Annotated in this window: 57 protein-coding genes and 1 tRNA gene (2 of these 58 cut by a window edge); 34 read left to right on the top strand and 24 right to left on the bottom strand. The window is 66.3% G+C overall.

The window, feature by feature from the left end; genetic code table 11:
- From IE187_RS06260 to IE187_RS06235, 6 genes are all read left to right on the top strand, one after another.
- A protein-coding gene (locus tag IE187_RS06260; protein ID WP_189675480.1) for a D-alanine--D-alanine ligase crosses the window boundary here: on the top strand, positions 1 to 387 show its 3' end. The gene continues 558 nt to the left of window position 1, outside the view; 387 of the gene's 945 nt are visible here — the last part of the coding sequence; its start codon lies beyond the left edge, outside the window; the stop codon is at positions 385 to 387.
- Positions 384 to 1367, top strand: a complete 984-nt coding sequence (locus tag IE187_RS06255) for a cell division protein FtsQ/DivIB (protein ID WP_189675479.1) — start codon at positions 384 to 386, stop codon at positions 1365 to 1367. Before IE187_RS06260 ends, IE187_RS06255 begins: the two co-directional genes overlap by 4 nt.
- Before the next feature lie 29 nt (positions 1368 to 1396).
- Positions 1397 to 2659 carry a cell division protein FtsA gene (ftsA, locus tag IE187_RS06250; RefSeq protein WP_133190002.1) on the top strand — a complete coding sequence of 421 codons (1263 nt, stop codon included), beginning with the start codon at positions 1397 to 1399 and terminating at the stop codon, positions 2657 to 2659.
- Between the two features lie 111 nt (positions 2660 to 2770).
- Positions 2771 to 4243 (top strand): cell division protein FtsZ, encoded by a 1473-nt coding sequence (gene ftsZ, locus IE187_RS06245; RefSeq protein WP_189675478.1) that lies wholly within the window; start codon positions 2771 to 2773, stop codon positions 4241 to 4243.
- Positions 4244 to 4367: 124 nt separating this feature from the next.
- Positions 4368 to 6779, top strand: a complete 2412-nt coding sequence (locus tag IE187_RS06240; protein WP_189675477.1) for an SPOR domain-containing protein — start codon at positions 4368 to 4370, stop codon at positions 6777 to 6779.
- A gap of 28 nt (positions 6780 to 6807) precedes the next feature.
- Positions 6808 to 7980 carry a deoxyguanosinetriphosphate triphosphohydrolase gene (locus IE187_RS06235; protein ID WP_189675476.1) on the top strand — a complete coding sequence of 391 codons (1173 nt, stop codon included), beginning with the start codon at positions 6808 to 6810 and terminating at the stop codon, positions 7978 to 7980.
- Between the two features lie 78 nt (positions 7981 to 8058).
- On the opposite strand, the gene IE187_RS06230 is transcribed toward IE187_RS06235, so the two are convergent.
- Complete coding sequence (locus IE187_RS06230; RefSeq protein WP_189675475.1) at positions 8059 to 8352, bottom strand: hypothetical protein; 294 nt, start codon at positions 8350 to 8352, stop codon at positions 8059 to 8061.
- Positions 8353 to 8563: 211 nt separating this feature from the next.
- Between IE187_RS06230 and IE187_RS06225 the strand changes: the two genes are divergently transcribed.
- Entirely contained in the window at positions 8564 to 10114 is a 1551-nt protein-coding gene (locus IE187_RS06225; RefSeq protein WP_189675474.1) for a DUF1800 domain-containing protein, read from the top strand.
- 3 nt (positions 10115 to 10117) lie between these two features.
- Positions 10118 to 11269 (top strand): DUF1501 domain-containing protein, encoded by a 1152-nt coding sequence (locus tag IE187_RS06220; protein ID WP_229839243.1) that lies wholly within the window; start codon positions 10118 to 10120, stop codon positions 11267 to 11269.
- A 210-nt stretch (positions 11270 to 11479) separates the two neighbouring features.
- Here the strand turns inward: IE187_RS06220 and IE187_RS06215 are convergent, their stop codons facing one another.
- Complete coding sequence (locus IE187_RS06215; RefSeq protein ID WP_189675473.1) at positions 11480 to 13396, bottom strand: CocE/NonD family hydrolase; 1917 nt, start codon at positions 13394 to 13396, stop codon at positions 11480 to 11482.
- A 220-nt stretch (positions 13397 to 13616) separates the two neighbouring features.
- On the opposite strand from IE187_RS06215, the gene argS reads away from it, so the two are divergent.
- The 8 genes from argS (at position 13617) to tatC (ending at position 20141) form a co-directional block, all read left to right on the top strand.
- Entirely contained in the window at positions 13617 to 15341 is a 1725-nt protein-coding gene (gene argS / locus IE187_RS06210; RefSeq protein WP_133189989.1) for an arginine--tRNA ligase, read from the top strand.
- Positions 15341 to 16012, top strand: coding sequence for an SPOR domain-containing protein (locus IE187_RS06205; RefSeq protein ID WP_189675472.1), 672 nt, complete (start codon positions 15341 to 15343; stop codon positions 16010 to 16012). The genes argS and IE187_RS06205 overlap by 1 nt, the downstream gene beginning before the upstream one ends.
- A 189-nt stretch (positions 16013 to 16201) precedes the next feature.
- Positions 16202 to 17209 carry a glycoside hydrolase family 3 N-terminal domain-containing protein gene (locus IE187_RS06200; RefSeq protein WP_189675471.1) on the top strand — a complete coding sequence of 336 codons (1008 nt, stop codon included), beginning with the start codon at positions 16202 to 16204 and terminating at the stop codon, positions 17207 to 17209.
- 78 nt (positions 17210 to 17287) lie between these two features.
- Positions 17288 to 18031, top strand: a complete 744-nt coding sequence (locus IE187_RS06195) for a segregation and condensation protein A (RefSeq protein WP_189675470.1) — start codon at positions 17288 to 17290, stop codon at positions 18029 to 18031.
- Positions 18028 to 18615: an SMC-Scp complex subunit ScpB gene (gene scpB, locus IE187_RS06190; protein WP_133189981.1), complete on the top strand. Its 588-nt coding sequence runs from the start codon at positions 18028 to 18030 to the stop codon at positions 18613 to 18615. Before IE187_RS06195 ends, scpB begins: the two co-directional genes overlap by 4 nt.
- Positions 18616 to 18641: 26 nt before the next feature.
- Positions 18642 to 18890: a twin-arginine translocase TatA/TatE family subunit gene (locus tag IE187_RS06185; protein WP_133189979.1), complete on the top strand. Its 249-nt coding sequence runs from the start codon at positions 18642 to 18644 to the stop codon at positions 18888 to 18890.
- 19 nt (positions 18891 to 18909) lie between these two features.
- On the top strand, positions 18910 to 19365 hold the full coding sequence (tatB, locus tag IE187_RS06180) for a Sec-independent protein translocase protein TatB (RefSeq protein ID WP_189675469.1): 456 nt from the start codon (positions 18910 to 18912) through the stop codon (positions 19363 to 19365).
- Positions 19362 to 20141 carry a twin-arginine translocase subunit TatC gene (gene tatC / locus IE187_RS06175; RefSeq protein WP_189675468.1) on the top strand — a complete coding sequence of 260 codons (780 nt, stop codon included), beginning with the start codon at positions 19362 to 19364 and terminating at the stop codon, positions 20139 to 20141. Before tatB ends, tatC begins: the two co-directional genes overlap by 4 nt.
- A gap of 101 nt (positions 20142 to 20242) precedes the next feature.
- On the opposite strand, the gene IE187_RS06170 is transcribed toward tatC, so the two are convergent.
- The 3 genes from IE187_RS06170 to IE187_RS21270 form a co-directional block, all read right to left on the bottom strand.
- Positions 20243 to 20377, bottom strand: coding sequence for an entericidin A/B family lipoprotein (locus IE187_RS06170; RefSeq protein ID WP_189675467.1), 135 nt, complete (start codon positions 20375 to 20377; stop codon positions 20243 to 20245).
- A gap of 305 nt (positions 20378 to 20682) precedes the next feature.
- A complete protein-coding gene (locus IE187_RS06165) occupies positions 20683 to 22278 on the bottom strand; it encodes a sensor histidine kinase (protein ID WP_189675466.1) in 1596 nt (531 codons plus the stop codon).
- A 7-nt stretch (positions 22279 to 22285) separates the two neighbouring features.
- The gene (locus IE187_RS21270; RefSeq protein ID WP_229839242.1) at positions 22286 to 22462 is read right to left on the bottom strand and encodes a NepR family anti-sigma factor; all 177 of its coding nucleotides are present in this window, start codon (positions 22460 to 22462) and stop codon (positions 22286 to 22288) included.
- Positions 22463 to 22711: 249 nt separating this feature from the next.
- On the opposite strand from IE187_RS21270, the gene IE187_RS06155 reads away from it, so the two are divergent.
- The 3 genes from IE187_RS06155 to IE187_RS06145 all read left to right on the top strand — a co-directional run bounded on the left by IE187_RS06155 (position 22712) and on the right by IE187_RS06145 (position 24451).
- Complete coding sequence (locus IE187_RS06155) at positions 22712 to 23518, top strand: response regulator (RefSeq protein WP_133189969.1); 807 nt, start codon at positions 22712 to 22714, stop codon at positions 23516 to 23518.
- 68 nt (positions 23519 to 23586) lie between these two features.
- A complete protein-coding gene (locus tag IE187_RS06150) occupies positions 23587 to 23730 on the top strand; it encodes a hypothetical protein (protein ID WP_189675465.1) in 144 nt (47 codons plus the stop codon).
- A 76-nt stretch (positions 23731 to 23806) separates the two neighbouring features.
- The gene (locus tag IE187_RS06145; protein WP_133189967.1) at positions 23807 to 24451 is read left to right on the top strand and encodes a sigma-70 family RNA polymerase sigma factor; all 645 of its coding nucleotides are present in this window, start codon (positions 23807 to 23809) and stop codon (positions 24449 to 24451) included.
- A gap of 16 nt (positions 24452 to 24467) precedes the next feature.
- Here IE187_RS06145 and IE187_RS06140 read toward each other — a convergent pair whose 3' ends face one another.
- A complete protein-coding gene (locus IE187_RS06140; protein ID WP_189675464.1) occupies positions 24468 to 24659 on the bottom strand; it encodes a hypothetical protein in 192 nt (63 codons plus the stop codon).
- Positions 24660 to 24733: 74 nt separating this feature from the next.
- Here IE187_RS06140 and IE187_RS06135 point away from each other — a divergent pair, with 74 nt between their 5' ends.
- The 6 genes from IE187_RS06135 to IE187_RS06110 all read left to right on the top strand — a co-directional run bounded on the left by IE187_RS06135 (position 24734) and on the right by IE187_RS06110 (position 30926).
- Positions 24734 to 27412, top strand: coding sequence for a [protein-PII] uridylyltransferase family protein (locus IE187_RS06135; protein WP_189675463.1), 2679 nt, complete (start codon positions 24734 to 24736; stop codon positions 27410 to 27412).
- Complete coding sequence (locus IE187_RS06130) at positions 27409 to 27891, top strand: peroxiredoxin (RefSeq protein WP_189675462.1); 483 nt, start codon at positions 27409 to 27411, stop codon at positions 27889 to 27891. Before IE187_RS06135 ends, IE187_RS06130 begins: the two co-directional genes overlap by 4 nt.
- Before the next feature lie 221 nt (positions 27892 to 28112).
- Positions 28113 to 29306 carry a M23 family metallopeptidase gene (locus tag IE187_RS06125; protein ID WP_189675461.1) on the top strand — a complete coding sequence of 398 codons (1194 nt, stop codon included), beginning with the start codon at positions 28113 to 28115 and terminating at the stop codon, positions 29304 to 29306.
- Between the two features lie 47 nt (positions 29307 to 29353).
- Entirely contained in the window at positions 29354 to 29692 is a 339-nt protein-coding gene (gene erpA, locus IE187_RS06120) for an iron-sulfur cluster insertion protein ErpA (protein WP_133189958.1), read from the top strand.
- A 30-nt stretch (positions 29693 to 29722) separates the two neighbouring features.
- Complete coding sequence (xth, locus tag IE187_RS06115) at positions 29723 to 30493, top strand: exodeoxyribonuclease III (protein WP_189675460.1); 771 nt, start codon at positions 29723 to 29725, stop codon at positions 30491 to 30493.
- Positions 30494 to 30671: 178 nt separating this feature from the next.
- Entirely contained in the window at positions 30672 to 30926 is a 255-nt protein-coding gene (locus IE187_RS06110) for a hypothetical protein (protein ID WP_133189954.1), read from the top strand.
- Positions 30927 to 30973: 47 nt separating this feature from the next.
- Here the strand turns inward: IE187_RS06110 and IE187_RS06105 are convergent, their stop codons facing one another.
- Entirely contained in the window at positions 30974 to 32131 is a 1158-nt protein-coding gene (locus IE187_RS06105; protein ID WP_189675459.1) for an N-acetyltransferase, read from the bottom strand.
- A 126-nt stretch (positions 32132 to 32257) separates the two neighbouring features.
- Between IE187_RS06105 and IE187_RS06100 the strand changes: the two genes are divergently transcribed.
- Positions 32258 to 33355 (top strand): fatty acid desaturase family protein, encoded by a 1098-nt coding sequence (locus tag IE187_RS06100; RefSeq protein ID WP_189675458.1) that lies wholly within the window; start codon positions 32258 to 32260, stop codon positions 33353 to 33355.
- Positions 33356 to 33522: 167 nt separating this feature from the next.
- On the opposite strand, the gene lptG is transcribed toward IE187_RS06100, so the two are convergent.
- The 10 genes from lptG to IE187_RS06050 form a co-directional block, all read right to left on the bottom strand.
- Complete coding sequence (lptG, locus tag IE187_RS06095; protein WP_189675457.1) at positions 33523 to 34620, bottom strand: LPS export ABC transporter permease LptG; 1098 nt, start codon at positions 34618 to 34620, stop codon at positions 33523 to 33525.
- Positions 34617 to 35816: an LPS export ABC transporter permease LptF gene (lptF, locus tag IE187_RS06090; protein ID WP_189675456.1), complete on the bottom strand. Its 1200-nt coding sequence runs from the start codon at positions 35814 to 35816 to the stop codon at positions 34617 to 34619. Before lptF ends, lptG begins: the two co-directional genes overlap by 4 nt.
- Before the next feature lie 90 nt (positions 35817 to 35906).
- Positions 35907 to 37859, bottom strand: a complete 1953-nt coding sequence (locus IE187_RS06085; protein ID WP_189675455.1) for an ATP-binding protein — start codon at positions 37857 to 37859, stop codon at positions 35907 to 35909.
- A gap of 62 nt (positions 37860 to 37921) precedes the next feature.
- Positions 37922 to 39184, bottom strand: coding sequence for a serine palmitoyltransferase (gene spt / locus IE187_RS06080; protein ID WP_189675454.1), 1263 nt, complete (start codon positions 39182 to 39184; stop codon positions 37922 to 37924).
- A gap of 4 nt (positions 39185 to 39188) precedes the next feature.
- Entirely contained in the window at positions 39189 to 39431 is a 243-nt protein-coding gene (locus tag IE187_RS06075; RefSeq protein ID WP_189675453.1) for an acyl carrier protein, read from the bottom strand.
- A gap of 61 nt (positions 39432 to 39492) precedes the next feature.
- The gene (locus IE187_RS06070) at positions 39493 to 40401 is read right to left on the bottom strand and encodes an NAD-dependent epimerase/dehydratase family protein (protein WP_189675452.1); all 909 of its coding nucleotides are present in this window, start codon (positions 40399 to 40401) and stop codon (positions 39493 to 39495) included.
- 31 nt (positions 40402 to 40432) lie between these two features.
- A complete protein-coding gene (proB, locus tag IE187_RS06065; RefSeq protein ID WP_189675451.1) occupies positions 40433 to 41551 on the bottom strand; it encodes a glutamate 5-kinase in 1119 nt (372 codons plus the stop codon).
- Between the two features lie 43 nt (positions 41552 to 41594).
- Entirely contained in the window at positions 41595 to 42152 is a 558-nt protein-coding gene (locus IE187_RS06060; RefSeq protein WP_189675450.1) for a Uma2 family endonuclease, read from the bottom strand.
- A gap of 30 nt (positions 42153 to 42182) precedes the next feature.
- Entirely contained in the window at positions 42183 to 43223 is a 1041-nt protein-coding gene (obgE, locus tag IE187_RS06055) for a GTPase ObgE (protein WP_133189938.1), read from the bottom strand.
- A 28-nt stretch (positions 43224 to 43251) separates the two neighbouring features.
- Positions 43252 to 43848: a TetR/AcrR family transcriptional regulator gene (locus IE187_RS06050; RefSeq protein ID WP_133189927.1), complete on the bottom strand. Its 597-nt coding sequence runs from the start codon at positions 43846 to 43848 to the stop codon at positions 43252 to 43254.
- Positions 43849 to 43902: 54 nt separating this feature from the next.
- Between IE187_RS06050 and IE187_RS06045 the strand changes: the two genes are divergently transcribed.
- Positions 43903 to 44763: a metal-dependent hydrolase gene (locus IE187_RS06045; protein ID WP_189675449.1), complete on the top strand. Its 861-nt coding sequence runs from the start codon at positions 43903 to 43905 to the stop codon at positions 44761 to 44763.
- Positions 44764 to 44880: 117 nt separating this feature from the next.
- Here the strand turns inward: IE187_RS06045 and IE187_RS06040 are convergent, their stop codons facing one another.
- The 3 genes from IE187_RS06040 to rplU form a co-directional block, all read right to left on the bottom strand.
- Positions 44881 to 45432, bottom strand: a complete 552-nt coding sequence (locus IE187_RS06040) for a GNAT family N-acetyltransferase (protein ID WP_189675448.1) — start codon at positions 45430 to 45432, stop codon at positions 44881 to 44883.
- 167 nt (positions 45433 to 45599) lie between these two features.
- Positions 45600 to 45872: a 50S ribosomal protein L27 gene (rpmA, locus tag IE187_RS06035; RefSeq protein WP_133189925.1), complete on the bottom strand. Its 273-nt coding sequence runs from the start codon at positions 45870 to 45872 to the stop codon at positions 45600 to 45602.
- A gap of 13 nt (positions 45873 to 45885) precedes the next feature.
- The gene (gene rplU, locus IE187_RS06030; RefSeq protein ID WP_133189923.1) at positions 45886 to 46248 is read right to left on the bottom strand and encodes a 50S ribosomal protein L21; all 363 of its coding nucleotides are present in this window, start codon (positions 46246 to 46248) and stop codon (positions 45886 to 45888) included.
- 179 nt (positions 46249 to 46427) lie between these two features.
- Between rplU and IE187_RS06025 the strand changes: the two genes are divergently transcribed.
- Both IE187_RS06025 and IE187_RS06020 read left to right on the top strand, forming a co-directional pair.
- A complete protein-coding gene (locus IE187_RS06025; protein WP_189675447.1) occupies positions 46428 to 46622 on the top strand; it encodes a hypothetical protein in 195 nt (64 codons plus the stop codon).
- 115 nt (positions 46623 to 46737) lie between these two features.
- Positions 46738 to 49509: a TonB-dependent receptor plug domain-containing protein gene (locus IE187_RS06020; protein ID WP_229839241.1), complete on the top strand. Its 2772-nt coding sequence runs from the start codon at positions 46738 to 46740 to the stop codon at positions 49507 to 49509.
- A 119-nt stretch (positions 49510 to 49628) separates the two neighbouring features.
- Here the strand turns inward: IE187_RS06020 and hspQ are convergent, their stop codons facing one another.
- A complete protein-coding gene (hspQ, locus tag IE187_RS06015) occupies positions 49629 to 50009 on the bottom strand; it encodes a heat shock protein HspQ (protein WP_133189921.1) in 381 nt (126 codons plus the stop codon).
- A gap of 147 nt (positions 50010 to 50156) precedes the next feature.
- Here hspQ and IE187_RS06010 point away from each other — a divergent pair.
- The 4 genes from IE187_RS06010 to IE187_RS05995 all read left to right on the top strand — a co-directional run bounded on the left by IE187_RS06010 (position 50157) and on the right by IE187_RS05995 (position 52308).
- Positions 50157 to 50246: transfer RNA gene (locus IE187_RS06010), tRNA-Ser, on the top strand.
- Between the two features lie 36 nt (positions 50247 to 50282).
- Complete coding sequence (locus IE187_RS06005; protein WP_133189919.1) at positions 50283 to 50615, top strand: DUF6481 family protein; 333 nt, start codon at positions 50283 to 50285, stop codon at positions 50613 to 50615.
- Between the two features lie 143 nt (positions 50616 to 50758).
- Entirely contained in the window at positions 50759 to 51871 is a 1113-nt protein-coding gene (locus tag IE187_RS06000) for a PAS domain-containing protein (RefSeq protein WP_229839240.1), read from the top strand.
- Positions 51868 to 52308: a response regulator gene (locus IE187_RS05995; protein ID WP_189675445.1), complete on the top strand. Its 441-nt coding sequence runs from the start codon at positions 51868 to 51870 to the stop codon at positions 52306 to 52308. The genes IE187_RS06000 and IE187_RS05995 overlap by 4 nt, the downstream gene beginning before the upstream one ends.
- A gap of 12 nt (positions 52309 to 52320) precedes the next feature.
- Here IE187_RS05995 and IE187_RS05990 read toward each other — a convergent pair whose 3' ends face one another.
- Complete coding sequence (locus tag IE187_RS05990) at positions 52321 to 54372, bottom strand: NAD(+) synthase (protein WP_189675444.1); 2052 nt, start codon at positions 54370 to 54372, stop codon at positions 52321 to 52323.
- Positions 54373 to 54487: 115 nt separating this feature from the next.
- On the opposite strand from IE187_RS05990, the gene IE187_RS05985 reads away from it, so the two are divergent.
- Positions 54488 to 54874, top strand: a complete 387-nt coding sequence (locus IE187_RS05985) for a winged helix-turn-helix domain-containing protein (RefSeq protein WP_189675443.1) — start codon at positions 54488 to 54490, stop codon at positions 54872 to 54874.
- Here the strand turns inward: IE187_RS05985 and IE187_RS05980 are convergent.
- The gene (locus tag IE187_RS05980; protein ID WP_189675442.1) at positions 54858 to 55388 is read right to left on the bottom strand and encodes a hypothetical protein; all 531 of its coding nucleotides are present in this window, start codon (positions 55386 to 55388) and stop codon (positions 54858 to 54860) included. The genes IE187_RS05985 and IE187_RS05980 overlap by 17 nt on opposite strands.
- A gap of 61 nt (positions 55389 to 55449) precedes the next feature.
- A protein-coding gene (locus tag IE187_RS05975) for a lysylphosphatidylglycerol synthase domain-containing protein (RefSeq protein WP_189675441.1) crosses the window boundary here: on the bottom strand, positions 55450 to 55628 show its final stretch. 796 nt of this gene lie beyond the right edge of the window; only the last 179 of its 975 coding nucleotides appear in the window; its start codon lies off the right edge, out of view; it ends in the stop codon at positions 55450 to 55452.

The following is a 55628-nucleotide window of genomic DNA, read 5'->3' as shown; positions in this document are numbered from 1 at the left end:
GTGCTCGGCGACACAGCGCTCGGCGTCACCGAGCTCAAGCCACTCACCGGCTGGTACGATTACGAATCGAAATATACCGACGGCAAGACCGAGCACATCTTCCCCGCCGCGATCCCCGACGAGATCACCCAAGCGTGCAAGCAGATCGCGCTCGACGCGCATCGCCTGCTCGGCTGCAAGGGCGCGTCGCGCTCCGATTTCCGCTGGGACGACGAGGCCGGGGTCGAGGGGCTGTTCCTGCTCGAGGTCAACACCCAGCCGGGGATGACCCCGCTCAGTCTGGTGCCCGAACAGGCCAAGCATTGCGGGATTTCCTATCCGCAGCTCGTTCAGGCGATCGTCGACGAGGCGGTGAAGGATCGGGCGCTGAAAGAAAAGGCGCCATGAGCAGCGGCACGATCAAGCGCGGCACCGCGCGTCGCCCGGTCCAGCCCAAGCGGCGCAAGCCGCCCAAGGCGTCGACGATCGACAAGCTGATCGCGATGCTGCCGGTCAGCGAAGCGACGCTCCACAAGATCGCGACCTGGTCGATCATGGGTGCGGTCGGCGCGGCGCTGCTCGGCGCGGCGACCTATCTCGGCGTTCCCGCGGCGATCGGCAGCGCGATCGGCGAGGGGATCGGCGATGCGGGGTTCCGCGTCACCAACATCCAGATCACCGGTCTCAAGCGGATGGACCACAACGTCATCTACAAGATCGCGGCGAACCAGCCGTCGATGGCGATGCCACTCGTCAGCCTCGAGAAGATCCGCCAGGATCTGCTCGCACACAGCGGCTGGATCGAGGATGCGCACGTCTCGCGGCGGCTGCCCGACACGCTGATGGTCAATGTCATCGAGCGCACGCCGAGCGCGATCTGGCAGAACAAGGGCCAGCTCTCGCTGATCTCGGCGAACGGAACGTGGCTCGAGCCGGTCAATCCCGAGGCGATGCCCGATCTGCCGCTGGTGATCGGCGCGCACGCCAATGAGCAGGAGCCGGCGTATCGGCAATTGCTCGACGTCGCGCCGGCGTTGCGCGGCCAGGTCAAGGCGGCGACCTGGGTCGGCAACCGCCGCTGGACGCTGACCTTCGAGAGCGGCGAGACGCTCGCTCTGCCCGAGGGCGACGCGGCGGCGGGCAAGGCGCTGGTCCGTTTCGCGCAGCTCGACGGGGTCAAGCCGCTGCTCGGCAAGGGCTGGCTCGGCTTCGACATGCGCGATCCGACGCGGCTGGTGGCGCGCAAGCCTGGGTTGGTCGACAACAAGGCGATCACTGATCCCACGGCGACGACGCCCGCAGGGACGCCGGTGACGGGGCAGGCGACCCCGGCGGAGAAATCGGGCGTGATCGAAGCGAAACAATCGGGGCCAGCAGGCCAAGGATAGCGTAAGCGGGCGGAACAGGGGACAAGCAGATGGCGAAGACAGCACCGGAAGGCCTCATCACCGCGCTCGACATCGGGTCGTCCAAGGTGTCGGCGATGATCGCGCAGAAGGGTGACGGCGGCGAGTTGATCGTGCTCGGCACCGGCCAGCGCGAGAGTCGCGGCGTCAAGCGCGGCTATATCGCCGATGCCGCCGCGACCGAAGTCGCGGTGCGCGAGGCGGTCGAGCAGGCCGAGCGGATCGCGGGCACCAACATCGAGAACGTGTGGGTCAGCTTCTCGGCCGGTGGCCTCGTATCCGACGTCGCGTCGATCGAGTTCGAGCTCGGCGGCCACCGCGTCGAGCAGTCCGACATCGACGCGCTGCTCCAGGCGGGTCGCGATTCGATCGACCCGGCGGGGCGGATGGTGCTCCACGCGCAGCCTGCGCTCTACACGCTCGATGGGTTGACCGGGGTAAAGCGCCCGCTCGGGCTGCATGCCGACCGGCTCGGCGTCCATATCCATGTCGTCGCTGCCGACGGGTCGCCGGTGCGCAACCTTGGGCTGTGCGTCGCGAATGCGCATCTCGAGGTGAAGTCGATCATCGCATCGCCCGTCGCGACCGGCATGGCGTGCCTGTCCGACGAGGAGCGCGAGCTCGGCGTCGCGCTGGTCGAACTGGGGGCAGGGATTACCAACGTCTCGCTGTTCGCCGGCGGGATGCTCGTCGGGCTGATGTCGATCCCGATCGGCGCGCAGGACATTACCGACGACATCGCCTCGGCCTTCGGCACGCGCCGCGCGCAGGCCGAGCGGATGAAGTGCGTCCACGGCTCGGCCAATGCGTCCCCGCGCGACAATCACGAGATGATCGACGTCGCGCCGATCTCGGCCGAGGACGACGCGCATGACGGCACGCGGATCACCAAGGCGCAGCTGATCGCCGTGATCCGCCAGCGGCTCGACCATCTGATCGGCGAAGTCGGCAAGGCGCTTGCCGAGCTGAAGTTCGAAGGGCCGGTCGGGCGCCAGGTCGTGCTGACTGGCGGCGGGGCGGAGCTCAAGGGCATCGCCGATTACGCGCAGCAAGCGCTCGGCCGCTCGGTGCGGATCGGCCGCCCGCGCGGGCTGACCGCGTTGCCCGAGGCGCATGCCGGGCCGGCGTTCGCGACGCTCGCCGGGCTCGCATTCTACGCGGCGGCCGATCCGGTCGATCTGCGCGCGCTGTCGAGCAAGCAGCAATTGGTCCATCGCCCGAAGGGTTTCGCGCTGTTCCGACGCCTCATGGCGGCAGCCCGCGCGAATTATTAAAGATTTGCTACTGGATTGTGCGGTTCGCTCTGGAAGGACCGCCAGCGATGGTGCAAGACTACACCTATATCAGTTTGGCGCCGGGGTGTGGGCGCACGTTGGAGACCGGACATGAGCATCGAATTTTTGCCGCCAGAAGTCGATGAGCTCACGCCGCGCATCGCGGTGATCGGCGTTGGCGGCGCTGGCGGCAACGCCATCGCCAACATGATGCGTGCCGATGTGCAGGGCGTCGAGTTCCTCGTCGCCAACACCGACTCGCAGGCGCTCAAGCAGTCGACCGCGAGCCACAAGATCCAGCTCGGTGCGAAGATCACGCAAGGCCTCGGCGCCGGCTCGCGCCCCGAGATCGGGCGTGCGGCGGCCGAAGAGACGATCGAGCAGGTCACCAAGATGCTCGAAGGCTCGCACATGTGCTTCATCGCCGCCGGCATGGGTGGCGGCACCGGCACCGGTGCGGCGCCTGTCATCGCCAAGGCGGCACGTGACATGGGCATCCTGACGGTCGGCGTCGTCACCAAGCCGTTCGCCTTCGAGGGCACGCGCCGCGCGAAAAGCGCTGAGGCGGGCATCGAGGAACTGCAGAAGTATGTCGACACGCTGATCGTCATCCCCAACCAGAACCTGTTCCTCGTCGCCAATGCGAACACGACCTTCAAGGAAGCGTTCCAGATGGCCGACGAAGTTCTGCAGCAGGGCGTGCGCGGGATCACCGACCTGATGGTCATGCCCGGCCTCATCAACCTCGATTTCGCCGACGTCCGTTCGGTGATGCAGGAAATGGGCAAGGCGATGATGGGCACCGGCGAGGCCGAGGGCGACAATCGCGCGATCGAGGCGGCATCGAAGGCGATCGCCAACCCGCTGCTCGACGGTGTCAGCATGAAGGGCGCCAAGGGCGTCATCGTGTCGATCACCGGTGGCGACGACATGCGCCTGCTCGAAGTCGACGAAGCCGCGAACCACATCCGCGAGCTGGTCGACGAAGACGCCAACATCATCTGGGGCTCGGCGTTCAACCCCGATCTCGAGGGCAAGATCCGCGTTTCGGTGGTCGCCACCGGGATAGAGGCCGAAGTGCGCCCCGTTCCGGCAGCGCCGCCGGCGTCGCGCGCGTTCAGCTTCTCGGGCACCAAGAAGACCGAGACGCCGGCGGCTCCCGCGGCTGACCCCGCGCCTGCCGACGAAGCGGCACCCGAGCCCGCGTCGCAGGATGACGAGCTGGTGCTCGGCAGCGAGACCGTGGTCGCCCCCGAGCCGGCACCCGCTCCGGCCCCTGCGCCCGCACCGGTGACGAGCTTCGACGACACGGCCCCCGCGCCATCGGCACCCGCTGCCGATGATACGGCCGCCGAAGCGCCGACGCGCCGCCGCTGGCTGTCGCCGGGCGCGCCCGCCGCCGAGGCGGCTCCCGCCGCCCCTGAACCCGCGCCCGCGGCGCCAGCGCCGCGCGTCAAGCTTGGCGGCACGCTGTTCGAGCGCATGTCGAGCGTCTCGCGCGGCGCCGCGCGCGACGAGGAGCCCGCCGCCGACAAGGATCCGCTTGATATCCCGCGCTTCCTGCATCGGCAGAACAACCAGTAACGATCCGCGGCGGACCACGGCGAGCGCTCCTGATCGGGCGCTCGCCGTCACTGGGTGTCGATTGGTCGCAGCGCGGCCGGGCGGTCGCTTGCCGCCTGCGCGATAAACCGCTCTAGGACTGACCATGCGCGCCGTTCGTCTTATTGCCTCCGTATCTGCGCTGACGCTTGCGTCTGCGGCGAATGCGCAGTCGAGCTATCCCTCGCCCTATGGCAGCTCGCCTTATGCCAGCGTGCCGTCGCCTTATAGCGTGCAGCCGCTCTCGGATGCCGATCTGCTCGCGAGTCAGATCCGGCTGCTCGCGGCAAATCCGCAGGATTTGCAGGCGCTGATCCGGGCGGGCGAACTCGCGCTGAGGCTCGACGATGATACCGCAGCTGCCGCCTTCTTCGCGCGCGCCGAGCGGATCGATCCCCGTAATGCGCGCGTCAAGGCGGGCGAGGGCAGCTTGCTCGTCTCAGCCGAGCGGCCCGGCGACGCGCTGCGCCATTTCGCCGAGGCCGAGCGGTTGGGCGCCGATCCGCGCAGTTTCGCCGCCGACCGCGGTCTGGCCTATGACCTGATCGGCGAGCAGGAGCGCGCGCAGCGCGACTACCGCGTGGCCCTGCGCGCTGGCGCGAATGACGAGACGCAGCGACGCTATGCGCTGTCGCTCGGCATTTCGGGCAAGCGCGAGCTCGCGCTCACGCAGATCGACCAGCTGTTGCGCAAGAGCGATCGTGGCGCGTGGCGCGCGCGCGCCTTCATCCTGGCGATGGCGGGCGACAAGGCCGGCGCCGAGAAGATCGCGACGAGCATGATGCCGAGCGGGATGGCGCAAGGGTTGCAGCCGTTCTTCGAGATCCTGTCGAGTTTGCGCCCCGCCGACCGCGCGTTTGCGGTGCATTTCGGCGAAGTGCGGCCGAGCCTCGACCGCGTCAACGACGCGCGGCTTGTGCCCCCGCTTGCGGCGCTCGGTCCCGATCCGACCGCGCCGGTCCAGGTCGCGGCGGTGGTCAAGGCACCCGTCGTGGTCGACGCGCGCGAGGAGCGCCGCCGCGCCAAGGAAGCGCGCCGCAATCGTGGACGCGTCGAGGTCGTCGCGAGCGTGGCGCCACCACCACCGCCGCCGCTTCCCGCACCACCGTCGTACGGAGCGATCGCGCCGCGCACCGCGCTTGCCGCCAACGCGCCGATGACGGGCGCGCCGACGGCGACCTTTGTCCAGCGCCTGCCGGGTACGCCGGCGGTGCAATCGCCCTACGCGCAACCGCAGCGCGCGCCCGCCACACCCTATGTGCAGCCGCTGCCGGCCGTGCCCTACGCGCAAGCGCTGCCCGCGCCGCGCTACGTCCAACGCGCGCCGGTGACGGCCGCGCAAGCCGCCAACACCGCAGCGATGGCGCAGCTTCGCACCCTTCCCACGACGCCGAGCGTGACCGTGCCGTCGCGTCCAATCCAGACGGCGGCTGCCCCGACCCAGGCCACGATCGCGGCGCCGGCAGCGACCGTCGCTGCGCCGCTGCCCGTCGCGGTGCCGCAAGTCAGCGCTCCGGTGGTGAGAGCGCCCGCGCCGACAGCGGTTGCCTCGGCAACGGCCGCGCCGGTTGTGCTCGCCGCGTCGAACATCCCGCTGCCTGTCGGCGATCGTGGCACAGCGGCGTCGACGACGCGCCTCGGCGCGACGCCGGGCGGGCTCGTCGCAGCACCGAGCATCAGCACGGCGGGCGCGGCTGTTCCGTCGCAGGCGACTGCTCCGACTCAGATCGCCACGGCGCCGCCCGGCGGTACGCTCGCAGCGGCGGCGGAAAGCGCGACGATCGTTGCAGCGACGCCTGCACCGGTTGACGTCGCGCCAACCCCGGTCGCGCCTACGCCAGCGGCGCCGACACCCGTCCGCAGCGAGGATTCGATCCTCGCGGCGATCATCTCCGACATCAAGGTGCCCGCCAACGAGTCGCCGGTCGAAACCGCGCCGAGCCCGACCCCCGCACCGATCGAGCGTGCGCGCGCTGTGGTCCCGCCCGTGGATACGACCCGAGCCGATGAAGTAGCGGCGCAGAAGAAGCTGGCAGCCGAGAAGAAGCTCGCCGACAAGAAAGCCGCCGATCAGCTGGCGCTCGCCGAAGCGAAGAAGGCGGCTGCCGACAAGAAGCTCGCCGACACCAAGAAGGCCGCTGCCGACAAGAAGATCGCCGACGCGAAGAAAGCCGTCGCCGACAAGAAACTGGCGGACGCCAAGAAGGCGGCTGAGGAAAAGCGTAAGAACGATCCCAAGCTGCTCGAGCCGTCGCGGATCTGGGTTCAGGTCGCGGGCGGCGCGAACGAGAACGATCTGCCCAAGCAATGGTCGAAGCTGCGCAGCGGCAACAAGCAGCTCGCCGGCCGCAGCGGCTGGACGACGCCGCTGCGCGCGACCAACCGGATCCTGACCGGCCCGTTCAAGACCGACGACGAAGCGCAGGCGTTCGTCAACAAGATCGCCAAGGACGGCGTATCGGGCTTCGTTTTCGTCAGCGACGCCGGCCAGAAGATCTCCAAGCTCGGCGCCAAATGACCCTTCGATTGATGGACTACCGACCGGTATGACGCTGCTTGCGCCCTGGGCCTCTCACCCGGAGCGCAGCCGCGGTCGCCTCCATGAAGAACAAAAGGGGAGCGCCCCCGGTGGCGCGCGCGGCCCGCGCGATGCCTTCCAGCGTGACCGCGACCGGATCATCCATTCGATCAGCTTTCGGCGGCTGCGCCACAAGACGCAGGTGTTCATGGCGCCCGACGGCGACCATTTCCGCGTCCGGCTGACGCACAGCCTCGAAGTCGCGCAGATCGCGCGCACGATTGCGCGCACGCTCGGCCTCAACGAGGATCTGACCGAGGCACTGTCGCTCGCGCACGACATCGGCCATCCGCCGTTCGGCCACGCCGGCGAGGATGCGCTTCAGGCGGCGCTGGCCGAGCAGGGCGGGTTCGACCATAACGGCAACACGCTGCGCGCGCTGATGACGATCGACAGCCCGTATCCGCGCTGGAACGGGCTCAACCTGACATGGGAAACGCTCGAGGGGCTCGCCAAGCATAACGGGCCGGTCAAGCGCCCCCGCTGGGCGCTGGCGGATTGCGACGCGGCGTTTCCGCTCGATCTGGGCAATTGGTCCAGCCTCGAGGCGCAAGTCGCGGCGATTGCCGACGACATCGCCTATGACAATCACGATATCGATGATGGCCTGCGCGCTGGCTTGCTGACGCTCGACCAATTGCTCGAAGTGCCGCTAATCGCACGCGGCTGGGATTCCGTGCGCGCGCGCTTTTCCGATGTCGCACCGGCGCGGCTCGTCGGCGAGCTGATCCGCTCGCAGATCGGTGCGATGGTCAACGATCTGATCGCCGAGACTCGATCGCGGCTGGTCGGGATTAATGATAGCGCCGACGTGCGCGCGGCGGGGCGCTGCCTGGTCGGCTTCTCGGATGAAATGCGCGAGGACGAGCGGATCCTCAAGCGCTTCATGTACGCGAACCTCTACCACCACCCGCGCCAGCTCGAGGCGGCGCGCGCGGCGGAAGGGATCATAATAGGGTTGTTTGCCGCCTATCGCGCAGATGCGCGGCTGATGCCGGCGGATTGGGCGGCGCGGATCCCGGCTGAAGAGCCGTGGCGCAGCCGCCACATCGCCGATTTCATCGCCGGGATGACCGATCATTACGCAGTGTCGCGTTACCGCGAGGTGGTCGGTCCAATCGATTTGCCCGAAGGTTTCTGAACCCGGCACTCGATACGCCTTGAGCGTGTCGCTCCGCTTGCCATTGGCAGTCGGAGCAACACGCCCGGCCCGAACGGCTTAGCGGAATGCCAGCTCGGTCGACGAGGTCAGCTTGGCCTGCGCGTTGGGGACGACGAACGAGACTGGGGTCCCGCCCGAAACGCCAGTCACCTGGTCGCCGCGGACGTTGAGCTCGAACGCGCTGCCCGACTGGCGGCGGCCGCTGATCAGGACGTGGTCGCCCTTGTCGATCGTCTTGTAGGTGTAAGTCTCGCCGTCGCGCGTGAAGGTGTGGCTGGCGGAATCCGTGGCAAGCGCAGGCGAAACCGTGGCAGCAAGCAGGGCCGTAGCGGCGAAAATGGTCTTGATCATGATCGTTCCTTCCGAATTTCGAAAGCCGATCGCGCATCCTCTCCACAGAAGATGATTGTGATGATGGGACTAACATATTGCGGTGCAGCATGAGCCCAAGCGCAAAGAATGCGCGACCAGTTGCACGAAACGAAAGCGTCTGACCGTAGCGGGCATAATTCTGCGACAGATTGCGGTGATACCTCCGCACGGCGTAAAGAAGGACGCGGTGATGACGAAGGCAAGTATCGCACTCAATCGGTTCGGTTTGGGCGCACGCGGCGATCAGCCGATTCCGGCCGACCCGGTTGCATGGCTGAACGGGCAGTTCGCGCATTATGATCCCCGTCCCGATGCGATCGCCTCGGCGCCGACGAGCGCGGCGGTATCGGCCGATCTCGCCGACTATTTCCGCCAGCAGCGCGCGCTGCGCGCGCAGCAGGGTGGCAAACCGGGCGTGCCGCCTGGTCCTCCTGCCGCAGTCGCGCCGATGCCGGGATCGGCACCCGCGGGATTGCAGATGGGGGCGCAGTCGGTCCAGCCGCCGGGGATGGCGCCGTCGCCGCCGGCCGCAAAGCCGATGCCCGACGATGCGATGAAGCAGGCGCGTCAGTTCGCCGCGCGCACCGGGCGCGGGGATTATGCCGGCGCGGTCGGCGCGCGGGTGACGCAGGCACTGATCACCGACACGCCGTTCGTCGAGCGACTGGTGCATTTCTGGGCGAACCATTTTGCGGTTTCGGCCGATAAGCTCCAGGTGGTCGGGCTGGCGGGAACGCTCGAATTCGAGGCGATCCGGCCGCATGTACTCGGCAGTTTCCACGACATGCTGATGGCGGTGGAACAGCATCCCGCGATGCTGCTCTATCTCGATCAGGCGGTGTCGGTCGGTCCGAATTCGCCGCTCGGTCAACGGATCGCCGCACGCGCGGCCGGGAATGGTGGGCGCAAGGTCGGCCTCAACGAGAATCTCGCGCGCGAGATCCTCGAGCTGCATACGCTCGGCGTGCGGACGGGCTATAGCCAGGCCGACGTCACCGAATTCGCGCGCGCGATGACGGGTTGGACCGTCGCCGGTATCGGGCAGGGGCCGGGCGCTCGCGCCGCCGGGACCGATGGCTTGCCGGGCGATTTCGTCTTTGCCGCACCGTTGCACGAACCAGGCGACCGCATGGTGATGGGCAAGACCTATCCCGCAGGCGGAGTCGAGCAGGCGAGCGCGGTGCTCGCCGACGTGGCGGTTTCGCCCGCCACCGCGAGCCACATCGCGACCAAGCTCGCGCGGCATTTCGCGGGCGACACCCCGCCGCCGGCGATGGTCGCGCGGCTGCAGGCGGCATTCGTCAAATCGGGCGGCGATCTGCCGAGCGTTTATCGCGCGCTGATCGCTTCGCCCGAGGCGTGGGTCGAGCAACCGCTCAAGTTCAAGACGCCGTGGGAGTGGACGATCTCCTCGATGCGCGCGCTGAACGTGAAGACCGCCGATCCACAGGCGATGGTCGGCCTGCTCAACCAGCTCGGCCAGCCGACGTGGAAGCCGGGGCAGCCGATCGGCTATGACGATATCGCCGGGAGCTGGGCCGGGCCCGATGCGGTGTTGCGGCGGGTCGAGGCCGCCGAACGCTTCGCCTCGCGCGCGGCAGCGGTCGACGCGCGCGCGCTTGGCCCCAAGATCCTGCCCGGTGCGGTAACCCCGGCGACGAGCACGGCGCTCGCCAATTGCGAGAGTCCGGCGCAAGCGCTCGCGCTGCTGCTCGTCGCTCCTGAATTCATGCGGAGATAGGCCATGTATTCCCCTATTCTTGATCGTCGCGCGTTCCTCGGTGCGGGGGCGCTCGCGCTCGCGCTTGCTCCGCGCATGGCGTTCGCCAAGGCCGAGACCGACAAGCGCTTCATCTTCATCATCCAGCGCGGCGCAGCCGACGGGATGGGCATCGTCGCGCCGGTCGGCGATCCGGCGTTCGTCGGCGCGCGTGGCGATCTCGCCGCCGATTTCGCGAGCGCGCCCAAGCTCGACGGGATGTTCGCGTTGCATCCGACGATGACGGCGCTGCAGGGGCTCTATGGCCGCAAGCAGGCGCTGTTCGCGCATGCCGTCGCCTCGCCGTACCGTGACCGCTCGCATTTCGACGGGCAGAACGTGCTCGAGAGCGGCGGAGTGAGCGCGTATCAAGTCAAGGATGGCTGGCTCAACCGGCTGCTCGGCGTGCTGCCGCCGACCGAAGCGAAGGCGATCGCGGTGTCGGCGACGGTGCCGCTCGCGCTGCGCGGCAAGCATGACGTGTCGTCCTATGCCCCCTCCAACCTGCCGCAGGCGTCGGACGATCTGATGCAGCGCGTGGCGATGCTCTATCAGGGCGACGCGCAGCTCCACGGGCTGTGGAGCGAGGCGATGAGCACGCGCGAGCTCACCAGCGACCTCGCGGCGGGCGGCGGCGCCAATGCGGTGGCGACGGGGGCGCTTGCCGCGCGGCTGCTCGCGCCCGCCAATGGCGCGCGGATCGCGATGATCGAGACCGGCGGGTGGGACACGCATACGCAGCAGCGCCAGCGGCTCGGCGCGCAGTTGAAGGGGCTCGACGGGATGATCGGCGCGCTGCAGGCGGGGCTTGGGCCGTTGTGGAGCGACACGATGGTGCTCGTCGCGACCGAGTTCGGGCGGACGGTCGCGGTCAATGGCACCGGCGGGACCGATCATGGCACGGGCAGCTCGGCGATGCTGCTCGGCGGCGCGGTGCGCGGCGGGCGGGTGCTGGCGGACTGGCCGGGGTTGCAAGCGGCGGCTTTGTTCGAGGGGCGCGATCTGAAGCCGACGCTGCAGCTCGACGCGTTCATCGCGGGCGCGGTGGCGGGGCATTTCGGCGTCGAGCCGGCGCGCGCGATGGCGGCGCTGTTCCCGCTGAGCAAGGGGACGAAGGCGGTCGACGGGCTGGTGTGACGCAGCCGTCACCCCGGACTTGATCCATGGATGCCGGCTCAAGCCCGGCATGACGGGCGTCTTCCGCGCCCCGGAGCGCCGGTGCTCCCTATCGCTGTTCGCCCTGAGCTTGTCGAAGGGCCCGTGCCCCGCGCGACGCGGTCGCGTGGGGAGGTCAGGGCTTCGACAGGCTCAGCCCGAACGGGGGAGGGGGCAGCGCAAATGCGTTCCTTACTTCGTCACCACCGGCAGCAACACCGCGCTCGCGCCCGCCGCGCCATGCTCGATCGTCACCGTCGCCTTCTTGTAGTCGGCAGGCTTCGCGAGGAAGATGTTCGGCACGAAAGTCTGCGGGTTGCGGTCATAGACCGGGAACAGCGACGACTGCACCTGCACCATGATCTTGTGCCCCGGCAGGAACTCATGGTTCACCGCCGGCAGACGGAACCGATACTGCTGCGTCTTGTTCGCCGGGATCGCGCTGGGCTTAGCGAAGCTCTCGCGATACCGCCCGCGGAAGATGTCGAGGCTGATCGCGAGCTGATAGCCGCCCATCTTGGGGTTGCTCGCCACTTCGTCGGGATAGACGTCGAGCAGCTTGACAACGATGTCGCCGTCGCTGCCGGTCGTCTTGGCGAAGATGTCGGCCCACGGCACGCCCGAAACCTTGACGGTCTTGGTCAGCGCAGGCGTCGAATAGCTCATCACGTCGGTGCGACCGTCGACCGAGCGCTGGTCCGAGACGAGCCAGTCGCCCCAGCGGCCATCGTCGAAATTGATCGGGCGCGGGAGGTAGGGGACCGGGTTGGCGGGGTCGGACACATAGCTGTCGCCACCGCTCGCCGCGCGCTCGAAGCCGAGTCCCTTGTCGGCCTGCAGATAGAGCGGGGTCAGCGGCGTGTCGCAGCCGGTGTCGCACGACAGCGGCCATTTGGGGAAACTGTCCCAATGGTTCGCACCAGTGTTGTAGATTGCGGCGGCGGGCAGCGTGACTGCCGGACCGTCCTTCAGATATTGGTTGAAGAACGGCAGCACCATGTCTTCGCGATATTGCTGCGCGGTGTCGCCGTTCCACGTCAGCGGACCGAGCGTGCGGCCCTCGCGATTGACTTGGCTGTGGCGCCACGGGCCCATCACGAGATAATTGTTCGACTGATGCCCGGCCTTGACGAGTGCCTCATAGCTGTGGATCCCGCCCCACATGTCCTCATGATCCCACAGGCCCTGTTCCCACAGCGTGGGAACGTTCGACGGGCTCGCCGCGAGCAAGGTGTCGAGCGCCTGGCCCGACCAGAAGCCATCATAGGCGGGATGCTCGACCATCCGCTTCCAGTACGGCAGCTGGTCGTAACCCGACTTCTTCGCCCAATCGCCCGCCGAGATCGTGCGGAAATTATCGTAATCGTCATAGCCACCCGACGGGGGCGCCTTGCCCTCGCCCTTGTAGCCAGTCTGCGACCCGAGCCAGCCGATATTGGGCAAGCGGAACGCGCCGTAATGGAACCAGTCGTCGCCCATCCAGCCGTCGATCATCGGGCTTTGCGGTGCTGCGACCTTCAGCGCGGGGTGCGGATGGAGCAGCGCCATCACCACGGTGAAGCCCTCGTACGACGATCCGATCATCCCGACGCGGCCGTTCGACTCCGGCAGGTTCGCCTTGTTCACCAGCCAGTCGATCGTGTCGTACGCATCGGTCGTGTGATCGACCTTGGTCTGGTTGAGCGGGCCGATGACCGGACGCGTGACGACATAGTCGCCTTCCGAGCCGTATTTGCCGCGAATGTCCTGATAGACTCGGATATAGCCGCCCTTGACGAACATCTCGTCGGCGAGCGGCAGCGTGGAGAGTTCGCTCGCGCTGTCGGTGCGGTGCGCGCGGCCCTTGGCGTTGTACGGCGTGCGCGTGAGGACGATCGGCGCGTTGGTCAGGCCCTTGGCGTAGACGATCACGGTGTAGAGCTTGGTCCCGTCGCGCATCGGGATCATCACCTCGCGCTTGACGTAATCGTTCTGCGCCTCGGGCGGGCTGAACTTGGCGGGGATGTCGCCGCCGACCGCGGCTGCGGCCGGCGCCTTCTGCTGGGCGTGGACCGGCGCGAGCGCGATCACCGCGGCGGTGGCGGCGAGCAGAAGGGCGTGGCGTTTCATGGGCGACCTTTCGGAAGGGAGATATGCCGTTGGTAGGCGCAGTGTGATGCTGCGATCAACCACCCAAATCCTCCCCGGAATGGGGAGGGGACCTTGCGGCTCCTCCACCCTTTTGCCGAAGGGGCAAAAGGGTCACGCTCCCCGTGGCGGGTAGGAGTGTTTGAAGCCGCCCCCCGTATCCGCTATGCGCCGCGCTCGCAGACACCACCGGACGTGCCCCATGACCCTCTACACCCGTTTCGCCGCGCATATCGATGCGGTGCTCGATGCCCTTGAAGCCAGCGGCGACTTGCCCGCCGGGCTCAACCGCGCGAACATCACGGTCGAGCCGCCGCGCGACACGACGCATGGCGATCTTGCCACCAATGCCGCGATGGTGCTCGCCAAGCCCGCGCAGACTAACCCGCGTGCGCTCGCCGAGAAGATCGTCGCGCAGCTGGCCGGCCTCGACGAGGTCGAGAAGGTGTCGATTGCCGGGCCGGGCTTCATCAACATGAGCCTGACCGACGATACCTGGCGCGCCGAACTGTCGGCGATCCGCGATGGTGGCGACGATTACGGCCGCTCGAACCGCGGTGCCGGCACCACGGTCAACATCGAATATGTCTCGGCCAATCCGACCGGACCGATGCACATGGGGCATTGCCGTGGCGCGGTCGTCGGCGATGCGCTCGCTGCGCTGCTCGAATTCGCGGGCCACAAGGTGATCCGCGAATATTACGTCAACGACGCCGGCGGCCAGGTCGACGTGCTCGCCCGCTCGGTGCACCTGCGCTACCGCGAGGCGCTCGGCGAGACCGTCGAGATCCCCGAGGGGCTGTATCCGGGCGATTACCTCGTGCCGGTCGGCCAGGCGCTCGCCGCCGAATTCGGCGACGCCTATGTCGGCAAGCCTGAAGACGAGTGGCTCGTGCTGTTCCGCACCAAGGCGGTCGCGGCGATGCTCGTGCTGATCAAGGCCGATTTGGCGTTGCTCGGCATCCATCACGACCTGTTCTCGTCCGAAGCCGAGCTGCAGGCAGCGGGCAAGCCCGAGGAGGCCGAGGCCGAATTGCGCTCGCGCGATCTGATCTATGACGGCGTGCTCGAAGCCCCCAAGGGCCAGGAGCTCGAGGATTGGGAGCCCGTCGTGCTGCCGCTGTTCCGCTCGACCCAGTTCGGCGACGACCAGGATCGCCCGATCCGGAAATCGAACGGGCAGTGGACCTATTTCGGCGCCGATCTCGCGTACCATTTCCAGAAGGCACAATCCGCCGACGCGCTGATCGACATCTGGGGCGCCGACCATGCCGGCACCGTCAAGCGGATCGTCGCCGCAGTGCAGGCGCTGACCGGCGGCAAGACGCGCTTCGACGTCAAGCTGGTGCAGATGGTCCGCCTGATGCGCGCTGGCGAGCCGATCAAGATGTCGAAGCGCGCGGGCAATTTCGTCACGCTCGCCGATGTCGTCAACGAGGTCGGCAAGGACGTCGTCCGCTTCACCATGCTGACACGCAAGGCGGATGCGCAGATGGATTTCGACTTTGCCAAGGTGGTCGAGGCGTCGAAGGACAATCCGGTCTTCTATGTGAACTACGCGCATGCGCGCGTCGCGTCGCTCCATCGGCGTGCGGCGGAGGCGGGAATCGTCTGTGATACGGTCGACTTGTCCCAACTTGACACGGAGGACCTCGCGCTGGTGAAGTTCGCCGCGCAGTTCCCGCGGATCGTCGACACCGCTGCCGCGGCGCGCGAACCGCACCGGATTGCCTTTTATCTGTACGACTTGGCCGCTTCGCTCCACGCTTTGTGGAACGTCGGCAACGACCGGCCCGACCGGCGCTTCCTCCTGCCCGATAATCCGGCGATGACATGCGCGCGGCTTTTCTTGGCCGATGCAATCGGGCAGATTATCCGTAACGGGTTGGGCATCATGGGCGTCCAGGCGGTCCAGGAGATGAACTGATGGCAGGCGAATACGATATGCGCGACGAGGATCGCCTTCCCTGGCTCGAAACGGTCGAGGACGATTATGACGATGGCCCGTCGGTCGTGAAGATCATCGGCCTGATCGTGGCGGCGCTGCTCGTCGTCGCGGCGGTGATCTTCGGCTATCAATATTACAAGCAGCACCAGGGCGTCGACGGCAACGGCGCGATGATCGCGGCGCAAGAGGGCGATTATAAGGTCAAGCCCGACGATCCCGGTGGCATCAAGGTCGACGGCGAAGGCGATAGTGCGATCGCGACGAGCAACGGCGCCGCCACCGGCAACGCCGCGATCGACATGAAGGCGCTTCCCGAAAAGCCGATCGCGGGCAAGAAGGCTCCGGTTGCCAAGGCCGAGGCTGGCGCGAGCAAGGCCGTTGCCAAGATCCCGTCGGCCGAAAAGGCGTCGGGCGGCGCGCTGGTGCAGCTCGGGTCGTTCGGCAGCGAGGCCGAAGCCGATACGAATTGGCGCGCGATCTCCAAAAAGCACGTCGATCTCGCGCCGATGGGCAAGTCGGTCCAGGCGGCGCAGGTTGGCGGCAAGACCGTCTATCGCCTGCGCGTCAATGCCGGCAGCGCGGGCCAGGCCACGAGCCTGTGCGCGAAGCTGGCGGCGGCGGGGCAGGCCTGCTTCGTGCCGCGGGGCTGATCGCGACGGCTCCGCGCGGTACCCGTCACCCCGGCCTTGTGCCGGGGTCCACCGGGCCGCAAGGGTTGGGAGCGTAGCACGCGCGTCCCGGTGGACCCCGGGACGAGCCCGGGGTGACGTATCGGAAGGAATGGCGCGGGTCGCATTCGGAATGGTGCGAAGCCCCGCGCTTGTTGCTAAGCCCGTGGCATGAAGCCCGTCATCTTCGGCCTATCCGGCCTCGAACTGTCGCCTGCCGAGCGCAGCTTTTTCACTGCTGCCGATCCCGCCGGTTACATCCTGTTCAAGCGCAACATCGCGACCCGCGCGCAAGTCCGCGCGCTGACCGACAGTCTGCGCGCGCTGTCGGGGCGCGACGACGTGCCGATCCTGATCGATCAGGAAGGCGGCAGCGTCGCGCGGATGCGGCCGCCCGAATGGCCTGCTTTCCCGGCAGGCCCCGCGTTCGACCGGCTCTACGATATCGCGCCGATCTCGGCGATCGAGGCGGCGCGCGCGAATGCCGAGGCGATCGCGCTGATGCTCGCCGAGGTTGGCATCAATGTCGATTGCCTGCCGCTGCTCGACGTGGCGCAGCCCGATACGACCGAGGCGATCGCTACGCGCGCTTTCGGCTCGGACCCGATGCGCGTCGCAGCCCTCGGCAAGGCGACCCTCGACGGGCTGCAGCGCGGCGGCGTGGTCGGTGTCGTCAAGCACATGCCGGGGCATGGCCGCGCCAAGCTCGATACGCATTATCATCTGCCGACCGTCACCGCGACGGATGCCGAGCTCGAAATCGATCTCCAGCCGTTCGCGCGGCTCAGCGATGCGCCGATGGGGATGACCTCGCATATCGTCTTCGACGCCTGGGACCCGGCGCGCCCTGCAACGCTGTCGCCCGTCGTGATCGAGCAGATCATCCGCCAGCGGATCGGCTTCGACGGGCTGTTGATGACCGACGATATCGACATGAAGGCGCTGTCGGGCACGGCCGGCGACAAGGCGGCGGGGTCGATCGCTGCGGGATGCGACCTGGTGCTCGATTGCTGGGGGCGGATGGACGAGATGGAGGATATCGCCGCGCGGCTCGGGGAGATTTCTGCGATCTCTCGCGCGCGGCTCGATCGCGCGATGGCGAGCGTGGCGGGGGTGCGTGGCGACGGCGATTTCGCCGCGCTCATTGCCAAACGCGACGCGTTGCTCGCGCTCACCTGACTTCCCCCTCGCCGCGGTACCAAGTGAGGATTTAGAAGGGGCTGCCGCTCGGCGAGCGTCTTTGCTACCGTTCGCGCAATGACCGAAGACCCCGCAACGCTGACGCTCGATCTCGACGGCTGGGAAGGCCCGCTCGACGTCCTGCTCGCGCTCGCGCGCAATCAGAAGGTCGATCTGAAAGCGATCTCGATCCTCGCCTTGGTCGATCAATATCTCCGCTTCGTCGAGGAGGCGCGCGCGATCAAGCTCGAGCTGGCGGCGGATTATCTCGTGATGGCGGCGTGGCTCGCCTATCTCAAATCGGGGCTGCTTTTGCCCCGCGATCCCGAGGTGGAGCCCAACCCGGAAGAGCTCGCGCTGCGCCTGCAACTCCGCCTCGAACGGCTCAGCGCGATGCGTGAGGCGGGCGCGCGGCTGGTCGCGCGCGACCGGATCGGGCGCGACGTTTTCCCGCGCGGCGCGCCGGAGGGACTGCGCACGCAGCGCAAGGCGCTGTGGCAGGCCGAGATCTACGATCTGATCGCCGCATACGGCGTCATCACCGCACGGACGCGCCCCGTCATGCACTTCGTCGCGCAGCGCGAGGTGATGACGCTCGAGGCCGCGCTCGAACGCGTCGGGAGGCTGCTCGGGATCACGATGGAATGGCGGACAATCGAGACCTTCCTCCCGCCGGCGGCGACGGGCGTGTTCCGCAAATCGGCGCTCGCCTCGAGCTTCGTCGCCGCGCTCGAACTCGCCAAGCAGGGCCGGGCCGAACTCCGCCAGCAATCGCCCTTCGCGCCGTTATACCTGCGCACACCCGTCGAGCCGCGGGCGTGAGTGCACCCGATCCGGTCGTCCGCGCGGTCGAGGCCGTCCTGTTCGCCGCGACCGAACCGATGACCGCGGACGCGATCCGCACGCATCTGCAGGGCGTCGAGGTGCGCGCCGCGCTCGCCACGCTGCAGGCCGATTATGCCGGGCGCGGGATCGAACTCGTCAAGCGCGGCGAGCGCTGGCACTTCCAGACCGCGCCCGACATGGCGCACTTGCTGCGCCGCACGCACGAGGAACCGCGCAAACTCACCCGCGCCGGGATCGAGACGCTCGCGATCATCGCGTACCACGAGCCGACAACGCGCGCCGAAATCGAGGCAATTCGCGGCGTCGGCATCTCTAAGGGCACCTTGGACGTATTGATGGAAGCGGGCTGGATCAGGCCTGCCGGGCGGCGCGAGGTGCCGGGACGGCCGCTGCTCTATGCGACGACCCCGGAATTCCTCGCGCATTTCGGATTGGCGAGCCGGCGCGATCTGCCGGGGATCGACGATCTGCGCGCGGCGGGGCTGCTCGACCCGGTCGATCTCGCCTTCGAGCGGATCGACTCCGACGCGGAGGTGGAAGTTTCCGACGAGGAGGACTAGATAGGGATGACCTTAGGAGACCGATCATGGGTGGTTTGAGTATTGTACACTGGCTGATCTTCGGCGGGATCGCGATCCTGGTCCTTGGTGGCGGCCGTTTCTCGAACATGATGGGTGACGTCGCCAAGGGCATCAAGTCGTTCAAGAAGGGCATGGCCGAGGATGACGAACCCAAGCGCGAACCCAATGGTGTTCCGGGCCGGATCGAAGCCAAGGCGTCGGCGGACCCCGTGTTCGACCGCGACGGCAATCGCATCCGCGACACCGAAATCTGATCAGCGGCACCGCGCTGCCATGTTCGATGTCGCATCGTCCGAAGTGATCCTGCTGGGGGTCGTGGCCTTGCTGGTGATCCCGCCCAAGGATCTGCCCAAGGCGATGCGTTTTGCCGGCCATTGGGTCGGCAAGGTGCGCGGCGTCGCGAACCAGTTCCGCTCGGGCTTCGACACGATGGTGCGCGAGGCCGAGCTGCAGGAAATGGAAAAGAAGTGGGCGGCGGAGAATGAGCGCATCATGCGCGAGCATCCGCCCGAGCCGTCGCAGCGCGCCGCGCTTTCCGGGCATCCCGATCACGCGGCCGATGTCGGCTATGACGGGACCGAGGGCGATGCCCCGCCGATGATGGTAGAGACCCCGGCGCTGACCGCGCCGCCGGTGATCGCCGAACCTGCTGGCCCCGGCGCGCATGACGCCGCGCCGCACGCGGCCGAGCCCGAAACCGCCGAGCATAACCCTAGGGCGCATCCGTGAACGCACCCGTCGACGATCTCGAAGCCAGCCGCGCGCCGCTGCTCGATCACCTTGTCGAACTGCGCAAGCGGCTGTTCTTCTGCCTCGTCGCGATCCTGCTCGTGTTCATCGGCACCTATGTCTTCTCGCGCGAGATCTTCACCGTCCTGGTCCATCCGCTCCTGCTCGCCGGGCAGACCAAGCTGATTACGGTCGGCGTGTTCGACGGCTTTTTCGTCCAGCTGAAAGTGGCGTTGTTCGCCGCGCTGATGATCGCATTTCCGGTCATCGCGATGCAGCTGTGGGCGTTCGTGTCGCCTGGCCTGTACATGACGGAGAAGCGCGCCCTGCTGCCCTTCCTGTTCGCGACGCCGGTGCTGTTCATCGTCGGGGCGACGATGGCGTATTTCGTCGCCATCCCGTCGGCTCTGCGCTTTTTCTACAGTTTTCAGGGCAATCTTGGCGGGGTGCAGCAGGAGGCGATGACCTCGGTCGCGTCGTATCTCGATTTCGTGATGCAGTTCCTGTTCGCGTTCGGGCTCGCTTTCCTGATGCCGATCCTGCTGATGCTGGTCGAGCGCGCGGGGCTCGTGACACGCAAGCAGCTGGTGAGCGGGCGTCGCTATGCGATCGTCGGCTGCTTCGCGCTCGCGCTGGTGCTGGCGCCCCCCGACGCGGGCTCGATGATCATGCTCGCGATCCCGCTGGTCGCGCTGTACGAGCTCGCGCTCGTGGCGATCTGGTTTACCGAGCGAAAGCGTGTGAAGGCCGCGTCGACCGAGCTCGTCGAGAGCTGATCTTCGCGCCGCACGCGTAGCGGCTCCTCAATACGACTGACACGAAAAAGGGCTGCTCCCGAACCCGGGAGCAGCCCTTTTCCGTATTGCTGAAGCGCGGCTTACTTTGCGCCGTCGGCGGTCTTTGCGACGGTGTCGCCAGCCGACTTCACGTCCTTGCCAACGCCTTCGACGGTGTTGCACGCGCCGACGAGCAGGGCGGCGGCGAGGATCGCGAACGAGGTAGCCTTACGCATGATAATACTCCTGAAAAATGCCGGGGCAGTCATAAGCTGGCGGCCTCATGCGTCCAATGATCGATGTGGGGAATCGTTCCGCAACGCTATCGCGGCGCCCGTACGTTTCGGGCGACAAGGTGCAGGAAATAATTGGGCCCGGAAACGCGACCCGGGGGGGGAGGGGTAGCGCGTCCGGGCCCATGTCTTGGATAGCGAGAGCGGGGGGGGCATAAATTCGCTATCCGAATATCCAAACGGCCATCGCGATGATCGGTTCCGAGAAAAGACGCGCGTCGGCGATTTTTTCGGTCCCGCCGGGCGGATCAATCGCGCCCGGTCACCGCGACCGCGATCTCGTATGCTCCGACCATCGGATCGTAATGGAGTTTCGAGCGCAATTGGCGCGACAACCCCTCGATGACGCGGCCATAGCGCTCCGCCACCAACGCGCGCATCCGGTCGTTGTCGACCAGCGCCGGCGAGTTGATCCGCAGGACGGCGCGATCGGCCACATCGGCGGCGGCGATCGAGATGCGCATGTTGGCTGTCGGATTCACCGTCATCGCGAGTTCGATGATTTCGGTCAGCAGGAAGGCGATCGCGATCGCGACGTCCTGGTTGGCGAGGTAGGGGGCAATGTCGAGCTGGATCGCGATCGGTGCGTCCTCGGGCGCGGTCGCACGGATGTTCGCCGCCAATTCGCCGAGCACCGAGCGCAGCGATAGCCCGCGATTTTCCTCGAGCTCGGCAAAATGGTTGCGATGCACCACCGCCAGCGCGTCGACGCGGCGCTGGATCGAAGCATAGGCCTGCGTCGCCTCGACGCTGCGGGCGGCGCGGGCGTGGAAATTGATCAGGCTCGAGATGACTTGAAGATTGTTCTTGACGCGGTGGTGCACCTCGCGCGTCAGCTTGGTCTGGCGGACCAGTCCTTCGGCGAGGCCGGCTTCGTGCTCGGCGACCGTCCGGCTGATCGCGCGGAAGGTCTCGCCGAGTTCGCGGATTTCCTGCGCGGGCAGGGCTTGCATCGTGCCCGGATCGATTTCCTCGCCCGGCACGAAGTTCGCGACACGCGTGCGCAATTGACGCAGCGAGCGGATCAGCAGGCGGTCGACGACGAACCAGCTGATACCGGCGGCGGCGGCCCACATGATGATCGGCAGCAACAGCGCGACCAGCACCGGCGAGGTGATCGGCGCACCCTGCACTTCGGTGGTCAGGACGACGGATCCCACGCCGATGACGGTATTGATCGTCGCGCGGCGTTCGAGCGCGGTCCGCGGCGGCAAGGCGTGGAGCAGGAGCGCGTCGCGATCGAGCACCAGATGCGCCTCATAGGGGAGCGGCGCGTTGCTCGGCATCGCGGTGGCCGCGAGCACGCGCGTCGGGAAAAACGCGGCGGCGTTGGTCCGGCCGCTGGTGCTTGTGGTCGAAAGCGTTAGGCCCTGGCCGGGGATGAGATGCGCGGCAATCGCAGTGCCCGGCTTGGTCGCGCTGGGCGCTGCCCCCGCGCGAAGCGGCTCGCCGCAGATCACGCGTCCAGTGGAGTCGGAGATGACGAATCGGGTACCCATCGAAGCTTGCGGCGCAAAAACGCCTTGCGCGCGTGCGCAGCTCGGCGCGTCGCCGGGATCGCTTTCGAGGGCGTTGAGCGAAACCCGCAGCGCGGTCATGTCACCGACCAGCTCGATCGCGAACTTACGCGCGCTTTCGGTGGCGGTGACCTGCATCTGCGCACGCGTGGCTTCGTCGGCGAGCTGTGCGGTTCGGATTGTCGCGAAGAAGGCGATAATCGCCAGTGGCAAAAGACAGATGCCGAGGATCAGAAAGACCTTGGCCCCGGTCGGAATCTGGTCGAGCGCGCCACCGATCCGCCCGGACTGAAGAGGGGGGGCGGTGTCGCCAGCGATGTCAGTCATGCAACGCTCAGTCTAGTTTGCCCAGCAAGTCCAGCATCTCGGGCGGAATCGTCTCTTCGACAGTGCGTTGATACACCGTCCGCAAGGCCGCACCCATATCGCGGTCCTTGCTTTGAACCTTCGCACCAGGATTGGACGCGCGCGCCGCAACCGGCTTCTTCGAAGATTCGTCGCCCGAACGCAATGCAGTCCCCCTGGGTCACACCGGAAGACCCGGTCGTGTGAATATGGTACCGTAACAAACGGCTCGTAGATCGACTGTCGGACAATCGCAACGACCGATGTTCCAGCATGAAACCAAATAAGCGTTCGATGGTTCCGCACTCGACGTGATTTTAATTCCGGTTTTTTGGGGTACGAAAACGCGTTGCATTGCCAGGGGGCCGCTTCCACAAGGTCCCCCGATCATTACCTCAGGGAGACCCCGACAGTCATGTCGTTAGGACAGCAGCTTGCCCCCCATCTTCCGTTCCTGCGTCGCTATGGTCGTGCGCTGACCGGGAGCCAGACGCACGGCGACCGGTATGTGCGCGCTACGCTCGAAGCGATCGTTGCCGCTCCCGACGAGTTCCCACGCGAAGTCGATCCGCGCCTCGGCCTGTATCGTATGTTCCAGGCGATTTGGACCTCGACGAATTACGACGAGACTCCGGAGAACATGAGCGCGGGCGATCTCGACGGTCAGGAATCGATCGCACGGGCGCGGCTCGCGCGGATGACCCCGTTGTCGCGTCAGGCCTTGCTGCTGACCGCGATGGAAGGCTTCACGCCCGAGGACGCGGCCTATCTGATCGATGTCGATACGAGCGAAGTCGAATTGCTCGTCACCGAAGCCCTTGCCGAAATCGAGAAGCAGACGCGCGCGCGCGTGCTGATTATCGAGGACGAGCCGATCATCGCGATGGATATCGAGACGATCGTGCGCGATCTCGGCCATGACGTGACAGGCGTTGCGGTTACGCGCGACGAAGCCGTTGCACTGGCGATGGAAGATCGTCCTGGCCTGGTCCTCGCCGATATACAGTTGGCCGATGACAGTTCGGGCATCGACGCGGTCAAGGACATCCTCGCCGAGTTCGAGGTTCCCGTGATCTTCATCACCGCGTTCCCCGAGCGTTTGCTGACCGGCGAACGGCCCGAGCCGACCTTCCTCATCACCAAGCCGTTCCAGCGTTCGACGGTCAAGGCGGCAATCGCCCAGGCGCTGTTCTTCGACCAGGCAACCGTTCCCGTCATCTGAGGGAACCCATTCGCGCCCCTGTGTGTTGGGTTCCATACGATACGGAACCACAACGACAGGGGGCGCGCATGGACCATGACGATCCGATCGAACTGAGCAAGCAAGATGCCCGCGCCGGTTCGACGCCCCATGTCACGCGGTACGTGCTGGGCATATCGCTGGCCCTGATCATTGTGATCTTCGCGGTCCTGCTGTTTTTCTCCCAACGATAAAGTCGCTTAGCCGGTCGTGTTGGACATTGATGTCCGATGCCCCCATTTGAGCTCTGCAAAGCCGAGACTGGATTACATGACCGACGCGATCGACCATGACGAAGATGATGCGCCCGAGCCCGTGGTGGAGCATGTTTCGCTCTCTGACCCGGAGTTCAAGGCCCAGCTGGCACAGGTCATTCCGCACCTGCGCGCCTTTGGTCGGTCGCTTTCAGGCAATCGCGATCTCGCAGACGATCTCGTCCAGGAAACGCTGATGAAGGCCTGGGCGGCGCGGCTGCGCTTCCAGGCTGGTACGAACATGCGCGCCTGGACCTTCATTATCCTTCGCAACCTGTATCTGAGCCAGATGCGCCGGTCGCGCTTCAAAGGCGAATGGGACGATCTGGTCGCCGATCGGATTCTCGCGGCGCCGGCGAGCCAGGACAAGCATGTCGAGCTCGGGGACATGCAGCGCGCCTTGCTGCATCTTCCGCAGCCCCAGCGCGAGGCCCTGATCCTCGTCGGCGCGGGCGGTTTTGCCTATGAAGAGGCGGCGGAGATCTGCGGCGTCGCGGTCGGCACCATCAAGAGCCGGGTCGCGCGTGGTCGCGTCGCCCTGGAAGCCGTGATGAACGACAATTCGCTCGCATCGCGGCGCACCCACAGCAATGAGCCCGGCATGTCCGCGCTCGACACGATTATGGGCGAAGTCGATGAATTGAGCCGCGAGCGACGCTAGCCGTCGTGTCGCGCGCTCAGCGCCGCACTTTTTGCAGGTCGATCGTATCGAGGGCCGCAAGGATGTCGCTGAACGGGTCGGTCGCTGCGTGCGCTTGCGGATATGCACTGCGGAGCGCGGACGAGATGATGTCCGAGCGAGCCGGCGCCGCGACGAGATACGCCGTGGTGGGCAGGTTTTGTCCAGTCGAGGCATAGGACTTTGACATATGTCAACAACGGCCGACCACACCGTTAGTTGCGTGCTATTTGGCCTGTCCTGGCTCAAGGCATGGTCTCGACCATGAAAAACGCTGTCTCCGATCAAGATGTTGTTGCAGCCGTCGATCGCGCCAGGCGCTGGTCGCCCTTCCTCGCTGTCTTGCTCGAACGCGAGCCTGAACTGGCGCAGAGCCTTGCGGGCGGCGTCCTACCCGCGCTGCGCACGATCGAGATCGCAGACCTGACGATGCCGCCGGCACGCCGGCTGCGGCTGGAGCGCCGGCGGCTGGCACTGCGAGTCGCGATCGGCGACCTGTCGGGGCGCGAGGATTTGTCGGCGGTCACGCGCGCTTTGTCGGACTTTGCCGATCGCGCGCTGCATACCGCGATCCTGACCGCGATCGAGGAACGCACGCCTGGCGCCGCCCCGATCGGCTTTACCGGAATCGCGCTCGGCAAGCAGGGCAGCCACGAACTCAATTATTCCTCCGACATCGATCCGATCCTGTTATTCGATCCCGCGACGCTGCCGCATCGCGCGCGCGAGGCGCCCGAGGAAGCCGCGGTCCGCATCGCCAAGCGCGTCGTCGAGATCCTGCAGGCGCGGGATGGCGACGGCTATGTCCTGCGCGTCGACCTGCGGTTGCGCCCGTCGCCCGAGATCACGCCGATCGCCTTGTCGATCGATGCGGCGATTTCCTATTACGAATCGCTGGCCCTGCCATGGGAGCGCGCCGCCTTCATCCGTGCGCGTGCGGCGGCGGGAGACATTGCGCTGGGCGAGCGCTTCCTGGCCGCGGTGCAGCCGTTTGTGTGGCGCCGCGCGCTCGATTTCGGCGCCATCGGCGAGATTCGCGGTATCTCGCGGCGGATTCGTGATCATTATGCGCAGGGGCAGGCGTTCGGCCCGGGCTACGATCTCAAGCGCGGGCGCGGTGGCATCCGCGAGGTCGAATTTTTCGCGCAGATCCACCAGCTGATCCACGGCGGCCGCGATCCCGCGCTGCGCGTCGCCGATACGCGCGGTGCGTTGGCGGCGCTCGCTGCGGCGGGCTGGGTCGATCCGGACGAGGCGGTGGCGCTGAGCGACTCGTATACGTTGCTTCGCACGATCGAACACCGCGTCCAAATGATCGAGGACCGCCAGACGCATCAACTCCCGACCGGAGAGGCGCTCGATGGCGTCGCGAAGCTGCACGGTGTTGCCGATGCCGGCGCGTTGCTCGATCTGCTTCGCCCGGCGGTGACCGCGACGGCGCGCAGCTATGACGCGCTCGACCCCGAAGAGGGCGATGCGCTGTCGTTCGAGGGGGATCGGCTCGATACGCAATTGGCCGAAGCGGGCTTTGTCGAGACCAAGCTTGCGGCGCAGCGAATCGAGCAATGGCGTGGCGGCGGCTACCCCGCGCTGCGCAGCCCGGCGGCGCGCGCGGCGCTCGAGGCGGTGTTGCCCGGTCTGATCGCGGCGCTCGGTGGCGCGCCCGATCCGCAAGGCGCGATCGTGCGGCTCGACCGGATGCTCGCGCGACTGTCGAGCGCGGTCAATTTCTTCCGGCTGCTCGAGGCACGGCCAGCGCTCGCGCGGCTCCTCGGCCTGATCCTCAGCCATGCCGAGACGCTTGCCGAGGATCTCGCGCGGCGGCCCGAGCTGATCGACGGGCTGATCGACGCGACTGCGCTCGATCCGGTCGAGGATGTCGCGATGCTCGCGGGCGAGATGCGCGGCGGCGCGGATTATCAGGCGCAGCTCGATCATGTTCGCCGAGTCGTCGGCGAAAAGCGCTTCGCGCTCGGCACGCAGATCATCGCGGGCGTGTCGGATCCGCTGATCGTCTCGGCCGGCTATGCGCGCGTCGCCGAGGCCGCGATCCGCGTGCTCGCCACCGCGACGATCGCCGAGTTTGCGCTCGCGCATGGCCATGTGCCGTGCAGCGAGCTGGTCATTCTCGCGCTCGGCCGGATGGGCGGCGGGGCGCTGACGCACGCGTCGGACCTCGACCTGATCTATCTCTTCACCGGAGATTATCTCGCCGAATCCGACGGCGCCAAGCCACTCGGCGCGGTGCTGTATTACAATCGGCTGGCGCAACGGATCAGCGCCGCGCTGTCGGTGCCGACCGCATCGGGACCGCTCTACGAGGTCGATACGCGGTTGCGCCCGTCGGGGACGCAAGGGCCGCTCAGCGTCTCGCTCGACGGATTCGCGCGCTATCAGCGCGAAAGCGCGTGGACGTGGGAGCATATGGCGCTCGCGCGCGCGCGGTGCGTGTTCGGAAGTGCGCACGCCGAGGCGGCGGTTTCGGCGATCGTCGGCGCGGTGCTGCGCGGTGATCGACCGCGGCGCGATGTCGTCGCCGAAGGAACGAAGATGCGCGCCGACATGGCCGCGCACAAGCCGCCGCTCGGGCCGCTCGATGCCAAACTGCTTCCCGGCGGGCTCGTCGATCTCGAATTCGCGGTGCACATGGTGCAGCTGCAGAGCGGACAGGGGCTCGATCCCAATTTGCGCCGCGCGATCGCTGCGCTGGACGCGGCGGGTCTTGCGCCCGCGGCGATGCTCCCGGCGCACGATCTGCTGACGCGGCTGCTCGTCACGCTGCGGCTGGTCGCGCCCGATGCGCGTGCGCCGGGCCCCGCGACGCAAGCGCTCGTCGCGCAGGCGCTCGGCATGACGGATTGGCCCGCGGTGGTTGCCTCGCTCGAGACGACGCGGCAGGAGGTGTCCGCCTGGCTCAAGCATGTTGAGGAACCAACACCATGACGACCACCCAGACGACCGTCGATGTGGGCGATTCGCTGCCGGATCTCGACCTCGTCCTGCCCGACGGCGCGCAAACCGCCTTGCGCGACCGGGTCGGCCGGATCTTCGTGCTCTATTTCTACCCCAAGGACGATACGAGCGGGTGTACTCGCGAAGCACAGGATTTCAGCGCGCATCAGGCGGATTTCGACGCGCTCGGCGCAGACGTGCTCGGTGTATCGCGGGACACGCCCGCGAAGCACCAGAAGTTCATCGCCAAATACGATCTCGCCGTACCGCTGGCGAGCGACGAGGACGCGGTCGTGCTCGAGGCGTTCGGTGTGTGGGTCGAGAAGCAGATGTACGGCAAGACCTATATGGGGATCGAGCGCGCGACGTTCCTGTTCGATGCGAAGGGCGTGCTCGTGCGCGCCTGGCGCAAGGTGCGCGTGCCCGGCCATGTCGCCGAAGTGCTCGAGGCGGTTCGCGCAATCGCGTGACGGTTCCCCGCATCTGTCGATTCCATCAGTATTTTTACGATGCGCTAAACGACTCGCCGTGGCGATCAGCCGCTTGGCCGCGCCGGACCTATCCAGCCCTTGCGTGATACGCGCGCTATCGGTCACACACTGCGTGTCCGGGTGCAGGGGGTTGTAGCCGGATCGAAAGTGGGGCGGGCGCTGGCATTATCCGGCAAACGCAATTTGATCGCCGGGGTCCAATGAACCGAATTTCGATCGAGTCTGGTGTTCGACTTGCGTCGCGTCTGAAGGCGTATTTCAAGACCCGCGATTTCATCTTCCATGACGGACGTGATCTCAAGCGTTTCAGCCTGGGCGGTCGCGCGCAGGCGATGATGGCGGGTGTCGCTGGCGTGACGCTGTGCTTCTCGGCCTACGGCGTGGCGCAGGCCGCGGTCGGCGCCGCAGCGATGAGCGGTATCGTCGATGCGCCACTCTCGCCCGAAGCCAAGGTCGCACAGCTGCGCATTCGCGTCAGCAAGATGCAGGCCGACGTCGCGACGATCAAAGCCGCCGCACAGGCGCACGCCGCGCGGATCGACCAGCGCCAGGCGCTGCTCGTCGCGGTCGTGTCGGGCAAGGGCGATGTCGCTGCACTGACCAAGCCGACCCCTAGCGTTGACCCCAAGGCCGATGCGCTCGCCGCCGATGTCGTCGCGCCACTCAAGAAGATCGAACTGCAACAAGTCGCCGTCGCCGTCCAGGCACGCCGTGTCGTCGACCAGCGCTTTGCAAAGGCTGTCGCGCATGTCCGCAGCCTCGGGCTGAACCCGGCGCGGATCGTCGCCAAGCAGCCCGCAATGGGTGGCCCGTACGAAGCCGCCGACAGCGCCGCGACCGAAGCCGATCTGCGCGCCGACACGCAGTTCCGCTCGCTGTTCATGACGTGGAAAAAGCTCGATACGCTCCAGCAGGGCGTGATCGCGATCCCCTCGGCGCAGCCCGTCGCGCATCTCAATTACACCAGCAATTACGGGATCCGCTCGGATCCCTTCCGCGGCACCGCCGCGATGCATGCCGGCGTCGATATCCCTGGCCCGGTCGGCACGCCGATCTACGCCACCGCCGACGGCATGGTCGATCGCGCCGAACGCGCCGGTGGCTATGGCAACATGGTCGAGCTCGATCATGGCAAGGGGATCCAGACGCGCTACGGCCATCTCTCGAAGATTCTGGTCGAGCCGGGCACGCGCGTGCATCGCGGCCAGCTGATCGCGCTGATGGGTTCGACCGGGCGTTCGACCGGGCCGCACCTTCATTATGAAGTGCGGATCGACGGTCGCGCGGTGAACCCCGTGCCGTTCCTGCAGACCGCCGACTATCTCGTCGCGGCGCAGGACAAGTCGATCTCGACGATCCCGGTCTCGGTCGGCGGGCCTGCCGCGGCGGACTGATTTCCGCGCTGGTTGCCGTTGGCGCTGCAAAGGCTTATCTTGGCAGCATGGCCACACTCGCTCCCGAAATCGCGCTCACGCCCTCTGCCGCCGCTCGCGTCGCGATGATCGCGGGCAAGCAGGGCAAGCCGCCGATCCTCCGCCTGTCGGTCGATGGCGGGGGATGCTCGGGCTTCCAGTACAAGTTCGGCTTTGCCGATTCGGTCGATGCCGATGATGCCGTCGCCGAGCAGGACGGCGTGCGTCTGGTCGTCGATTCGATCAGCCTCGATCTCGTCCGCGGCGCGGCCGTCGATTATGTCGAGGAACTCGGCGGCGCCGCGTTCAAGGTGACCAACCCGCAGGCGGCGTCGGGTTGCGGTTGCGGTTCCAGCTTCTCGGTGTAACGTCCGGCCCCAACCAAGGGGCAGCGCCACGTGAAGATCGTTACATTCAACATCAACGGCATCAAGGCGCGCCTGCCGCGCCTGCTGGAATATCTCGCCGAGCAGCAGCCCGACGTCGTGTGCCTGCAGGAACTCAAGACCAGCGACGAGACCTTCCCCGAGGCCGACATCCGCGCGGCGGGCTACGGCGTGTTGTGGCACGGCCAGAAGAGCTGGAACGGCGTCGCGATCCTCGCGAAAGGGCAGGATCCGGTCGAGCGCCAGCGCGGCCTCGGGGGCGAGCCCGAGGACGAGCACAGCCGCTATCTCGAGGCCGAGATCGACGGGCTGGTGGTCGCCTCGATCTACCTCCCCAACGGCAACCCGCAGCCGGGGCCCAAATTCGACTACAAGCTGCGCTGGATTGATCGCCTCGCCGCGCGGGCGCGCGTTTTGCTCGCCGAGGAGCTGCCCGTCGTGCTCGCGGGCGATTACAACGTCATTCCCAATGACGATGACACCTATTCGGTCCGCGCGATGCAAGACGATGCGCTGATGCAGCCCGAGAGCCGCGCCGGCTTCCGCACGCTGGTCGCGCAAGGCTGGACCGATGCGCTGCGCACGCGTCACCCGGGTGGCGGGGTGTGGACCTTCTGGGACTATCAGGCAGGCGCATGGCAGCGCGACGCCGGCTTCCGCATCGATCACCTGCTGCTCAGCCCGATGGCAGCCGATCGGCTGCTCGATGCCGGCGTCGACAAGGCGTATCGCGCGCGCGAGAAGGCAAGCGACCACGCGCCGACTTGGGTGACGCTGCGCTGAGGTTTGCCACCGACAATCGGTATTATCCGCCGGAGGTTGGTCTGCGAGGCCATTCATCTGAATGAAAGAATCGAAGAATAGCTAGGTAAATCAGGCTATTAAGTGTTTGGCATGACTAATGCACTGCTTCAGTCGCGAGCCGTTCAGCGGAACTCGCGAACTTTGCGGAGGACAGACCATGACCATCTTTTTGCTTCTCGCCACCAGCGCCCTGAGCATCGCAACCGCCCCCTTCGCCGGCGAGGCCCGCCCGGCGGCGACGCCATCCTCGCAGTCGATCGAGGCTGGCACGCGCGCACCGACCGCGCAACGCGTGACGCGCTATTGCGTCGTCAACCAGGTTACCGGTTCGCGAATTCCACGCCGGACCTGCAAGACGCGCGCCGACTGGCTTGCCGACGAAGGTGTCGATCCGCTCGCCAAGGCCGACTGACCGATCGGATGGTGCCGCGACCCGCGCGGCACCATCGACCACCTGCGCTACAGCGTCTTTTCGAAGATCCAGTAGCGCTTGTTGATCGTGCACCGGATCGCATCGGCGATCGAGCGCATCCCCTGATTGTCCTCGAGGATCCAGCCGATTTCACCGCGCGTCGCGCCGTAATGTTCGACCGAGGCATCCTTGATGTACTGGATCAGCATGAAGGCGAGCTGGCTGGCGAGCCGCGAGGATTGGAGCTCCTTGAGCACCCCCATCAACGGCACGCGGACCGTGCGCACCTTCGGCTTGCGCAGCCACAGCAGGATTTTGGCCCAGCCGAAGGGGAGCAGATTGCCCCTGAGCGGCTTGATCACTTCGTTGAGATCGGGAAGGTCGATCATGAACGCGACCGGCCGTCCGTCGAGTTCGGCGATGCGGATGAGATCGTTGAACACGATCGGCTTCAGCTTGACGCCGACATCCTTGATCTCGGGCGGGGTGAGGGGCACGAACCCCCAATTGTCGGCCCACGCATCGTTGAGGATCGCGAGGATGATCGCGGCTTCTTCCTCGAACTTGGTCTTGTCGACGTTGCGGATGCGGATTCGCGGGTTCTTTTCGCCCGACGCGATGATCCGCTGGAGCAGCGGCGGGAAGTCCTTGGTGATGTCGAGGTCGTAGGTCAGCAACTCCTTGACCTTGTGATACCCCGCCGCCTCGATCCAGCCGCGATATTCGGGCTTGGCATGGCCCATCATGATCGTCGGGGGGTGATCGTAGCCCTCGACCAGCAGTCCCGGTTCTTCCCAGATCGACATGCTGATCGGCCCGAGCGCGCGCGTCATGCCCTGGTCGCGCAGCCAGCCCTCGGCCGCCGCGATCAGCGCCGCCGCGATCGTCGCGTCCTCGGCGTCGAACAGCCCCCATTGCCCACACCCGGGGCCGAAGCCCTTGGACGGATCCATCGTCAGCGCGAGCGTATCGATATGCGCCGAAATTCGCCCGACGACCTTGCCGCCGCGCTCGGCGAGGAAGAGCTGTGCGATCGCATGGCTGAACCAGCCGTTCTTTTCGGGCGTGATCAGTCCGAGCGCTTCGCCTTTCAGCGGTGGAACCCAATTGGGGTCGTTCGCGTAGAGCCGAAACGGCAGGTCGACGAAGCGCTTGCGATCGGCCTTGCTGTCGATCGGCCGGATGGTTAGCGGGGCAGGGGCCATGAGCGGTTCACCTCGAGAAGATCGGTCAACGCCCTTCCGGGTCTGCCCGCTCACTGTCAAGCAATCGCGCAGCTCCCCCCTGTTTTGCCACCGTCTAGCCACTATCTTCTTGCAATGGCACACTCCATGAACGCTTCGATTTCCCTGGACCAGCGCGCGGCCGCGCCAACGATTGCTCCGCGCGTCGCGCTGTCGAGCATTGCCGATGATCGCGCGATGTTGCGCACAGTCGCCGAATTGACGCGCGATCTCAACGCGCCACGCCCGCTGATCTATTGGACCGACTTCCTGCTTTCGGCGGGAGTCGGTTACGCTGGCTTGGCGATCGCGATGACGACTCCGTCGCTTGGCCTCGGGCTCGTTGCGGCGTTGGTCGCGATTCTCGGCCTGTATCGCGCGGGCAGCTTCATCCACGAAATCACGCATATGCGGCACGCATCGGTGCCCGGCTTCCGGCTTGGCTGGAACCTGATCGCGGGCGTGCCGCTGTTGGTGCCGAGCTTCATGTATGAGGGCGTCCACAACCTTCACCACGCGCGCACGCGCTACGGCACGGTCGAGGATCCCGAATATCTGCCGCTCGCTTTGATGAAGCCGTGGACGTTGCCGGTGTTCATCCTGACCGCGCTGCTCGCGCCGATCGCGTTGCTGGTCCGCTTCGGCGTGCTGAGCCCATTGTCGCTCGTCGTGCCGGGTCTGCGCCGCACGCTGATCGAGCGCTATTCGTCGCTGTCGATCAACCCGTCGTTCCGCCGCCGCATGCCCGAGGGCGAGGTCGCGCGGCAGATGCTGCTGCTCGAGATTGCGTGCAGCGTTTGGGCGATCACGCTGATCGTGCTGATCGCGACGGGCGTGCTCCCGCTGCGTCAGGCGGCGATCTTCGGGGCGATCCTGTCGGTTACTTACGTTCTCAACCAGGTGCGCACGCTCGTCGCGCATCTGTGGGAGAATGAGGGGGAGACGATGACCGTCACGGCGCAATATCTCGACACGGTCAATGTGCCGCCGCCGGCTTTGCTGCCCGTGCTGTGGGCCCCGGTCGGTCTGCGCTATCACGCGCTGCATCATCTCATCCCGGGCGTGCCGTATCACGGCCTGGCCGAGGCGCACCGGCGCCTGTCGGCTGCGCTCGCACCCGAATCGCCGTATCACAAGGCGAGCTATAAGGGGCTGCCGGGGCTGGTCTCACGGCTGGTGCGCAGCACGATGGGACGCCGCGGCTAGGATCGCCTCTCAGGCTCGCGCACTCGCCGGCGAATGCCGGGGCCCAGTATCGGGCCGGTCCACTGCTCACGAGCGAGCCCACCACGCCCGGACCCGGACCTTGCCGGGGACCTGCTATTCCCTAGGATGCAATGGCGTCGCGCGCCTGTCCCGATGGCGGTCGGCGCCTATTCCTCGGTGCGGATCAGCACCGCTTCGCCGATCATCAGGAACAGCAGGAACGGCGCCCACGCGGCGAGGAACGGCGGGTACGCGCCGAGATTGCCCATCGCCAGCGCGAAATTATCGGCGACGAAGTAGAAGAAGCCGAGCATCATTCCGATCACCGCGCGGACGAACAGCTTGCCCGAGCGCGCCAGCCCGAACGCCGCGACTGCTCCCAGAAGCGGCATCAGCATCGACGACAGCGGCCCCGACAGTTTGTGCCACATCGCACCCTCGAGCGCCTTGGTCGGGCGTCCGCCGGCCTTCAGATCGGCGATCGCGGCGTGGAGCCCGCCGAACGACAGCCCGTTGGCGTCGATCGTCGCAAGCGTGAACTGATCGGGCCGTACGTCGCGGCCGATCACGACCGAGGCGAGCCGGGTCAGCTTGCCGCTCGCCACGTCGAAGCGCGTCGCAGGACCGACCTTCCAGCCACCCGACACGCGCACGCCGGTCTTGGCCGAGACGACCGCGACGAGGCTGCCGCCCTCGCGGTCGAACAGCGTGATCCCGCCGAGTTTGGCGGCATCGCCATGCCCGCGGACTTGTTCGACCTGGATCAGATCGTCGCCGTCACGCACCCAGACATTGGCGCGGTCGCCGCGGTCGATCGGCATCGGGCCGTAATCTACCTTCTGCCACTGGTTGAGCGTCGCGGTCGCGCGGCTGACGATGCGGTCGTTGAAGCTGAACGAAATGATCGCGACGCCGAGGCTCGCGACGAGCAACGGCGCGAGGATCTGGTGCGCCGACAGTCCGGATGCTTTCAGCGCGATGACTTCGCTGTTCTGGTTGAGCGTCGACAGCGTGATGATCGTGCCGAGCAGCACCGAGAAGGGCAGGAAGGTCGCGATGATCTCGGGGATGCGCAGCGTGAGATAACGCGTGATCTCGGCCTGGCCATTGCCGGCATAGGCCAGGATGTGGCCGCTCTCGCTCAGCAGGTCGAGCGCCTGGAGCACGAGCACGAACATCGCCAGCACCGCGAAGGTGCGGATCAGGAACATCTTGCCCATGTAGAGCGACACGGTGCGCGACGGGAACAGTTCGAGCGAGATCATGCCTTGGCGCCCTTATCGCGACGACCGGGGAGCAGCTTGCGGACAGATTTCGCGAGCTTCGAGAAGACGCGTTCGAGCGCACCGATCGGCTGCCCGCCGGGGACATAGGCGATCGTGTAGAACATCCACAGCGTCAGCCCGGCAAACACCGTGAACGGGATCCAGATCGCCAGTACCGGATCGATCTTGCCGAGCCCGCCGACTGCCTGCGCATATTCGTTCACCTTGTGATAGGCGACGATCATGATGATCGCGAGGAACACGCCGAGCGCCGAGGTCGAGCGCTTGGGCGGGATGCCGAGCGCGAGTGCGAGCAGCGGGAGGAGCAGGATCGATAGCACTTCGGCGGTGCGGAAGTGGAAGGCAGCGCGGCTGGTGTCGCGCAGTTCCTTGTCGGCCTTGCGGTCGCTGCCGATGCGCGCGAGCTCGGGCAGCGTGCGCTCGAGATTCTCGCCGCCGCGGACACGGAAATTCTCGGTCTTGGGCAGCGGGATCGGCAGGTCGTTGCTGCTGAAGCGCAGCACGCGCGGCGTCGCGACCTTGGCTTCGGTGCGCACCAGCGTGCCGTTGGTCAGCCGGAAGATGATCTCGTCGGGATTGTCGGTCGCGAAGAACTGGCCGGTCTCGGCGGTCACCGCGATCGAGCCGCCCTTATTGTCGTCCTTGCGCAGGAAGATGCCCGACAGGCGGCGGCCATTGTCGTGGCTCTCTTCGATCCTGAGCGTCATGTCGTTGCCGAAATGCGTGAACTCGCCGACCTTGATCGACGCGCCGAGCGCGCCGGTGCGCAGCTCGAAGCGCAGCTTCTCGTAATTGTAGCGCGCATCGGGCTGGACGAAGCCGACGATCGCGAAATTGAGGGCACAGAGCGCGATCGCGTACATATAGGGCACGCGCAGCATCCGCGGATAGCTCATGCCGACCGCGCGCATCACGTCGAGCTCGGACGAGGTGGCGAGCTTGCGGAAGGCGAGCAGCGTGCCGAGCAGCAGCCCGACCGGGATGCCGAGCCCGAAATATTCGGGAAGCAGATTGGCGAGCATCCGCCACACCACGCTGACCGGGCCACCCTCGGTCGCGACGAAATCGAACAGCCGCAACATGCGGTCGAGCACGAGCAGCATCGCGAAGATGACGAGCGTCGCAAAGAGCGGCACCGCGATCAATCGCACCAGATAGCGGTCGATGGACTTCATGAGCTGGGGCGAAGGGCTTCTGGCCGGAGGGAGGGGAACACCCGCATCGCGCGGCTATATCGAGCCGCAGACGCCGCGTCAGCTACCAAATCACGCGGCGGCAAGGCGGTCTAGGATCGTTGCAGCGCGCGCGGCGATCGCGGCGGCGACCGCGCGTTCGAGCGCGACCAGCGTGAAAGGCTTGCGCAGGACGTGATGCCCGCCGAATTCGGCCTCGCCGCCCGCTTCGCCGGCATAGCCCGTGACGAACAGCACCGCGAGCTCGGGGTTTGCCGGCAGCAACGCCGCCACCATTTCGGGGCCGGTCTGCCCCGGCATCAAAACATCGGACACAAGCAAGTCGACATGCGCGGCCTGTGCCAGCATCCCCGGCGCGGCGAGCGGATCGTCGCAAGCGATCGGGCGATGGCCAAGTTCCTCGAGCGCGCCCATCGTCGCGGCGAGCACGCGCGGATCGTCCTCGACCACCAGAATGTCGAGGGCTAGATGCTCGATCATTGTATCGGGCGCGGTCTCGACCCGCGGCGCGACCGCCGATCCTTCGCGGTAGCGCGGCAGGTACATCGTCACGATGCTCCCCTGGTCGACGACCGATTCGATCCCTACTTGGCCGTCGGCCTGGCGGACGAAGGCGAACACCTGGCTGAGGCCGAGCCCGGTGCCTTTGCCCGCCGGCTTGGTGGTGAAGAACGGCTCGAACACGCGCTCGAGCAGATCGGCGCTCATGCCGCAGCCGCTGTCGGCGACGCTCAGCGCGACATAGTCGCCGGCATGGCACGTCCCGACCGCACCTTCGGCAAGCGTGACCCCGGCGGCAGTGATCGTCAGCTTGCCGCGCCCGTTCATCGCATCGCGTGCGTTGACTGCGAGGTTGAGAACGGCGTTTTCAAGCTGGTGGCGATCAGAGCGTACCAGCCACGCCGCATCCTGCGCGGCGTCGACCGCGACCGAAACGCCGTCACCGAGCGTACGGTCGAGCAAGTCCGACATGCCGAGCACGAGCGCGACTGGCTCGATCGGTTCGGTGCGCAGCGCCTCTTCGCGCGAGAAAGCGAGCAATTGGCGCGTGAGCGCCGCGGCGCGATTGGCCCCTTCGGTGGCGTTATCGATATGACGGTGCGCAGCGCTCGACTCAGCCCCGAGCTGGCGCTTGGCGAGCTCCAGCCCGCCCAGCACGACCGCCAGCATATTGTTGAAATCATGCGCGATGCCGCCGGTAAGCTGGCCGACGGCTTCCATCTTCTGGACTTGGCGCAGCTTGCTTTCCTGCGCGAGCAGCACCGCCGAGGCGCGCTCGACCGCGGCCTCGAGCTCGATCGCGCGGTCGCGTTCGGCATCGGCCTCGGCGCGTGCGACCGCGCTTTGGCCGAGCGCGGTGACGGTCAGCCAGCCGAGCGCGACCGCTCCGACGAGCAGCAGGATGCCGAGCACCGACAGCGTGCTGGCAAGGCCGCTCGAGCGGGCGACCGAGCGCATCGCATCCCCTGTGCGGTCGGCGAGCAACGCGCGCTCCTGCGCGCCGATCTTGTCGAGCAGGTCGTCGATCTGGCTCAGCGAGGCCGACTGGCGGGCCTTGTAATAGAGCGGGATCGCCTGGCCGTTGCGCTTGTAGAAAGTATTGAGCGCGATCGTCGACAGCTCGGCGCCGCGCGCGTCGAAAGCGCGACGCAACGGGATGATCAGCGCTTGCTGCTCGGCATTGTCGCGCGTGATCCGGGCGAGCCGCGCGAGTTGCTGGCCGGCCAATTGCCAGTCGGCCGAATAGGTCTGGCCGAGATTGGTATCGGCGCTGATGACATAACGCCCGAGCGACGCCTCGGCGCGCGCGATCGTTCCTGACAGGTTCGCCGAAAGGATCATCACCTCGTAGCTGTGCGTTTGCAGCTTGAGCGCACGGTCGCGCTGGCGATTGGCGTCGCCGAGCGTCAGGATCAGCGCGACGAGCACGAACACGCCCAGCGCGGCCACCACGACCAGCGTGATGGTGCGCCAGATCGACCGCGACGTATCCTCGTCGCTCGCTTCGCCCACTGTCCCGCTCATCGGATCAGTCTAACCTATGGCAAAACTGGTGAATAGGCCCGAGCGGCGGTCTGGGCGGGGGTTCAGCCGATCACGCCAAGGCTTCGGCCCGCAGCCTCGAACATCTTGAGCACGATCGCGATCTGCGCGGGCGTATGCTCGGCGCAGAGCGAGCAGCGCAGCAGGAAGGTGCCTGCCGGAGTCGCGGGCGGGCGCGCCATGTTGACGTAAAGCCCGCCGTCGAGCAGCGCTTGCCACATCGCGACGGCGCGCTCCTGGTCATCGAGGATGATCGCAATGATCGCACTGTCGGAGGTTTCGGTGCCAAGCTTGAAGCCGAGCGCTTTCAGCCCGGCATGCAGCGAGCGGGCATTCTCCCACAGCTGCGCGCGCTTCTTGTGCGCATGCTTCAATTTGCGGATCGAGGTGGCCGCGGTCGCGACGACCGAAGGCGGGAGCGATGCCGTGAAGATATAGGGGCGGCACGCGAGGCGGATCGCCTCGAACTTGGGGTGGTTCGACACGCAGAAGCCGCCGACGGTGCCGACCGATTTGGAGAAGGTGCCGATGATGAAATCGACATCGCCCTCGCAGCCGAGCTCTTCGTACACGCCGCGCCCGTTGGGGCCGTAAAAGCCCATCGAATGCGCCTCGTCGCTCAGCACCATCGCATTGCGCTTCTTGGCGACGGCGACCATTTCCTTGAGCGGTGCGATGTCGCCGAGCATCGAATAGACGCCCTCGAGGATGACGAGCTTGCCGGCGTCCTTGGGCAAGCGCCCGAGGCGCTTGTCGAGATCGTTGACGTCGTTGTGGCGGAAGCGGACGATCTCGGCATTGCCCTGCTTGCAGCCGTCATAGATCGAGGCGTGGCTATCGGCGTCGAGGATGACGTATTCGCCCTTGCCGACGAGCGTCGAGATCATCCCGAGATTGGCCATATAGCCCGTCGAGAAGACGATCGCGCCCGACACGTCGTAGAAATCGCGCAGCGCGTCCTCGACTTCGATATGGTCGCGGAAGGTGCCGTTGAGCATCCGGCTGCCGTTGGTGCCCGATCCGTACTGGTCGAGCGCGTCCTTGCCCGCCTGGATCACATCGGCATCGAAGGTCATGCCCATATAATTGTAGGTGCCGAGCAGGATCGTGTCGCGGCCGGCGATCACCGCTTCGGTCGGCGACTTGACCTGTTCCATCACGATCGCGAACGGATCGGTGACGCCGGTGTCGATCAGCGCCTGGCGTTCGGCGATCAGCGCGTCGAATTTCGACATCAGGTCGCGTTCCGGCGCGACCTCGACGGGATCGACGGGCAGCTTCTCTGCGACAAGGCCGGCATCGGTCATCGAATCACCCCTTCAACTTGGCAACGGCGTCGACCAGCTGGCCGACGGTCTCGATCTCGGCCTGCATGTTCATCGTGATGATGATGTCGAATTCGTCCTCGATCGCGGCGACGAAATCCATCACGGTCAGGCTGTCCCATTCGAGATCGCCCTGAAAAGTCGTCGCATCGTTCAGCGTGACGCCCTTTTTGTTGAAGGGTTCGATCTGTGCGGTGACGGTATCGTAAATGGCCTGGCGGTCGCTCATGGTCGGTCCTTGATAACTCTCATCGTCGTTGCCGCACAAATGCGGCAGTTTTGCAGCAAGCCTATAGCAAGCCGTTGGCGCGATACCACGCCACCGTCTCGGCAAACCCCGCAGCCGTAGCCACCTTGGGATGCCATAGGGCGGGGTCGGGGCGTTTGGCGGGGTCGGCGACCCAGTCGGGATGCGAAAGATAGCCGACGCGGTCGGCGGTGAGCTTGGCACCCGTGCCGCGAAACGCGCCATCGAGTTTCGCGCCGAGCGTCAGGATCGCCTTGGGGAGCGCGATCGGCAGCACGCGGTGTTGTCCGGCCGCGACGCCCATCGCCCGGACCATCTCGGCATGGCTCCACCCATCGGGGCGGCCGTCGTCGGGTTCGAGGATCAGCCGCGGCGTTGCGTTCGTGGCGAGGACGATCAGCAGATCGGCGATGTCATCGGCGGCGATGATCGACGCACGCCCGCCCGGTGGCAGCAAGGCGATGCCGCGTGATGCCATGCGGAACAGGTCGCGCATCTCCATGTCGCCGGGGCCGTAGATCGCCGGGGGACGGACGACGACCCAGTCGAGCCCCGACGCGGCGAGGACGCGTTCGGATTCGGCTTTCGACCAGCCGTAATTCGACAGCAACGGCTCGCGTCCGGCGACCGAGGAGACGTGGACGAAGCGCTGGACGCCAGCGCGAGTCGCGGCGTCGATCATCGCTTGCGTGCCCGCGATATTGCCCGCGGCAAAGCCGGCGCGGTCGGGTGCGTTGACCACGCCCGCGATGTGGACGACCGCGTCCGCGCCCATCACGAGGCGATCGAGCGCATCCTGCGTGTCGAGCGCGCCTTCGATCCAGGTCACGCCTGCGCGCGGCGGCTGCGGGCGGCGGGTGAGGGCGCGGACGTCGTGTCCCGCGGCGAGCGCCAGCGTGATCGCATGCGATCCGACGAAGCCGGTGCCGCCGGTGAGGGCGAGGACGCTCATGAATTGAATTCCTTCAGCAGGACGGAGCGCGTCACAGCACCGCCATGTGGTTGCGATGGATCAACGCGGCGCGCGGCGCGTAGCCGAGGATCGCGGCATGATCGCTACTGCGCTTGCCGGTGATCGCGATTGCGTCGGCCATGTCATACTCGCTCAACCCGCGGGCGAGCGTGCGGCCGTCGGGGCCGATCACCGCGACCAGATCGCCGCGTGCGAAGCCGCCCGAAACCGATGTCGCGCCTGCCGCGAGCAAACTCTTGCCGCCGAGCAGCGCGGCCGCGGCGCCGGCATCGATCGTGATATCGCCCTTGGCGGTCAGCCCGCCCGCGAGCCAGGCTTTCCGCGCCGGTGCGGTTTTCTCGGCGACGAACACCGTGCCGCGCCCGCTCGTGTCGTACGCGGCGAGCGGATGGTCGACATGCCCCGACACGATTGCGAGATGCGCGCCCGCTGCGGTCGCGATTCGCGCTGCTGCGATCTTCGAGACCATCCCGCCAGAGCCCATGCCCGAGCCCGATCCGCCATCGGCCATCGCCTCGATTCGCGCGTCGATTCGCTCGACGCGCGGGATCAGCGTCGCGTGCGGGTTGGTGTTGGGGTTGGCATCGTAGAGCCCGTCGATGTCCGACAGCAGGATCACGCCGTGCGCGCCTGCGGCTTGTGCGACGCGTGCGGCGAGACGGTCGTTGTCGCCGAAGCGAATCTCGGCGGTGGCGACGCTGTCATTCTCGTTGATCACCGGCACGACTCCGAGCGTCATCAGCCGTCCAAGCGTTGCCGAGGCATTGAGATAGCGCCGTCGGTCCTCGAGATCGTCGAGCGTCACGAGCATCTGCGCCGCGGTCAGCCCCTCGGCGCCGAGCAGTTCGGCCCAGACTTGCGAAAGGGCGATCTGCCCGGTCGCGGCGGCGGCCTGCGCGTCCTCCAGGCTCGCGCGCCCGCCCTTGGGGAGCTGCAGGCGCCGCGCACCAAGCGCAATCGCGCCCGAGGAGACCACTGCGATCTCCTGACCAGCGCGCGCGCGCGCGGCGATATCGGCGACGAGGCTCGCCAGCCAGCCGCGCCGCACCGTGCCATCGGGCGCGACGAGCAGCGACGAGCCGACCTTGACGATCAGGCGCGGGCAAGCGGTGGGGGCGAAGACGGACATTGCGATGAGCGTTAGCGCGCAGTGCGGCGTGCGCCAACCGCGTTCAGTCGCGCGCGAAGATCTCGTCGTGCGGGATCGTGAGACTAAGTGCGGGGAGGGGGAGATCGAGCGGAAGGCTATGCGTGGTGTCGTTCCACCCGTTAGGACCGGTACGTTGGATCACGCGCAAGCGCTCGATCGCGACGTCGACAAAGACAATCGTATCCACACTCGGCAGCGCCCGATATTCGGCGAGTTTGATTCCCAGGTCCGTTCGGGCCGTGCCGTCAGATAGAATTTCAAAGAGGATTCGTGGGTCGGGCGCGGACGTGTCGGCGTCATGCTCAGCGCTTTCGCGCCCGCAAAACACACTGACATCGGGATAGCGGATCGACATGTCGCGCGTTCTGGTCGCCATGTCGGGTCCATAGGCGGCGCAGCCCGTCCCGCGAAGACGTGGGGCGAGCGCTACGATGAGATTGCTCTGCACGCGGGCGTGGCGCTGCGTCCCGCCCGCCAACATCCGAATCACGCCATTGTCGAGTTCCGCCTTGAGATCGCCGAAGTCGATTTCAAGGAATTGCTCGGCGGTCAGCAGCGGATAGACAGGACGCGTAGCCATGCCCTGCTGATATCATACCCGCTACCGGTCTCAAACCGGCGACCATTCCCCCGGCGAATCATCATCGCGCGCCGGTGCGCCCTCGGGCGGACCGATTTCCTCGATCAGCCGCTCGACCACCGCTTCGATCCCCGTGCCGCCTGCGCCCGACATCGGCAGGACGTCGGCCTTGCTCGCGCGCTTCAACTTGGTGACGAGCTTCTTGACCTCGGCGGGATCCAAGGCGTCGATCTTGTTGAGCCCGATGACTTGCGGCTTATCCACAAGCCCCGCGCCGTAGGCGTCGAGTTCTCCACGGACGATCCGGTAGTTACCCACAGGATCGTCCTCGGTCGCATCGACCAGATGGAGCAGCACCTTGCAGCGCTCGATATGCCCGAGGAAACGGTCGCCGATCCCAGCGCCATCGGCGGCGCCTTCGATCAGGCCGGGAATGTCGGCGATCACGAATTCGCGATTGTGGCGGCTCACCACGCCCAGCTGCGGGCGCACGGTGGTGAAGGGGTAGGCGCCGACCTTGGCCTGCGCATTGGTCACCGCGTTGATGAAGGTCGATTTGCCGGCATTGGGCAGCCCGACGAGACCCGCATCGGCGAGCAGCTTCAGCCGCAGCCAGATCCACATTTCCTCGTATGGCCAGCCGGTGCCGTGCTGGCGCGGCGCGCGGTTGGTCGAGGTCTTGTAGGTCGCGTTGCCGCGCCCGCCGTCACCGCCGCGCAGGAAGACGACGCGCTCGCCCGGCACGGTGAAGTCGGCGAGGACTTCCTCCTTGTCCTCGGACAGCACTTGGGTGCCGACCGGAACGCGGATGAGCAGATCATCGCCGCCAGCGCCGGTGCGGTTCGAGCCCGAGCCGCCATGCCCGCGCGGGGCGCGGAAATGCTGCGTGTAGCGGAAGTCGATCAGCGTGTTGAGACCGGGCACGGCCTCGAAAATGATGTCGCCGCCCTTGCCGCCGTTGCCGCCGTCGGGGCCGCCATATTCCATGAACTTTTCGCGGCGGAAGCTGACGGCGCCCTGGCCACCCGCGCCCGACCGGACGAAGATCTTTGCTTGGTCTAGAAAATGCATCGGCGGCCCTTAGCCGAAGATACGATTTTTAGCCAGTCGCTGCGGGAAGCGCCACGCGCGCCGATATCAGCTGTTCGAGCGCGAGCTCGCGCGCTTTGCCGAGCGGCAGGCCGAGCGCCTTCGCCATCGGCCCGCCGAGCAGCGAATCACCCAGCGCCATCAGCACGAGTTGCAGCGTTTCCTCATGGATCGGCTTGCCCCCCACCATGTCGGGATCGGCGGCGAGATCGTCGACCAGCCGGTGGATCGCCTCGAGGATCGGGTCGAGCGCATCCTCGTTGCCGGTCAGGATCATCCAGCTCGCCATCGCGCCCGCGCCTTGCGCAAAGGCGTCGAAGGTCATGTCGACGACGACGCGCGGATCCTGCTCGCCCGCGCGCGCGCGCTTGGCCGCCGCGCCGATCTGCGCGGTGATCGTATCGGCGAGATGGGTGATCAACGCCTTCTGCAGATCCGCCGCCGAACCGAAATGATGGAGCAAATTGGCATGCGTCCGCCCGATTCGCGCAGCGACGGCCTTGAGCGTGACGGCCTGCGGACCTTGTTCGACGAGCAGGGCGCGGGCGGCCTCGATCGCGGCCTCGCGCGATTCTTCGGGGCTGAGACGTTTGCGGACTATTGACACTGTTGTAAGTAACGCTTAATTCGAGGCCTGTTGTCTTGCTGTTTGGAGGTTTTCGTGGCGAAAGCAACCAGTCCCGCCGATCTCACCATCACCCCGCGCGACCTGCGCTTCGGCCGCGGCGTCCAGATGCGGCGCTGGTGGCTCAACAACGATCCGTTCGCGACCGCGTTCTACAATGCGCTGTCGGTGACGTTTCCGAAGGGCGAGGGGTTCTTCGTCGACAGCGTCCGCAATTTCCGCGAGGGCACGCCGCCGCGGCTCCACGCCGAAATCCAGGCCTTCATCAAGCAGGAAGTGATCCACACGCGCGAGCATGTCGCGTTCAATCGCCATGTCACCGACCAGGGATATGACACCAAGCTGCTCGAACAGCATATCGACCAGGCGCTCGCGCTGACCAAGGGGCGTCCGCCGATCGCGAGCCTCGCCGCGACGATGGCGCTCGAACATTTTACCGCGATGCTGGCGCACGAACTGATCGCCGATCCGCGCCACCTGGCAGGCGGTGACGAGCAGGCGGCGGCGCTGTGGCGCTGGCACGCCGCCGAGGAGATCGAGCATAAGGGTGTCGCCTACGACACCTGGCTCCATGCGACGCGCGACTGGAGTCGCTGGATGCGCTGGAAGATCAAGGCGCTGGTGATGATCGGCACGACGCAGAAGTTCTTCGCTGGACGCTATAAGGGGATGCTTGAGCTGCTGCGGCAGGACGGGATCACGGGTGTACGCGCGCATTGCGGGATCGTGTGGTACGCGCTCGGCAAGCCGGGGATGGCGCGAAAGATCCTCGGCGCGTGGGTCGCCTTCTTCCTACCGGGCTTCCACCCATGGAACCACGATGACCGCAAGCTGATCGCACTCGCAGAGAGCGATTATGCCGATGCGGTTCTGCCGCGCGTGGCGGTCGCGGCCTGACCCCTCGCCCCGTCGTGTCGGGATCGATCCGGCGTCATGCGAGGCTGCGGTGTCGCGCTCACCGTTGACACCGCGCACCTCGCATGACGGCCGGCACGAGGCCGGGGCGACGCAGCCTCAGGCCGCCAGGCTGAAGACTGCGCCGTGCGCCTCTTCGGCCAGATCGAGCTCGAGCGTCGCGCATGGTGCCTCGGCGCCGCGCGCGATGCTGTGCAGCATCGCCTCTCCAGTCGGCCGGAAGCCGAGCTTGGCTAGAACTTTCCCCGATGCGGGATTGTCGATGAAGTGGTTGGCGCGCAGCCGGTCGAGACCCATCGCATACCGGGCGATTCCGAGCATCGCCTTGCCCGCCTCGGTCGCATAGCCACGCCCGCGCGCGCTCGGCGTCAGCCAATAGCCGAGCTCGTGTGCGCCGCCGGGGTCGCGCTGGAGGATCGATATCGCACCGACCAGTTCGGGATAGGCGTGCTCGTGGCTGAAGATCAGGCAATTGACCTCATCCGCACCCGGCGCGCGCGTGAGCCACGCCTCGGCATCGGCCTTGGTGTAGGGCCAGGGCAGTCGCGACAGCATGCAGGCCACGTCGTAATGCGCGATCGCCTGCGTCAGCGCAGCCGCGTCCTCCGGCCAGCCGGGCCGCAGCGTCAGTCTCGGGGTCCGAGCAAACATCGATACTCTCCTCGTCGCCGCCCTTTGCCCGTCTTGCATGACGAACGAAGGACAATGGGTGGGGAGGGAGCATGAAAAAAGGGAGCCGGGGCGACCCGTCTCCCTTGTTCGGTCCGCTTGCGCGGTCCCGGGTCGCCCTGGTGGGCAACCCGTCCGGTTACCCGATGTTATTCAGCGGCAATCGCTGCCGGCATCTCTACCGAGCAGAATTTGCGACCGAGCTTGCCCTGGTGGAAGGTCACGCGACCTTCGGTCAGCGCGAACAGGGTGTGATCCTTGCCGATGCCGACATTGACGCCCGGGTAGAATTTGGTGCCGCGCTGACGCACGAGAATGTTGCCCGGAATGACGGCTTCGCCACCGAACTTCTTGACGCCAAGGCGACGGCCTGCCGAATCGCGACCGTTGCGCGAAGAGCCGCCTGCTTTCTTATGTGCCATCTGGAATTACTCCTTACGCCTGAGCGGCCGACGCTTCGGGCGCCGCTGCTTCGGTGGACTTCTTGTCGGCTGCCTTATGGTCGCCGATCGCGGTGATGCGCAGGATCGTGTGACGCTGACGATGGCCGTTCTTGCGACGATAGTTGTGGCGACGACGCTTCTTGAAAACGATGACCTTGTCGGCCTTCGCCTGCGCGATGATCTCTGCGGTGACCGTCAGGCCCTCGAGCGATGCCATCTCCGAGCCTTCGCCCGCGAGCAGAATGTCACCGAGCGTAATCGACGCCCCAGCTTCGCCGTCGAGCTTCTCGACGACGATCTTGTCTCCGGCGGCAACGCGATACTGCTTGCCGCCTGTGCGCACGATTGCGAACATGGCCCTCATCACCTTCAAAAATACCTGTGCTCCACGCAACGGCAAGCCGAGCGCGGGAAAGAAGCGCCAGCTATGCGAGAGCGAGCTCGCTGTCAACCGCCGAGGTGCGGGCGATGCGCTGCAAAAGCGTTGCTCAAACGCAATAGTAGGGCCGAAATCGCCCTATTTTGGATGAGTGGATGCCCGATCGTGAAGTTTATGTTGCATCGCTAAACGACCTGTGGCGCAATCCGATTCGGAACAGACGAGGCGAAGACGAATCCGGCGCAGCACGAGTGCCGGAGAGTCTCCAGCAGCGCATGGTTTCCAAAGTGCAGGCTGCGGCGCAGAAGTCTCTGTGTTCGCTGAAGAAGCGCATGTCTGAAGTCGAATAGCATTTCTGTAAATGCCGGGTTGAACGGCAGGGGGGACTGCGCGCGTCCGATCCGGGCGGCGCACGATACGGTGTAGGTTCAGGTGAAATCTATCAAAACAGGGGGAATAGCCGTGATGTTCAGACAGTCCATTTCGTTGCTGGCACTTGCTGCCGGTCTGAGCGCATCACCTGCGTTCGCGGCACCCGCCACGGCGCCCGAGGCGCCGGCACAGGCGCTGACCACCGCAGCGGGAGCCGCCGTTGCGCAGGAAGCGCCGAGCGACATCGTCGTCATCGGCACGCGCCGGACCGATCGATCGGTCACCGATTCGGCATCGCCGATCGATGTGATCAGCTCAGCCGAGCTGGCTCAGCAGCCGGCAGTGAACATGCTCGACGCCGTCCGGAACCTCGTTCCGTCCTTCTTCGTCCCGCAGAACACCATCTCTGACGCATCGACCTTCGTGCGTGCGCCGTCGCTGCGCGGCCTGGGGGCGGACCAGATCCTGGTCATGATCAACGGCAAGCGGTACAATCGCTCGGCGCTCGTCAACGTCTATACCGGTGCCGACACGGCGCTGTCGTTCGGGTCGCAAGGCTCCGACATCGGCAACATTCCCGCGATCGCGATCGGCAATTTGCAAGTGCTGCGCGACGGCGCGACCGCGCAATACGGCGCCGACGCGTTGGCGGGGGTGCTCAACTATTCGATACGCAAGGACGTCGGCCTCGAGGCGCAGGCGCTTTACGGACAGACCTATCGCGGCGACGGCGAAAGCAAGATCTTTTCGGGATATGGTGGGCTGAAGCTCGGCGAACGTGGCTTCGTCAGCCTTGCGGGCGAATATTACGACCAGGGCCAGACCAGCCGCGGCGTTACGCGCGCCAGCGCGATCACCATCCAGGCGAACAACCCCGCGCTCACCGTGCCGAACCCGGCGCAGATCTGGGGAACCTCGCCGGGCCATGGCTACAAGCTGTTCGCCAATGCGGCGCTCGACGTGGGCGCGCAGAGCCAAATCTATTTCACCGGAAACCTGGCGCATAGCGAGACCAACCAGAGCTTCAACTATCGCCCGTCGCAGACGAACGGCGGGTTCGTTCGCAACGATGGCACGGCCAACTCAACGGTGACATTGAGCCGCAACGGATCGTTCAACCCGATCTTCACGACGGCCTGCCCTGCAGGCAATGCGACCTGCCCGACGGGTGGCTTTGTCAATTCGGCGTCGACGCAATTCCCGCTGAACAACGGCGCGACCTACAGTTTCGCGAGCCTCTATCCGGGTGGCTTTACGCCGCGCTTCATCGGTAAGGTCGATCAAATCTATGGGACGCTGGGCTTCAAGGGCAAGACCGGCAGCGGCTTCACCTACGACCTGTCGGGGACGTTGAGCCGCAACTCGCTCGACCTGTCGATGAACAACTCGCTGTCGGCATCCTACGGCCCGCAGAGCCAGACGAGCTTTCAGTTCGGCAAGCTGATCCAAAGCGAAATCACGCTGAACGCCGATTTCACCTATCCGCTCGAAGTCGGCTTCGACAGCCCGATCGTGCTTTCGGCCGGTTCGGAGTATCGCCGCGAGCGGTATGAAAAGACGACCGGTGACCTGCAATCCTATGGTGCAGGGCCCTTTGCGTCGCAGCCACTCTATGACCTGGTCGCGCCGGGCGTGTACCAGCGCACCATCGTGCGCGATGCAGCCGGCGTGCCGGTCCTGCTCAACGGCGCCGTCCAGCCTGTCACCGCGACCCAGTCGCCGGCCGCCAGCGGCTATGGCGGCACCAGCCCGAACTTTGCGGGCGTGTCGACCCAGAAAAGCTATGCGTTCTACGTCGGTGCCGAAACCGACATCACCAAGGCGCTGACGGTCGGCTTTGCGGGCCGGTACGAAAACTACAACACCTTCGGCGGCGTCTTGGTGGGCAAGGCGAATGCGCTATTCCGCGTAACCGACGCGGTGTCGCTGCGCGCAACGGTCGGCAACGGCTTCCACGCGCCTTCGCCGGGCCAGAACAACACGCAGGTCGTGACGACGAACTTCCTCGGCGGCAATCAGGTGCAGACCGGGACCTATCCAACGTCGAGCGCGATCGCGCAATTCTACGGCGCGGGGCTGCTCAAACCAGAGCGGTCGACCAATTATGGGGCGGGTATCGTACTGAAGCCGACCAGCGCGCTCTCGCTGACGGTCGACGGCTACATCATCCAGATCAAAAACCGCATCGGCATCTCGCAGAACTTCACGGTGACCCCGGCGAACATCACGGCGCTGCCGGCGCTCGCGTCGGTCGGTCTCGGCGGTGTGGTGAACTATTTCACCAACGGCTTCGACGTCTCGTCAAAGGGGATCGAGGCGGTGGCGAACTATCGCACCAAGCTACTGGGCGGGCCGATCAACTTCACGCTGGCCTATAGCTACAACAATTTGAAGGCGAAGAACATCAAGCTGACGACCACCGGACAGCCGCTGGTCAGCTTGCAGCAGCAATATAACATCGCCAACCTCGCGCCGCGCCACCGCATTACCGCCTCGGCCGGGTGGCAGGTCGACGACTTCTCGATCAACGCGCGCGCCAATTATTTCGGCGAATGGTCGAACGCGCTCGAGTACAACCTCGTCGCACCGGCCGCCGGCGCAACGACGGCACCGGCGTCGCAGATCTTCGGGGGGAAGGCGTTGTTCGACCTCGACGTCAGCTACACCTTTGCCGAGCACTTCACGTTGACGTTGGGCGCGAACAATGTGTTCAACACCTTCCCCGACAAGATCAAGGCATCGCCGGTCAACCCGATCTATGCGCTTTCGGGCGGGCTGAACGACGGCCAGGTCTATCCACGCTCGGGCGGACCGTTCGGCATGAACGGCGGGTTCTACTACGCCCGCCTGCGCGTCAAATATTGAGGATAGCATGATCCGGGGGCAGCGATGCTCCCGGGCCTGGGTTGGGACACGACCAACGAAAAGGGGCGGCGGATCGCACGATCCACCGCCCCTTTCTCCTCGCCACGCGCAGGCGCGAATCAGTGGCGGTGTTCGCGCCGCAGCGGATATTTGCCGTCCTCATACTCGCCGAACAGCCCCGAGATCGCCGGATGATCGACCGGCTCGTCGAGATCGTCGGGCACCAGATTCTGCTGGCTGACATAGGCTACGTAACTCGACTCCATGTTCTCGGCGAGCAAATGGTAGAAGGGCTGGTCCTTGCGCGGGCGGATGTTCTCCGGGATCGCGTCGTACCATTCGTCGCTGTTGGCGAAGACCGGGTCGACGTCGAACACCACGCCGCGGAAATCGAACATGCGGTGGCGCACGACGTCGCCGATCGCGAAGCGTGCGTGGCTGATCGGCGCCAGCGGAATTTCGGCGGAGAAGGGCGGGGAGGTAATCGGGGTGCGGTGCATGGGTCTAACTTAGGCCCTGTTCCGCGCTGCACAAGAGAATGCTGCGGCAAAGCCTTGCGCTCCCCGATCGACTGCGTTAGTGGCCCCCGCTCACCGACCGGTGCCGCTTCGTGGGTCTCCCCCACAGACGGCATCATATGACCTCGCGGAGAGGTGGCAGAGTGGTCGAATGTACCGCACTCGAAATGCGGCGTGCCCTCACGGGTACCGTGGGTTCGAATCCCACCCTCTCCGCCATTTCCTTATCTGCAAGACAAGGCTAAAGCCCGCCACATGGCATCCTACAAAGAACCTTCCTTCAAAGACCGCGCCGCCCTCTCGGCCGACGCCAAGCAGCGCGCCCTCGAGAAGTTGAAGGCCAAGCCGCCGGTCGATCCCGCCGTCGTCGCTGCCCGCGCCGCCGCGCGTGAAGCGAAGGAAGAGGCCGAAGCCAAGAAGCGCGAAGAGAAAAAGGCCGCGCTCGAACAGGCCCGGCTCGACAAGCTCGCCAAAGCCGCCGCCGCCGAGCAGGCGATCAAGGATGCCGAACAGGCCGCGATCCAGGCCGAGATCGACAAGAAGGCGGCACGCGACGCGCGTTACGCCGCGCGGAAAAGCCGCAAGTAAGCGTCCGGCGCGAACGGGGGGGCGTCTCCCCGTTCGACGTGATCCGCATGTCGCGATAGCGTGTGCGCCAGTGCGCTGGTGAGGAACGCTTTTTATTAACTGACGTTACATTCCGCGCGCAGCCAGCCGGCTAGACGCCGGAGGTGATCTTGAGACAACGCGACGACTGGCATCTTACCGACGTGCTCGAGTATGAACACGGCCGCGGCGATCCGTTCGCCGCTGCGGTTCGCGCGACGCGCATGCCGATGGTCATCACCGACCCCGCACAGCCCGACAATCCGATCGTTTTCTGCAACGTCGCGTTTCAGCGCCTGACGGGCTATGATCGCGAAGAAATCATCGGTCGCAATTGCCGATTCCTCCAGGGGCCCGACACCGATCCTGCCAAGATCGCGGAAATCCGCGAGGCGGTCCGCGACGGGCACGCCGTCGACGTCGACTTGCTGAACTATCGCAAGGACGGCACGACCTTCTGGAACGCGCTGTATCTGTCGCCCGTCCGCGATGCCGATGGCGTCGTGCGCTTCTTCTTCGCCTCGCAGTTCGACGTGACCGAGCGCGTCGAGGCGCAGAATATCATCAACGACCAGAAACTGCTGGTCGAGCGCGAAGTCGAGCGCCGCACCGCCGATCTGCGCGCCGCGCTCGAGGCAAAGACGTTGTTGCTCCACGAGGTCGATCATCGCGTCAAAAACAATCTGACGATGATCGGCTCGCTGCTGCGCCTGCAAGTCCGCACGATCGACGATCCGTCGATCGCAGCCAAGCTCGATTCGATGCTCGAGCGCGTCGATGCGTTGGCGGTGGTGCATCGCCAGCTCTATCAATCGTCGGATATCGCGCGGTTCGATATCGGCAGCTTTGCGGAAAATCTGATTTCCGACGTGGTCGGGTCGAGCGGCCGGGGCGACATCGATCTGGATATCAAGGCGCAACCGCTGTTCGTCGATGCGGCGAACGCCTCGGCGCTCGGCCTGATCCTCAACGAGATCCTCACCAACGCCGTCAAGCATGCGTTCGCCGATGGCCGGTCGGGGAGTTTGAGCCTGCTGGTCGAGGGCGAGGAGGATCACGGGATCATCAAGATCTGTGACGACGGTCCTGGCATGCCCTCGAGCCAGCGGAGCCGGAGCATCGGCACGTCGCTGATCACGCGTCTCGCGCGGCAGGCAAATGCCGAGGCGACGTGGCGCGACGCCAAGCCCGGCACGTGCGTGACGATCACCTTCCCCAAGACCGAGATGCGATCATGACGCGGACCATGGACGTGCTGGTCGTCGAGGACGAGATGCTCCTGGCGATGGATATCGAGGCGATGATCGAGGATAGCGGGCATCGCGTCCTCGCCGAGGCCGCCAGCCTGCAGGACGTTCAGGCGCTGCCCGACGATCTCAATCCGCAGCTCGCATTCGTCGATCTCCATCTGGCGCACAATTCGACCGGCTTCGAGGTGTGCAGCTATATCCGCCAGCATTGGCCGGATACGCTGATCATCTTCGTGACCGCGAACGTTTCGAAGATCCCGGCGGATTTCTCGGGCGCGCACGGTGTGATCGCCAAGCCGTTTTCGCATGCCGGTGTCGTCAACGCGATCAAGTATCTGGCGGACGGGGCGTTTGATCCACCACCGTCGATCCCGCGTCCGGCGAGCCTCGTCGCCTCGCCGCATCTCAAGACACGCTGGGGCTGAGCGCCGACGCCGTTACGGCAGCCCGCGCGCCAGTTCCTCGAGCCACACCCGCGCGGTACCGTCCGACGGCGCGCGCCAGTCGCCACGCGGACTGAGCGCGCCGCCCGACGAGACCTTGGGGCCGTTTGGAATCGCCGAGCGCTTGAACTGGCTCGTCGCGAAGAAGCGGTGGAGGAATTTCTCGAGCCAGCCGGCGATCGTCGGGAGGTCGTAGGCGACTCGCCCCGCCGCCGGGAAATCGCGCGGCCAGCGGCCCGCGTTCGCATCGCGCCAGGCGTGGAGCGCGAGGAATGCGATCTTCGACGGCGCCATGCCGTGGCGCACGACGTGGTGCAGAAAGAAATCGTTGAGCGCATAGGGCCCGATTCGCGCCTCGGTGCTCTGGATCGCGCCATCGGCGCCGGCGGGGACCAGTTCGGGCGAAATTTCGGTGGCGAGGATCGCCTCGAGGATCGCGTCGGTCGCGCCGTCATACTGATTCGTGCGGATGCACCAGCGGATCAGGAACTGGATCAGCGTCTTGGGCACGCCGGCATTGACCGCGTAGTGGCTCATCTGGTCGCCGACGCCGTAGGTGCACCAGCCGAGCGCCAACTCTGACAGGTCGCCGGTGCCGACTACGAGCCCGCCGCGCTGGTTGGCGAGGCGGAAGAGGTAGTCGGTGCGCAGGCCAGCCTGGACGTTCTCGAAGGTCACGTCATAGGTCGGTTCGCCATCCGCGAACGGGTGGCCCATATCGCCGAGCATCTGGCGTGCGGCGGGGCGGATGTCGATTTCGGCGCCGCTCACGCCGAGTGCGCGCATCAGCGCCCAGGCGTTTTCCTTGGTGCCGTCGCTGGTGGCGAAGCCGGGCATGGTGAAACCGAGGATATGGTCGCGCGGGCGGCCGAGCCGGTCCATCGCCTTCGCCGCGACGATCAGCGCATGCGTCGAATCGAGCCCGCCCGACACGCCGATGACGAGGCGTTCGGCCCTCGCCGCCTCGAAACGCTTGAGAATGCCCTCGACCTGGATGTTGAACGCCTCGTAGCAATCCTCGTCGAGCTTCTCGGGCGTGTTGGGCACGAACGGGAAGCGGCGCTGGTCGCGGAGCAGGCCGATGTCGCCGAAATCGGGCTGGTGCGTGAAGCCGATGCGGCGGAAGCGCGTCTCGGGGTCGCCCGCGAGCCGCGCCGAATCGTTGAAGGTACCGACGCGCATCCGCTCCTGCGCGATTCGCCCGACATCGACATCGGCGAGCACCAGCTCCGATTCGCGCCCGAAGCGGGTCGATTCGGCGAGCAGCTCGCCGAGTTCGTGGACCATGCCCTGGCCGTCCCAGGCGAGGTCGGTCGTGCTCTCGCCCGATCCGGCGGCGGAAAAGACATAAGCACATACCGCGCGCGCGGATTGCGAGGCGCACAGCATCGCGCGTTCGCGCGCCTTGCCGACGACGATGTTCGATGCGGACAGGTTGCAGCAGATCAGCGCGCCGGCGAGCGCCCCCATCGTCGAGGGTGGGGTCGGCGCCCAATAATCCTCGCAGATTTCGGCATGGAGCACGAAGTCGGCGAGATCGTCGGCGGCGAAGAGCAGGTCGGTGCCGAATGGGACGGTCTGCCCGGCGAGCGTGATGTCGCTGACCGGCAGGCCGGAGCCGCTCGCGAACCAGCGCTTCTCATAATATTCGCGGTAATTGGGCAGGAAGGTCTTGGGCACCACGCCGAGGATCCGCCCGCGCGCCATCACCACTGCGCAATTGTAGAGCCGGCCGTTGCGCACCAGCGCCGCGCCGAGCACGAGAACCGGGCGCAGCTTGGTGGTCGCCTCCGCCACCGCGGCGATGGCCGCCTCGGTCGCGCGCTGCTGCGCGGTCTGCAAATGCAGATCGTCGATCGCGTAGGAGGTGAGGTTGAGCTCGGGGAAGACGAGCAGGTCGGCGCTTTGCGCATGGCCCTGCTCGGCGAGCGCGATCGTCGCCGCCGCATTGGCGGCGCAATCGCCGACGGTCGCGCGCGGGGTCGCCGCGCCGACGCGGATCAGCCCGTGGCTGTGGATCGAATGGAACGGGTGCGCCTTCGCCATCCACAAGCGCTTAACGGGCTTTGCTTTTGAAAGCGACACCCTGCACGGTCGGTTGGCCATCACCAGGAGGTTCGACAATGCAGATCCGCGTACGCGCGCGCGTCGGACTGGCGCGATGAGCCGGATCGGCCGCCTCAAGATCAAGGCGCAGCTCTATTGCGGCGACGAGCTCGCGATGGGGCCGGGCAAGGCCGATCTGCTCGACGCGATCGCGCGCGAGGGGTCGATCTCGGGCGCGGGGCGCGCGATGGGGATGAGCTATCGGCGCAGTTGGCTGCTCGTCGACAGCATGAACCGGTGTTTCGTCGAGCGGCTGGTCGAGACCGTCGCCGGCGGCGGGGCGGGGCGGGGCGCTTCGCTCACGCCGACGGGCGTAGCGGTGCTCGCCGCTTACCGCACGTTGGAGGCGGCGCTGGCCGAATCGGCGGGGAGCGGCGCTATGGCCGAGCTCGACGCTTTGCTGCGCGCGGCGCCGCTACCGCCGGTCAGGGACGACGGATGATCAGCACTGGCGCGGCGGCGGCCTTGCTGCCGGCGATCTGGAGCACGTAGCGACCGGGCGCGAGTTTGAAGTCGACCATCTTGGCGATGCCGCTGCACGCCACGCCGTGTGCGTGGGCGGTCGAGGTCTGCGCCTTGCGGCCCTTGACCACGTCGATCCATGCCGGAGTGCCGAGGATCACGCGGTAGGTGCCGGTCCGCGCGATCGAAAAACTCGCCATGCCGCCGAGGCTGGCCGGCTCGCCGGGCTTGGACGGCGTGAACGGGTAGCGGACCGAATCCTTCGGCGCGAGCATCAACTCGGTGCGACGGCCGACCGTCAGCCGCGTGCGGGCGAGCGTATTGCGGTCGGTCGCGGCGGCGAGGCTCGGGCCGGTCTTCCAAGCCGCGAGATCGGCGGGGAGCGGCGCGGCGGGGGTCGGGCAGGTCTCGGGCGCGTGCTCCATCGGCGCCGCCTGCGCGGCGACGAGGACCGGGGCGAGGATGGGGGCGAGCAGCAGGAACAGGGAACGCATCGAGGGTCGCCTTGGCCGGAGGATCGCCCTGGCTATACGGCGGCGCGCCAAGGCGGGCAATTCACGAGACGACGCGCCGCGCCTCGCCGACCTGCCAGGCGAGCAGCGCCGGCACCGCGATGATCACGTCGCGCGCGCGCTTGAGCAGCGACAGCGCGAGCGCGGTCGCGGGCGGCAGGCCGACAAGCGGGCCGATCAGCACATAGGCCGCCTCCTGCACGCCGATCGCGCCGGGGATCG

Source organism: Sphingomonas glacialis, from assembly GCF_014653575.1.
GTDB lineage: Bacteria > Pseudomonadota > Alphaproteobacteria > Sphingomonadales > Sphingomonadaceae > Sphingomonas > Sphingomonas glacialis.
This window is presented reverse-complemented; position numbering and strand designations above follow the sequence as displayed.

Bases quoted from the DNA above. Each gene is read 5' to 3' on its own strand.
- IE187_RS06255 (WP_189675479.1), top strand. From the start codon at position 384: ATGAGCAGCGGCACGATCAAGCGCGGCACCGCGCGTCGCCCGGTCCAG.
- ftsA (WP_133190002.1), top strand. From the start codon at position 1,397: ATGGCGAAGACAGCACCGGAAGGCCTCATCACCGCGCTCGACATCGGG.
- ftsZ (WP_189675478.1), top strand. From the start codon at position 2,771: ATGAGCATCGAATTTTTGCCGCCAGAAGTCGATGAGCTCACGCCGCGC.
- IE187_RS06240 (WP_189675477.1), top strand. From the start codon at position 4,368: ATGCGCGCCGTTCGTCTTATTGCCTCCGTATCTGCGCTGACGCTTGCG.
- IE187_RS06235 (WP_189675476.1), top strand. From the start codon at position 6,808: ATGACGCTGCTTGCGCCCTGGGCCTCTCACCCGGAGCGCAGCCGCGGT.
- IE187_RS06230 (WP_189675475.1), bottom strand. From the start codon at position 8,352: ATGATCAAGACCATTTTCGCCGCTACGGCCCTGCTTGCTGCCACGGTT.
- IE187_RS06225 (WP_189675474.1), top strand. From the start codon at position 8,564: ATGACGAAGGCAAGTATCGCACTCAATCGGTTCGGTTTGGGCGCACGC.
- IE187_RS06220 (WP_229839243.1), top strand. From the start codon at position 10,118: ATGTATTCCCCTATTCTTGATCGTCGCGCGTTCCTCGGTGCGGGGGCG.
- IE187_RS06215 (WP_189675473.1), bottom strand. From the start codon at position 13,396: ATGAAACGCCACGCCCTTCTGCTCGCCGCCACCGCCGCGGTGATCGCG.
- argS (WP_133189989.1), top strand. From the start codon at position 13,617: ATGACCCTCTACACCCGTTTCGCCGCGCATATCGATGCGGTGCTCGAT.
- IE187_RS06205 (WP_189675472.1), top strand. From the start codon at position 15,341: ATGGCAGGCGAATACGATATGCGCGACGAGGATCGCCTTCCCTGGCTC.
- IE187_RS06200 (WP_189675471.1), top strand. From the start codon at position 16,202: ATGAAGCCCGTCATCTTCGGCCTATCCGGCCTCGAACTGTCGCCTGCC.
- IE187_RS06195 (WP_189675470.1), top strand. From the start codon at position 17,288: ATGACCGAAGACCCCGCAACGCTGACGCTCGATCTCGACGGCTGGGAA.
- IE187_RS06185 (WP_133189979.1), top strand. From the start codon at position 18,642: ATGGGTGGTTTGAGTATTGTACACTGGCTGATCTTCGGCGGGATCGCG.
- tatB (WP_189675469.1), top strand. From the start codon at position 18,910: ATGTTCGATGTCGCATCGTCCGAAGTGATCCTGCTGGGGGTCGTGGCC.
- IE187_RS06170 (WP_189675467.1), bottom strand. From the start codon at position 20,377: ATGCGTAAGGCTACCTCGTTCGCGATCCTCGCCGCCGCCCTGCTCGTC.
- IE187_RS06165 (WP_189675466.1), bottom strand. From the start codon at position 22,278: ATGACTGACATCGCTGGCGACACCGCCCCCCCTCTTCAGTCCGGGCGG.
- IE187_RS06155 (WP_133189969.1), top strand. From the start codon at position 22,712: ATGTCGTTAGGACAGCAGCTTGCCCCCCATCTTCCGTTCCTGCGTCGC.
- IE187_RS06150 (WP_189675465.1), top strand. From the start codon at position 23,587: ATGGACCATGACGATCCGATCGAACTGAGCAAGCAAGATGCCCGCGCC.
- IE187_RS06145 (WP_133189967.1), top strand. From the start codon at position 23,807: ATGACCGACGCGATCGACCATGACGAAGATGATGCGCCCGAGCCCGTG.
- IE187_RS06140 (WP_189675464.1), bottom strand. From the start codon at position 24,659: ATGTCAAAGTCCTATGCCTCGACTGGACAAAACCTGCCCACCACGGCG.
- IE187_RS06135 (WP_189675463.1), top strand. From the start codon at position 24,734: ATGAAAAACGCTGTCTCCGATCAAGATGTTGTTGCAGCCGTCGATCGC.
- IE187_RS06130 (WP_189675462.1), top strand. From the start codon at position 27,409: ATGACGACCACCCAGACGACCGTCGATGTGGGCGATTCGCTGCCGGAT.
- IE187_RS06125 (WP_189675461.1), top strand. From the start codon at position 28,113: ATGAACCGAATTTCGATCGAGTCTGGTGTTCGACTTGCGTCGCGTCTG.
- erpA (WP_133189958.1), top strand. From the start codon at position 29,354: ATGGCCACACTCGCTCCCGAAATCGCGCTCACGCCCTCTGCCGCCGCT.
- IE187_RS06110 (WP_133189954.1), top strand. From the start codon at position 30,672: ATGACCATCTTTTTGCTTCTCGCCACCAGCGCCCTGAGCATCGCAACC.
- IE187_RS06105 (WP_189675459.1), bottom strand. From the start codon at position 32,131: ATGGCCCCTGCCCCGCTAACCATCCGGCCGATCGACAGCAAGGCCGAT.
- IE187_RS06100 (WP_189675458.1), top strand. From the start codon at position 32,258: ATGAACGCTTCGATTTCCCTGGACCAGCGCGCGGCCGCGCCAACGATT.
- lptG (WP_189675457.1), bottom strand. From the start codon at position 34,620: ATGATCTCGCTCGAACTGTTCCCGTCGCGCACCGTGTCGCTCTACATG.
- lptF (WP_189675456.1), bottom strand. From the start codon at position 35,816: ATGAAGTCCATCGACCGCTATCTGGTGCGATTGATCGCGGTGCCGCTC.
- IE187_RS06085 (WP_189675455.1), bottom strand. From the start codon at position 37,859: ATGAGCGGGACAGTGGGCGAAGCGAGCGACGAGGATACGTCGCGGTCG.
- spt (WP_189675454.1), bottom strand. From the start codon at position 39,184: ATGACCGATGCCGGCCTTGTCGCAGAGAAGCTGCCCGTCGATCCCGTC.
- IE187_RS06075 (WP_189675453.1), bottom strand. From the start codon at position 39,431: ATGAGCGACCGCCAGGCCATTTACGATACCGTCACCGCACAGATCGAA.
- IE187_RS06070 (WP_189675452.1), bottom strand. From the start codon at position 40,401: ATGAGCGTCCTCGCCCTCACCGGCGGCACCGGCTTCGTCGGATCGCAT.
- proB (WP_189675451.1), bottom strand. From the start codon at position 41,551: ATGTCCGTCTTCGCCCCCACCGCTTGCCCGCGCCTGATCGTCAAGGTC.
- IE187_RS06060 (WP_189675450.1), bottom strand. From the start codon at position 42,152: ATGGCTACGCGTCCTGTCTATCCGCTGCTGACCGCCGAGCAATTCCTT.
- obgE (WP_133189938.1), bottom strand. From the start codon at position 43,223: ATGCATTTTCTAGACCAAGCAAAGATCTTCGTCCGGTCGGGCGCGGGT.
- IE187_RS06040 (WP_189675448.1), bottom strand. From the start codon at position 45,432: ATGTTTGCTCGGACCCCGAGACTGACGCTGCGGCCCGGCTGGCCGGAG.
- rpmA (WP_133189925.1), bottom strand. From the start codon at position 45,872: ATGGCACATAAGAAAGCAGGCGGCTCTTCGCGCAACGGTCGCGATTCG.
- rplU (WP_133189923.1), bottom strand. From the start codon at position 46,248: ATGTTCGCAATCGTGCGCACAGGCGGCAAGCAGTATCGCGTTGCCGCC.
- IE187_RS06025 (WP_189675447.1), top strand. From the start codon at position 46,428: ATGCCCGATCGTGAAGTTTATGTTGCATCGCTAAACGACCTGTGGCGC.
- IE187_RS06020 (WP_229839241.1), top strand. From the start codon at position 46,738: ATGTTCAGACAGTCCATTTCGTTGCTGGCACTTGCTGCCGGTCTGAGC.
- hspQ (WP_133189921.1), bottom strand. From the start codon at position 50,009: ATGCACCGCACCCCGATTACCTCCCCGCCCTTCTCCGCCGAAATTCCG.
- IE187_RS06005 (WP_133189919.1), top strand. From the start codon at position 50,283: ATGGCATCCTACAAAGAACCTTCCTTCAAAGACCGCGCCGCCCTCTCG.
- IE187_RS05995 (WP_189675445.1), top strand. From the start codon at position 51,868: ATGACGCGGACCATGGACGTGCTGGTCGTCGAGGACGAGATGCTCCTG.
- IE187_RS05990 (WP_189675444.1), bottom strand. From the start codon at position 54,372: ATGGCGAAGGCGCACCCGTTCCATTCGATCCACAGCCACGGGCTGATC.
- IE187_RS05985 (WP_189675443.1), top strand. From the start codon at position 54,488: ATGAGCCGGATCGGCCGCCTCAAGATCAAGGCGCAGCTCTATTGCGGC.
- IE187_RS05980 (WP_189675442.1), bottom strand. From the start codon at position 55,388: ATGCGTTCCCTGTTCCTGCTGCTCGCCCCCATCCTCGCCCCGGTCCTC.